54 protein-coding genes and 1 pseudogene (1 of these 55 only partly in view) are annotated in these 55,759 nt (G+C 68.9%); 24 read left to right on the top strand and 31 right to left on the bottom strand.

The features are described 5' to 3' along the window. From BN39_RS06745 to BN39_RS06730, 4 genes are all read right to left on the bottom strand, one after another. On the bottom strand, positions 1-356 hold the 5' portion of the coding sequence (locus BN39_RS06745) for a hypothetical protein (protein ID WP_126195756.1). It extends 31 nt beyond the left edge of the window; the window shows 356 of its 387 coding nt (coding positions 1-356); its start codon is at positions 354-356; its stop codon lies off the left edge, out of view. Positions 357-513: 157 nt separating this feature from the next. Beyond that, the gene (locus tag BN39_RS06740; protein ID WP_040765949.1) at positions 514-1,131 is read right to left on the bottom strand and encodes a cadmium resistance transporter; all 618 of its coding nucleotides are present in this window, start codon (positions 1,129-1,131) and stop codon (positions 514-516) included. Next, complete coding sequence (locus tag BN39_RS06735; RefSeq protein WP_019201613.1) at positions 1,128-1,910, bottom strand: adenylate/guanylate cyclase domain-containing protein; 783 nt, start codon at positions 1,908-1,910, stop codon at positions 1,128-1,130. The genes BN39_RS06740 and BN39_RS06735 overlap by 4 nt, the downstream gene beginning before the upstream one ends. Further along, positions 1,907-2,497: a class I SAM-dependent methyltransferase gene (locus tag BN39_RS06730; protein WP_231702940.1), complete on the bottom strand. Its 591-nt coding sequence runs from the start codon at positions 2,495-2,497 to the stop codon at positions 1,907-1,909. The genes BN39_RS06735 and BN39_RS06730 overlap by 4 nt, the downstream gene beginning before the upstream one ends. A gap of 104 nt (positions 2,498-2,601) precedes the next feature. Between BN39_RS06730 and BN39_RS06725 the strand changes: the two genes are divergently transcribed. From BN39_RS06725 to BN39_RS06710, 4 genes are all read left to right on the top strand, one after another. Continuing rightward, positions 2,602-3,021, top strand: coding sequence for a helix-turn-helix transcriptional regulator (locus tag BN39_RS06725; RefSeq protein WP_051158840.1), 420 nt, complete (start codon positions 2,602-2,604; stop codon positions 3,019-3,021). Continuing rightward, a complete protein-coding gene (locus BN39_RS06720) occupies positions 3,018-5,033 on the top strand; it encodes a cation-translocating P-type ATPase (protein ID WP_019201610.1) in 2,016 nt (671 codons plus the stop codon). The genes BN39_RS06725 and BN39_RS06720 overlap by 4 nt, the downstream gene beginning before the upstream one ends. Before the next feature lie 393 nt (positions 5,034-5,426). Beyond that, positions 5,427-6,128, top strand: a complete 702-nt coding sequence (locus tag BN39_RS06715) for a hypothetical protein (protein WP_019201609.1) — start codon at positions 5,427-5,429, stop codon at positions 6,126-6,128. 129 nt (positions 6,129-6,257) lie between these two features. Further along, positions 6,258-6,650, top strand: a complete 393-nt coding sequence (locus tag BN39_RS06710) for a hypothetical protein (RefSeq protein ID WP_019201608.1) — start codon at positions 6,258-6,260, stop codon at positions 6,648-6,650. 22 nt (positions 6,651-6,672) lie between these two features. On the opposite strand, the gene BN39_RS06705 is transcribed toward BN39_RS06710, so the two are convergent. From BN39_RS06705 to BN39_RS06670, 8 genes are all read right to left on the bottom strand, one after another. Next, a complete protein-coding gene (locus BN39_RS06705) occupies positions 6,673-7,200 on the bottom strand; it encodes a GNAT family N-acetyltransferase (RefSeq protein WP_019201607.1) in 528 nt (175 codons plus the stop codon). After that, complete coding sequence (locus BN39_RS06700; protein ID WP_019201606.1) at positions 7,197-8,618, bottom strand: FAD-dependent oxidoreductase; 1,422 nt, start codon at positions 8,616-8,618, stop codon at positions 7,197-7,199. Before BN39_RS06700 ends, BN39_RS06705 begins: the two co-directional genes overlap by 4 nt. A gap of 105 nt (positions 8,619-8,723) precedes the next feature. Continuing rightward, a complete protein-coding gene (locus BN39_RS06695; protein ID WP_040765946.1) occupies positions 8,724-9,389 on the bottom strand; it encodes a three-helix bundle dimerization domain-containing protein in 666 nt (221 codons plus the stop codon). Between the two features lie 42 nt (positions 9,390-9,431). Continuing rightward, positions 9,432-9,857, bottom strand: a complete 426-nt coding sequence (locus BN39_RS06690; RefSeq protein ID WP_019201604.1) for a low molecular weight phosphatase family protein — start codon at positions 9,855-9,857, stop codon at positions 9,432-9,434. Then, positions 9,857-10,972 (bottom strand): ACR3 family arsenite efflux transporter, encoded by a 1,116-nt coding sequence (gene arsB / locus BN39_RS06685; RefSeq protein ID WP_019201603.1) that lies wholly within the window; start codon positions 10,970-10,972, stop codon positions 9,857-9,859. Before arsB ends, BN39_RS06690 begins: the two co-directional genes overlap by 1 nt. After that, a complete protein-coding gene (locus BN39_RS06680) occupies positions 10,969-11,343 on the bottom strand; it encodes a metalloregulator ArsR/SmtB family transcription factor (RefSeq protein ID WP_019201602.1) in 375 nt (124 codons plus the stop codon). The genes arsB and BN39_RS06680 overlap by 4 nt, the downstream gene beginning before the upstream one ends. Positions 11,344-11,453: 110 nt before the next feature. After that, a complete protein-coding gene (locus tag BN39_RS06675) occupies positions 11,454-11,699 on the bottom strand; it encodes a DUF2188 domain-containing protein (protein ID WP_040765944.1) in 246 nt (81 codons plus the stop codon). Between the two features lie 336 nt (positions 11,700-12,035). Continuing rightward, positions 12,036-12,503: an ArsI/CadI family heavy metal resistance metalloenzyme gene (locus BN39_RS06670; protein ID WP_019201600.1), complete on the bottom strand. Its 468-nt coding sequence runs from the start codon at positions 12,501-12,503 to the stop codon at positions 12,036-12,038. 96 nt (positions 12,504-12,599) lie between these two features. On the opposite strand from BN39_RS06670, the gene BN39_RS06665 reads away from it, so the two are divergent. The 4 genes from BN39_RS06665 (at position 12,600) to BN39_RS06655 (ending at position 14,250) form a co-directional block, all read left to right on the top strand. Next, positions 12,600-12,953 carry an Rv2640c family ArsR-like transcriptional regulator gene (locus tag BN39_RS06665; protein WP_019201599.1) on the top strand — a complete coding sequence of 118 codons (354 nt, stop codon included), beginning with the start codon at positions 12,600-12,602 and terminating at the stop codon, positions 12,951-12,953. 89 nt (positions 12,954-13,042) lie between these two features. Next, positions 13,043-13,174 (top strand): hypothetical protein, encoded by a 132-nt coding sequence (locus BN39_RS23955; RefSeq protein ID WP_019201598.1) that lies wholly within the window; start codon positions 13,043-13,045, stop codon positions 13,172-13,174. Between the two features lie 84 nt (positions 13,175-13,258). Next, the gene (locus BN39_RS06660) at positions 13,259-13,630 is read left to right on the top strand and encodes a hypothetical protein (RefSeq protein WP_019201597.1); all 372 of its coding nucleotides are present in this window, start codon (positions 13,259-13,261) and stop codon (positions 13,628-13,630) included. Further along, positions 13,627-14,250, top strand: coding sequence for a hypothetical protein (locus tag BN39_RS06655; protein ID WP_019201596.1), 624 nt, complete (start codon positions 13,627-13,629; stop codon positions 14,248-14,250). Before BN39_RS06660 ends, BN39_RS06655 begins: the two co-directional genes overlap by 4 nt. On the opposite strand, the gene BN39_RS06650 is transcribed toward BN39_RS06655, so the two are convergent. The 6 genes from BN39_RS06650 to dnaB form a co-directional block, all read right to left on the bottom strand. After that, positions 14,225-15,382: a hypothetical protein gene (locus tag BN39_RS06650; protein WP_126195752.1), complete on the bottom strand. Its 1,158-nt coding sequence runs from the start codon at positions 15,380-15,382 to the stop codon at positions 14,225-14,227. The genes BN39_RS06655 and BN39_RS06650 overlap by 26 nt on opposite strands. A gap of 379 nt (positions 15,383-15,761) precedes the next feature. After that, complete coding sequence (locus BN39_RS22705) at positions 15,762-18,356, bottom strand: TniQ family protein (RefSeq protein WP_040765942.1); 2,595 nt, start codon at positions 18,354-18,356, stop codon at positions 15,762-15,764. After that, on the bottom strand, positions 18,353-19,456 hold the full coding sequence (locus BN39_RS06640; protein WP_019201592.1) for an AAA family ATPase: 1,104 nt from the start codon (positions 19,454-19,456) through the stop codon (positions 18,353-18,355). Before BN39_RS06640 ends, BN39_RS22705 begins: the two co-directional genes overlap by 4 nt. Next, positions 19,453-21,561, bottom strand: coding sequence for a helix-turn-helix domain-containing protein (locus BN39_RS06635; RefSeq protein ID WP_051158970.1), 2,109 nt, complete (start codon positions 21,559-21,561; stop codon positions 19,453-19,455). The genes BN39_RS06640 and BN39_RS06635 overlap by 4 nt, the downstream gene beginning before the upstream one ends. Before the next feature lie 35 nt (positions 21,562-21,596). After that, the gene (locus tag BN39_RS06630) at positions 21,597-22,331 is read right to left on the bottom strand and encodes a TnsA-like heteromeric transposase endonuclease subunit (protein WP_019201590.1); all 735 of its coding nucleotides are present in this window, start codon (positions 22,329-22,331) and stop codon (positions 21,597-21,599) included. A 135-nt stretch (positions 22,332-22,466) separates the two neighbouring features. Next, positions 22,467-23,870, bottom strand: coding sequence for a replicative DNA helicase (gene dnaB, locus BN39_RS06625; RefSeq protein ID WP_040766746.1), 1,404 nt, complete (start codon positions 23,868-23,870; stop codon positions 22,467-22,469). A gap of 529 nt (positions 23,871-24,399) precedes the next feature. Here dnaB and BN39_RS06620 point away from each other — a divergent pair. After that, complete coding sequence (locus tag BN39_RS06620) at positions 24,400-24,897, top strand: hypothetical protein (RefSeq protein WP_019201588.1); 498 nt, start codon at positions 24,400-24,402, stop codon at positions 24,895-24,897. A 72-nt stretch (positions 24,898-24,969) separates the two neighbouring features. Here the strand turns inward: BN39_RS06620 and rplI are convergent, their stop codons facing one another. From rplI to rpsF, 4 genes are all read right to left on the bottom strand, one after another. After that, positions 24,970-25,422 carry a 50S ribosomal protein L9 gene (rplI, locus tag BN39_RS06615; protein ID WP_019201587.1) on the bottom strand — a complete coding sequence of 151 codons (453 nt, stop codon included), beginning with the start codon at positions 25,420-25,422 and terminating at the stop codon, positions 24,970-24,972. A gap of 12 nt (positions 25,423-25,434) precedes the next feature. Further along, positions 25,435-25,692 carry a 30S ribosomal protein S18 gene (rpsR, locus tag BN39_RS06610; protein WP_019201586.1) on the bottom strand — a complete coding sequence of 86 codons (258 nt, stop codon included), beginning with the start codon at positions 25,690-25,692 and terminating at the stop codon, positions 25,435-25,437. A gap of 67 nt (positions 25,693-25,759) precedes the next feature. Continuing rightward, positions 25,760-26,293 (bottom strand): single-stranded DNA-binding protein, encoded by a 534-nt coding sequence (locus BN39_RS06605; protein ID WP_019201585.1) that lies wholly within the window; start codon positions 26,291-26,293, stop codon positions 25,760-25,762. Between the two features lie 28 nt (positions 26,294-26,321). Further along, complete coding sequence (gene rpsF / locus BN39_RS06600; protein WP_019201584.1) at positions 26,322-26,606, bottom strand: 30S ribosomal protein S6; 285 nt, start codon at positions 26,604-26,606, stop codon at positions 26,322-26,324. A gap of 209 nt (positions 26,607-26,815) precedes the next feature. Between rpsF and BN39_RS06595 the strand changes: the two genes are divergently transcribed. Genes BN39_RS06595 through BN39_RS22130 form a run of 9 tightly spaced genes read left to right on the top strand, consistent with a single transcriptional unit; the run spans position 26,816 to position 35,780 of the window. After that, on the top strand, positions 26,816-27,676 hold the full coding sequence (locus BN39_RS06595) for an ABC transporter permease (protein ID WP_019201583.1): 861 nt from the start codon (positions 26,816-26,818) through the stop codon (positions 27,674-27,676). A 5-nt stretch (positions 27,677-27,681) separates the two neighbouring features. After that, positions 27,682-28,539 (top strand): ABC transporter permease, encoded by an 858-nt coding sequence (locus BN39_RS06590; protein WP_019201582.1) that lies wholly within the window; start codon positions 27,682-27,684, stop codon positions 28,537-28,539. Positions 28,540-28,541: 2 nt separating this feature from the next. After that, complete coding sequence (locus BN39_RS06585; protein ID WP_081585945.1) at positions 28,542-29,570, top strand: MlaD family protein; 1,029 nt, start codon at positions 28,542-28,544, stop codon at positions 29,568-29,570. Then, positions 29,567-30,595 carry an MlaD family protein gene (locus BN39_RS06580; protein WP_019201580.1) on the top strand — a complete coding sequence of 343 codons (1,029 nt, stop codon included), beginning with the start codon at positions 29,567-29,569 and terminating at the stop codon, positions 30,593-30,595. The genes BN39_RS06585 and BN39_RS06580 overlap by 4 nt, the downstream gene beginning before the upstream one ends. Continuing rightward, positions 30,577-31,671, top strand: coding sequence for an MlaD family protein (locus BN39_RS06575; protein WP_148281431.1), 1,095 nt, complete (start codon positions 30,577-30,579; stop codon positions 31,669-31,671). Before BN39_RS06580 ends, BN39_RS06575 begins: the two co-directional genes overlap by 19 nt. Beyond that, entirely contained in the window at positions 31,671-32,783 is a 1,113-nt protein-coding gene (locus BN39_RS06570) for an MlaD family protein (protein ID WP_040766742.1), read from the top strand. The genes BN39_RS06575 and BN39_RS06570 overlap by 1 nt, the downstream gene beginning before the upstream one ends. After that, positions 32,780-33,817 carry an MlaD family protein gene (locus BN39_RS06565; protein ID WP_019201577.1) on the top strand — a complete coding sequence of 346 codons (1,038 nt, stop codon included), beginning with the start codon at positions 32,780-32,782 and terminating at the stop codon, positions 33,815-33,817. The genes BN39_RS06570 and BN39_RS06565 overlap by 4 nt, the downstream gene beginning before the upstream one ends. After that, positions 33,814-34,914, top strand: coding sequence for an MlaD family protein (locus BN39_RS06560; RefSeq protein ID WP_019201576.1), 1,101 nt, complete (start codon positions 33,814-33,816; stop codon positions 34,912-34,914). The genes BN39_RS06565 and BN39_RS06560 overlap by 4 nt, the downstream gene beginning before the upstream one ends. A 2-nt stretch (positions 34,915-34,916) precedes the next feature. Beyond that, a complete protein-coding gene (locus BN39_RS22130) occupies positions 34,917-35,780 on the top strand; it encodes a hypothetical protein (protein WP_019201575.1) in 864 nt (287 codons plus the stop codon). 18 nt (positions 35,781-35,798) lie between these two features. On the opposite strand, the gene BN39_RS06550 is transcribed toward BN39_RS22130, so the two are convergent. Beyond that, entirely contained in the window at positions 35,799-36,305 is a 507-nt protein-coding gene (locus tag BN39_RS06550; RefSeq protein ID WP_019201574.1) for a TetR/AcrR family transcriptional regulator, read from the bottom strand. 30 nt (positions 36,306-36,335) lie between these two features. On the opposite strand from BN39_RS06550, the gene BN39_RS06545 reads away from it, so the two are divergent. Further along, positions 36,336-37,478: an FAD-dependent monooxygenase gene (locus BN39_RS06545; protein ID WP_019201573.1), complete on the top strand. Its 1,143-nt coding sequence runs from the start codon at positions 36,336-36,338 to the stop codon at positions 37,476-37,478. Positions 37,479-37,492: 14 nt separating this feature from the next. On the opposite strand, the gene BN39_RS06540 is transcribed toward BN39_RS06545, so the two are convergent. Further along, positions 37,493-38,689 (bottom strand): TetR/AcrR family transcriptional regulator, encoded by a 1,197-nt coding sequence (locus BN39_RS06540; RefSeq protein ID WP_019201572.1) that lies wholly within the window; start codon positions 38,687-38,689, stop codon positions 37,493-37,495. Between the two features lie 134 nt (positions 38,690-38,823). Here BN39_RS06540 and BN39_RS06535 point away from each other — a divergent pair, with 134 nt between their 5' ends. Beyond that, positions 38,824-39,753: an oxygenase MpaB family protein gene (locus tag BN39_RS06535; RefSeq protein WP_019201571.1), complete on the top strand. Its 930-nt coding sequence runs from the start codon at positions 38,824-38,826 to the stop codon at positions 39,751-39,753. 57 nt (positions 39,754-39,810) lie between these two features. Here the strand turns inward: BN39_RS06535 and BN39_RS06530 are convergent, their stop codons facing one another. Then, complete coding sequence (locus BN39_RS06530) at positions 39,811-40,947, bottom strand: acyl-CoA dehydrogenase family protein (protein WP_019201570.1); 1,137 nt, start codon at positions 40,945-40,947, stop codon at positions 39,811-39,813. A 93-nt stretch (positions 40,948-41,040) separates the two neighbouring features. Beyond that, positions 41,041-42,624, bottom strand: coding sequence for a long-chain-fatty-acid--CoA ligase (locus BN39_RS06525; RefSeq protein WP_019201569.1), 1,584 nt, complete (start codon positions 42,622-42,624; stop codon positions 41,041-41,043). A 110-nt stretch (positions 42,625-42,734) separates the two neighbouring features. On the opposite strand from BN39_RS06525, the gene BN39_RS06520 reads away from it, so the two are divergent. Both BN39_RS06520 and BN39_RS06515 read left to right on the top strand, forming a co-directional pair. After that, positions 42,735-43,943: an acetyl-CoA C-acetyltransferase gene (locus BN39_RS06520; RefSeq protein WP_019201568.1), complete on the top strand. Its 1,209-nt coding sequence runs from the start codon at positions 42,735-42,737 to the stop codon at positions 43,941-43,943. Positions 43,944-43,976: 33 nt separating this feature from the next. Further along, on the top strand, positions 43,977-46,148 hold the full coding sequence (locus BN39_RS06515; RefSeq protein ID WP_019201567.1) for a 3-hydroxyacyl-CoA dehydrogenase NAD-binding domain-containing protein: 2,172 nt from the start codon (positions 43,977-43,979) through the stop codon (positions 46,146-46,148). Between the two features lie 106 nt (positions 46,149-46,254). Here the strand turns inward: BN39_RS06515 and BN39_RS22125 are convergent, their stop codons facing one another. From BN39_RS22125 to BN39_RS06500, 3 genes are all read right to left on the bottom strand, one after another. After that, entirely contained in the window at positions 46,255-46,755 is a 501-nt protein-coding gene (locus BN39_RS22125) for a DUF805 domain-containing protein (RefSeq protein ID WP_019201566.1), read from the bottom strand. Between the two features lie 265 nt (positions 46,756-47,020). Further along, positions 47,021-47,782, bottom strand: coding sequence for an enoyl-CoA hydratase-related protein (locus tag BN39_RS06505; protein WP_019201564.1), 762 nt, complete (start codon positions 47,780-47,782; stop codon positions 47,021-47,023). Then, a complete protein-coding gene (locus tag BN39_RS06500; RefSeq protein WP_019201563.1) occupies positions 47,779-48,768 on the bottom strand; it encodes a nitronate monooxygenase family protein in 990 nt (329 codons plus the stop codon). The genes BN39_RS06505 and BN39_RS06500 overlap by 4 nt, the downstream gene beginning before the upstream one ends. A gap of 127 nt (positions 48,769-48,895) precedes the next feature. Here BN39_RS06500 and BN39_RS06495 point away from each other — a divergent pair, with 127 nt between their 5' ends. Both BN39_RS06495 and BN39_RS24050 read left to right on the top strand, forming a co-directional pair. After that, the gene (locus tag BN39_RS06495; RefSeq protein WP_019201562.1) at positions 48,896-50,386 is read left to right on the top strand and encodes an aldehyde dehydrogenase family protein; all 1,491 of its coding nucleotides are present in this window, start codon (positions 48,896-48,898) and stop codon (positions 50,384-50,386) included. Between the two features lie 63 nt (positions 50,387-50,449). Then, positions 50,450-51,526 (top strand): annotated as a pseudogene (locus BN39_RS24050) (hypothetical protein); the annotation flags it as partial. A gap of 158 nt (positions 51,527-51,684) precedes the next feature. Here the strand turns inward: BN39_RS24050 and BN39_RS22700 are convergent. Together BN39_RS22700 and BN39_RS06485 are read right to left on the bottom strand one after the other, a co-directional pair. Then, positions 51,685-53,346, bottom strand: a complete 1,662-nt coding sequence (locus tag BN39_RS22700; RefSeq protein ID WP_081585942.1) for a glycosyltransferase 87 family protein — start codon at positions 53,344-53,346, stop codon at positions 51,685-51,687. Next, entirely contained in the window at positions 53,343-55,715 is a 2,373-nt protein-coding gene (locus BN39_RS06485; protein WP_371190626.1) for a transglycosylase domain-containing protein, read from the bottom strand. The genes BN39_RS22700 and BN39_RS06485 overlap by 4 nt, the downstream gene beginning before the upstream one ends. Between the last annotated feature and the right edge of the window lie 44 nt (positions 55,716-55,759).

The following is a 55,759-nucleotide window of genomic DNA, read 5'->3' as shown; positions in this document are numbered from 1 at the left end:
CCGCTCGCCTCGGCGTCCGCGGCGCACAGGGTCCGGACCCAGCTCCCGCGGCGCGTGAGGCCACCGTCACCGCCGCACTGCTCGCACATACGCTCGGACCGCCGTTCCGCCGCCCGGATCAACTCGTCGAAACCCGGCCGGGGCCGGTCCGGTTCGAACTCGACGTAGTACCGCAGGCCGCCGAACTTCTCCTTGATCTGAATCAGCTGGTAGCCGGGGTCGATCGCCGCCAGCTCCCGGTCGAGATCGACGATCAACCGGTACCAGCCAGGCCCCACATCCAGGGACCCGTACCACCCCGGAAGGAACCGGGCACGGATCCCCGCCAGATCATCCTCACTCACTTCGTCGGCCATGCAGGCCAGCCTGCCAGGACGCCTGCACCGCGGAGTGACAGGCCCGGCACCACCCCCGACTCCACCGGTTCGGTGCGCAATCACCGCCGGGGAACTACCCACAACCCCGGGGAAGCGATGGATCCGTGCCGACGCACTGCGACCCCGACCACCCTGCCTACAGGCCGAATGCGCCGCCCGAGACGAGGACGATGACCCCGAGGGTGATCAGCACCAGGGGAAACAGCACGCTTTCCCCTCGTTCGAGGATCTCGGCGATGCGGCGGCGGGTGGCGACGTACCGGGCAATGGACACCAGTGCCCCCACCAAGATCACGAAGACCACGCAGTAGGCGGCGATCGCGGTGTGGTTGATGCTGGCGAAGACGGGCACGTACACGCCGATGTTGTCGCCGCCGTTGGCGAAGGTCACGCCCGCCACGCCCAGGACGCCGACCGCGTTGCCCGCCCCCTTCCCCGTCGCGCAGTCACCATCGCCGCTGCCGCTGCCGCGGTATTCGCGCCAGCTCGACCACGCTGCCCGCAGCCCCAGGATCAGGGGGACGAGCCCGAAGTACGGGATCGCCGCGACGGGGAGGAAGGCGCCGGCGCCGAGGGCGATCAGCACTGCGGCAGCGAGGATGCCGGCGAATCCGAGGTACTGCCCGGCGGTGATCTTGGCCGTCAGGTGCCGCTGGCCCGCGCCGCGGGCGAAGAACAGGGAGATCACGATGATGTCGTCGATGTTGGTGGCCACGAACAGGCCCACGGCTTGCAGCACGGTCGAGATCATCACCGGCCACCTGCCCGTGATGTGAGCGCTGACCCGGCGGGTGACGTGACGTAGGTCGTCGCAGCGGCAGTGGTGGTGGCCGGGGCGGTCGCGCGGTCGAATCGGCGGGCGCAGTCGGCTGAGCAGAACCACCATCGGCCGGTGTCGGTGTGCCGGTGTGCGGGGGCGGTCGCCGGGTCGATGCGGGCGCCGCAGATCGGGTCGTGCGGGTGCCGGGTGTCGGTGAAGGTGATGCTGTGCAGTTCGATTGGGGTGCTGATGTTGCGCAGGTTTCGCGGGCCGAGGGCGGTGGTGGGCACACCGGCGCGGGTGGCGGCGGGCAGGAGCGGGTCGGTGAGGACGGCGTGGCCGGCGCCGGCGAGGGCGGTGATGCGGGCGGCGATGTTGACCGCGTGCCCGTACAGGTCGCCGTCGCGTCGGAGGGCGGTGCCGTGGTGGATTCCGGCGCGGAGGGCGAGGAATCCGTCCTCGTCGGCGGCGTGCCCGGCGAGCGCGGTGATCGTGGCCAGCATCGCATCGGTGGTGTCGGCGGTGAGCATCACCGCATCGCCGATGGTCTTGACCAGCCGGGCCTGCGGGTGCAGGGCTCGACGGGCGTGCTCAGCCAACCGGAGCGCAAGCTCGGCGGCTTCGTGGTCGCCGCACATCTCGGTGAGCACGCTGTAGCCGGCGAGGTCGACGAATGCCACGGCGACCTCCACCTGTTCGAGGCCGTCCAGCTCGGGCCGCGCACCGTGGTGATGGCCGCGGCCGAGCCGGTGTTCGGGCCCTGGCGTGGTCATCGGCCTGCGGTGCGGGTCGCGCGGAAGCGGGTCAGTGCCGCGTTCTCCCGGACGGTGACCTCCCGCAGCGGCAGGCCTGCCAGGTGCGGGCGCAGCTGGCCGCGGTCGATGAACCGGTGCGGTGCGCCTTCGAGCCGGTGCAGGATCCGCGCCGGCGCGGTGCCGAGCAGGTCGTAGCCGACCAGGGTTCCGCCGGGGCGCAGCACCCGGACGGCTTCGCGGAGGGCCTGCTCCCAGTCGACGACGTGGTGCAACATGATGAACGAGACGACGGTGTCGAACTCGTCGTCGCCGAAGGGCAACGCGGCGGCGTCGGCCACCCTCGCCTGCGCTCGGTCACCGAAGCGCTGCAACCGATCCTGCGCGGCGGCGACCATCACCGGGTCGAAGTCGGTGACGGTGAGCTGCACCTGATCCGCAGGGGCGCTCGCCGCCAGCAGCTGCGCGGCCATCGCGCCGCCGCCGCCGCCGATCTCCAGCACCCTCCCCGTAGGGCGCACGCCCTGCAAGGCCCACGGCAACACCCACCGCCGTGTCGCTGCCTCCCACGGCGTGCTGCGGCAGAACAGGGACTCGATCGTCGACATCGATGGCATACCCAGCAGCTCCCAACACCGCTCACGGCCACCGATCGGCGGCCTGTTCCTCGCGAGAACTCGATTACACCACAGAATACCGCTATCATCGTCGTATGACGATGAATGAGTGTTCGGTGGCGACGGGCGCGCAGCTCGATCCCGCGGTCGCGTTGTTCCACAGCCTCTCCGACGGGACCCGGCTGGCGATCGCGACGCGGCTTGCCCACGGTGGCGAGGCCCGGGTGGCGGACCTGATGGCCGAGCTGGGCCTGGCGCAGTCGACGGTGTCGGCGCACGTGGCGTGCCTGCGGGACTGCGGTCTGGTGCAGGGCCGCCCGCAGGGGCGGCAGGTGTTCTACAGCCTCGCCCGCCCGGAGCTGATGGACCTGCTCGCGGCGGCGGAGACGCTGCTCGCGGCGACCGGCAACGCGGTCGCGTTGTGCCCGAACTACGGCACCGACAGCGCCACCTGCTGCAGCCCGGACGCTGTGACGACCGAGGAGGCTTCGGCGGCGAAGGTGGTGCGGCGATGAGTGACGCGTGCGGCTGCGGGCACGACGAGCCCGCCGGCGAGGACGAGCAGGCTCCCGGGCAGTGGTGGCAGGTGCGGGAATTGCAGGCCGCCGCGGCCGCGGCGGTGTTCCTACTCGCCGCATACATCGTCGGGTGGGCCGGCGGCCCGCAGCGCCTGTCACTGGTGCTGGAGTGGATCGCGCTGCTGATCGGGGCGTGGACTTTCGTGCCGTCCACGCTGCGGCGCCTGGCCCAGGGCAAGATCGGCGTCGGGATACTGATGACGATCGCCGCCGTCGGCGCGGTGATCCTCGGCGAGGTCGGCGAGGCGGCGATGCTCGCCGTGCTGTTCGCCATCAGCGAGGGCCTCGAGGAGTACGCCGTCTCACGGACCCGCCGCGGCCTGCGGGCGCTGCTCAACCTCGTCCCCGACACCGCGACCGTCCTGCGCGACGGCACCCCGGCCACCATCTCCCCGGCCGAGCTGGCGGTCGGAGACCGGATGCTGGTCAAGCCCGGCGAGCGGATCGCCACCGACGGCGTGATCCGCGACGGCCGCACCGCCCTGGACGTCTCGGCGATCACCGGCGAATCCGTGCCCGTCGAGGCCGGACCCGGCGACGAGGTGTTCGCCGGGACGATCAACGGCACCGGCGCCCTCACGGTCGAAGTCACCACCACCGCGGAGAACAACTCGCTGGCCAAGATCGTGCAGATCGTCGAGGCCGAACAGTCCCGCAAGGGCGACGCACAACGCCTCGCCGACACCATCGCCAAGCCCCTGGTCCCGGCGATCATGATCTTCGCCGCCGCGATCGCGATCCTCGGGTCCCTGCTCGGTGACCCCGCAACGTGGATCGAACGGGCCCTGGTCGTGCTGGTCGCCGCCTCCCCCTGCGCACTGGCGATCTCCGTCCCCGTCACCGTCGTCGCCGCGATCGGCGCCGCCAGCAAGATCGGCGTCCTGGTCAAGGGCGGCGCCGCCCTCGAGGCCCTCGGCCGGGTGCGGACGGTCGCCCTCGACAAGACCGGCACCCTGACCGCGAACCGCCCCGCCGTCGTCGACATCGCCACCATCACCGACCCGGCCACCGACCCGGCCGGCCCCTCCGTCGAGGCGAGCGACCTCGGCTCGGGCGTCCGGTCGCCGGAACAGGACCGGGTGCTCGCCGTCGCCGCGGCGCTCGAAGCCCACAGTGAACATCCCCTCGCCCGGGCGATCCTCACCGCCAATGGCGACCGCATACCGGCGGCGGTCGATGTGCAGGCCGTCCCCGGGGCCGGGCTGACCGGGCTCGTCGACGGGCGGCCCGCCCGGCTCGGCCGGCCCGGCTGGATCGACCCGGGCCCACTTGCAGCGCGGGTCGCGGCCATGCAAGCCGGCGGCGCCACCGCGGTCCTCGTCGAAGACGACGGGCAGGTCATCGGGGCGGTCGCCGTCCGCGACGAGCTGCGTCCTGAAGCCCGCGAGGTCATCGATCACCTGCACCGCGGCGGCGCCACCGTCGCGATGCTCACCGGCGACAACACCGCCACCGCCACCGCCCTGGCGAAGATCGCCGGGATCGACGACGTACACGCCGACCTGCGGCCCGAGGACAAGGCCCGGATCATCGGCGAGCTCCGCAAAGACCGGTTCACCGCGATGGTCGGCGACGGCGTCAACGACGCCCCCGCCCTCGCCACCGCGGACCTCGGCATCGCCATGGGCGCCATGGGCTCGGACGTCGCGATCGAAACTGCCGACATCGCGCTCATGGGTGAGGACCTACGGACCCTGCCGCAGGCCCTCGATCACGCCCGCCGGGCCCGGAACATCATGCTGCAGAACGTGGCCCTGTCCCTCGGGCTGATCGCGATCCTCATCCCGCTCGCACTGTTCGGCGTCCTCGGCCTCGCCGCCGTCGTCGCCGTCCACGAACTCGCCGAGATCGTCGTCATCGCCAACGGCGTCCGCGCCGGCCGCGTCACCGCGCTCCCGCCGGCTCCCCCAGCAACGAGCCGGCGGCCGACGATTCAGCAAGCGGTGTAGCGCCACGCCACGGGCCTCCGCGCGGGTACTGGGGCGGGATCAGTGCGGTCTGCGGGCGGTGCGGCTTGCGTTCGCGGACTCAGGTCCGGGCGGGTGAGCTGCTCGGTGTCCTTCGGGATTTCAGGGGACACCGAGGAAGGACAGTCGCTTGTGCTCGGTGCTCTGCTCGCCGTCACCGAAACATGCGCGGCTCGGTCCGTTCGTTTGGGTTCGAGGGATGTCCCTGGTATTTCGCGCGCGCATTTCGCACACCGCTCCTACCAAGCGGCGGGCCACCGTCGAGCAACCTCCGAATTGGTTACTGGCACGCTTGTACCAATGTCCCGGAGATCAGATCGCAACCGCACCCCTCGCCCGAAGCCCGCGCCCGCACCGCTGGATCACACACCGCTGATGACGGCATTGCGGCAGGTGGAGATCGCCGTCGCCGGGTTCAACCGCGAGGCCGCGCGGATCGAGAGCGAGTACGGCATCGCCATCTGTCCCGAGCGGGTCGTCAACACTCCCGAGACCACTGGCCTGGCACACTACATCGAGGTCGCGATCGGCATCGTCGCACGTAAGCTTCCCGTGGCGGTGTATGGGTCGGACGGCCGGCGCTGGACCGGCGCCCGGTCTCCGCGGCAGGTGTTCGCGCTGTACGAGGCGGCCGGCGACAACACCGCTGACTACCTGACGCAGATGGCTCTCAACGTCGAGCGGATCAAGGCCAAGAAGGACGACCTCGACCGCAGCCTCAAGAGGAAGTGCCTGCGGCCGAAGACGAACGGGAAACCGTGTCAGATGCGGCCGCTGTATCAGGCCGGAGTGGGCCACCAGGACGGGTTCGGTTGCTGGCGCCATGCCACCGACGACGAGAAGCTCGAGCTGGAGAAGTCGCGTATCGCCATCGAGACCAAGACCGGTTGTCCGGGGTGCAAGGCCGGGCCTGGCGAGGCGTGCTTGATCCCCACCGAGGACGGCCTCACTCCCGCCCAGGCCGGCCTGACGATGGTCGACGGCGAGTGGCCCCGTGTGCGGGTTCTCGGTGGAGCCGAGATCCACGTCCCGCGGATCGAACTGATCCATCCTCGCGTCCTCGAGCCCGCCGAGTAGATCCGCCAAGGACGGCACGCGAACCCCAGGCCCAAAATCATGGGCGCACCCGGCAGCGGCGCCCCAAATCAACTCCGCCTAGCGTTCGGGACAGTGAGCCTGACCCTATACCCCTATACGAGGAGTCCCATGACGGATGAACCGGATGTCCAGCAGCCGCCCGACGGCAACGATCCACCGTCGGAGACGGTGGATGAGCTCACGGACGGTATGCGCGGCCGGTGGGTGGTGGCCTCGCAGGGATCAACGCACCTGTGGGACCTGGATGCGTTGACGTACACGCGTCGTCCCGGCCCCGCCAGCCCGTCTGGGGCGTTCGACTACGACGGCATCGCGCACCGGATCACAAGGGTCACCCGCTGGCCGCGTGTCGGTGACCAGTCACTGGTCTGGTTCGACGATCCCGCGAGCCCCTTCGACACCGAGCAGTTCCGCCGCTCGTCGGTGATCGTGTCGATCACCCGCGCCCCAGAGCTGGCGGATGAAGAACCAGACGGTTCTGAAGTCGGTGACGCCGGCTGAGTCCGGTAGGTGTAGGCGGCAGTCAGCTGCGTCGTTCGATGAGGACGACGTCGCGCCAGCGGCCGTCGCGTTGGCCGATGCGTTCGCGGGTGCCGACGGTGCGGAATCCGGCGCGCCGGTGCAGGGCGAGGCTGGCGTGGTTCTCGGGGAAGATCCCGGTCTGGATGGTCCACACCCCGGCGGCGTCGGCGGAGACGATGAGGGCCTGCAGCAATGTTGCCCCGACACGGTGGCCGGTGTGGTCGGGGTGGACGTAGATGCTGTGCTCGATGACGCCGGCGTAGACGCAGCGCCCCGAGACGGGCGCCGCGGCGACCCACCCGGTGACCTGCCCGGTCGGGGTGAGAGCGACGAATCGGTGCTCGGGTAGGTGTCGTTGGTCGAAGTCCGTCCAGCTGGGTGCGGTGGTTTCGAAGGTGGCGTTGCCGGTGTCCATGCCGGCTTGGTAGATCGCGAGGACCTGTGGCCCGTGCTCGGGCCGCATCGCGACGATCGCCGGGGCCGCCGCCGATGCGGCGGGCCCGGGGGTGTCGTGGTCGCTGGTGGTCACCTGTTCAGGCTAAGGGCGCTGCGCTGGTGGTGCAGCTGGTGTTCGCGGACCCAGTTCTGGGCGGCGACCTGCACGGCGTCCCAGGGGGACCCGAGGGGCGGGGTGTAGGACAGGTCGAGCTCGGAGAGGGCGTCGACGGTCATTCCGTGGTGCAGGGCGGTGGCGTAGGTGTCGACGCGCTTGGAGATCTCGGCCGTGCGGTGCCCGATGAGCTGGGCGCCGAGCAGTGCGCCGGTGTTCTGGTCGCCGGTGATCCGGATGCTGATGGTGGTGGCGCCCGGGTAGTAGGCCTTGTGATCGTCCGGTGTGGAGGTCGTCGACACCGGTACCCAGCCGCGGGCGGCGGCGAGGGCTTCGGTGGCTTTGAGGCCGGTGCGGGCGGCGACGAGGTCGAAGATCTTCACGACTTGGGTGCCTAGGGAGCCGGTGTAGCGGGCGGTGCCGCCGAGGGCGTTCTCGCCGGCGACGCGGCCCTGCTTGTGCGCGGTGGTGCCGAGTGGGAGCCAGGTGATGCCGAGCTGGCGGTGGTGGGTGTGCACGGCGTCGCCGGCGGCGAAGACGTCGGGCAGGTTGGTGCGCATCTGCTCGTCGACGGCGATGGTGTTCTTGATGCCGAGATGCGCGCCGGCTGCGGCGGCGAGAGTGGTGTCGGGGCGCACGCCCACGACGACGAGCACGAGATCGGCGGTGAGGTGGTCGGTCTGGCCGTCGCTGCTGGTGGTGACGGTCAGGGCGCCGGTGTCGGTGCGGTCGACGGCGGTGACCAGGGTGTGGGTGCGGACGTCGACCCGGTTGCGGACCAGTTCGTCGTGGACGAGGGCGCCGAGTTCGGGTTCGACGGTGGGGAGCACCTCGGGGAGGGCTTCGATCTGGGTGACGGTGATGCCGCGGGCGGTGAGACCTTCGGCCATTTCGAGGCCGATGTAGCCGGCGCCGATGATGATCGCGGTCTTGGGATCCTTCGTGGTGAGGGTGTTCATCACGGCGAAGGTGTCGCCCATCGAGTGCAGCAGGTGCACGCCGTCGTCCGGGCCGAGGTGGTCGAGGCCGGTGATCGGCGGCCGCACGGAGACGGCGCCGGTACCGATGACGAGGGTGTCGTAGTCGAGGTCCCGGGCGGCGCCGTCGGGGCCGGTGACGGTCAGGCGGTGCCCGTCCGCGTCGATGGCGGTCGCTCTGGTGTCGGTGTGCACGGTCATGCCGGTGGCGGCGAGGTCGGCGGCGGTGCGGTGGGCGAGGTTGCTCCAGTGGGTGACCTCGCCGGAGACGTAGTACGGGATGCCGCAGATGGAGAAGTTCGGGTAGGCGTCGGCGACGACCACGGTGACCTCACTGGTGGGGTCGAGTTCGCGGGCCCGCAGGGCGGCGGAGATCCCGGCGTCCGATCCGCCGATGGCGATGATCTTGCGTGCAGACATGGGGTGTCGGTTCCCTTCCAAGAACAGGCGAATGAGGTGTGGCAGGCACAAGCGGTGCCGACAGCCTGCGATCAGGAGTGTCGAGCAGGTCGATCACGGGTTGGGTCAGGTGGTGGCGGGATGGAGCTCGGTGAGGAGGGCTTTGACGCGGCGGTCGAGGTCGTCGCGGATCAGGCGGACGGTCTCGATGGGGTGGTTGTCGGGGTCGGCGACCTGCCAGTCCAGGTACCGCTTGCCCGGGTAGACCGGGCAGGCGTCGCCGCAGCCCATGGAGATCACGACGTCCGCGGCCGCGACCGCGTCGTCGGTGAGAGGCTTGGGGAACTCGGCGGCCAGGTCGAGTCCGACCTCGGTCATGGCCTGCTCGACGATCGGGTTGATCACCGCGGCAGGAAGCGATCCGGCGGAGCGCACGTGTACCGCCCCGGCGGCGTGGTGCGTCAGGAGCGCGGCGGCCATCTGCGAGCGGCCCGCGTTGTGGACGCAGATGAACAGCACCTCGGGCACGGTCTTGGTGCTCGCACCCGTCGACTGCGCCAGGGCGGAGAGGCGCTCGGCGGCGAACCGGCCGGCGAGAGTCACCAGGTGGGTGTGGATGCGGGCGGTGCGCCGCAGCGCGGTGTAGGACTCGAAGACGACCCGTTCGACTGTCTGCTCGGAGACGATCCCGCGGTACTGGGCGGCGAGCCGCTCCGCGGTCCGCGCCAGCAGGGCCTGGGGCATCAGCAGTTCTGGTGTTCCGGCCGACTCGGTAGAGGCGTTGGCGTTCATCCGACTTCTCCCGCTTCTCGGGCTTCCCGGCCTGCTGGGGCGCTACCGGGTGGTGAGTTCGGCTGCCAGCGCGGTGACGCGGGCGGCGATGTCGTCGCGCACGAGGCGCATCCGTTCGATCCCGTCGATGCCCCGCTCCGACGGCTCGTCGGTGTCCCAGTTGACCAGCGCGACGCCGTCCGGGGTGTCGACGACGGCTTCGCGGCCGAGCGTGACCACCAGGTCCACCCGGGCGAGCAGCTCGGGGTCGATGGGCTTGGGGGTCTCGCCGGTGATGTCGACGCCGATCTCGGCCAGGGATTCGGCGGACAGGCCGTTGACCGCGCTTCCGGGCTTGGTGCCGGCCGAGTGGACCTCGACGGCATCGCCGGCGGTCTTGCGCATCAGTCCGGCGGCCATCTGGGACTTGCCGCCGTTCTTCACGCACACGAACAACACGCTCGGCGTGCGGGTTTCGTTGTCGGGCATCAGTTCACACTCCTGGACGGATCCGCGCTAGCGGCGGTAGACGATGTGGTGAGGGGGAAGCGCTTGCGCAGGGCCAGCGAGACATAGACCAGGGCCACCAGGACGGGTACCTCGATGAGCGGTCCGACCACCCCGGCCAGGGCCTGCCCGGAGGTGGCGCCGTAGGTGGCGATCGCGACGGCGATGGCGAGCTCGAAGTTGTTGCCCGCGGCGGTGAACGCGAGGGTGGTGGTGCGCTCGTAGCCCAGGCCCATGGCGGCGCCGAGGAGGTACCCACCACCCCACATCACGGCGAAGTACGCCAGCAGCGGCAGGGCGATGCGGGCGACGTCCCAGGGGCGGGAGGTGATCTGCTCGCCCTGCAGGGCGAAGAGGATGACGATGGTGAACAGCAGCCCGTACAGGGCCCACGGTCCGATGCGCGGGAGGAACTTCGCCTCGTACCAGTCGCGGCCCTTGGTCTTCTCCCCGATCCGGCGGGAGAGGTAGCCGGCGAGCAGCGGGATGCCCAGGAAGATCAGCACGGACTTGGCGATCTGCCACGGCGAGGTGCTGATGGTGGTCTGTTCGAGGCCGAGCCAGCCGGGCAGGATCGAGAGGTAGAACCAGCCGAGGACGGCGCACATGATCACCTGGAACACCGAGTTCAGCGCCACGAGGACCGCGGCGGCCTCCCGGTCGCCGCAGGCGAGGTCGTTCCAGATGATCACCATCGCGATGCACCGGGCCAGGCCGACGAGGATCAGCCCGGTCCGGTATTCGGGCAGGTCGGGCAGGAAGATCCACGCGAGGGCGAACATCAGCGCCGGTCCGAGGACCCAGTTCAGCAGCAGCGAGCCCAGGAGGAGCTTGCGGTCGCCGGTGACGGTGTCGAGGCGGTCGTAGCGGACCTTCGCCAGCACCGGGTACATCATGATCAGCAGCCCGAGTGCGATCGGCAGGGAGACGCCGTCGACCTGGATCTTCTCCAGCGCGGTGTTCAGGCCCGGGATCATCCGGCCGAGCAGCAGTCCGGCGACCATCGCGACGCCGATCCACACCGGTAGGAACCGGTCGAGGGTGGAGAGCTTGCCGACGACCGGCTGATGCTCGGTGGTCGGGGCGGGGCTGGTCACGAGAGAACCTCCAACGAGGTGGCGGGTTCGCCGGACTGCAGGATCCCGGCGAGCGAGGACAGGACTTCGGGGATGACGCGGTAGTACACCCACGAGGCGCGGCGCTCGGACTCGAGCAGGCCGGCAGTCTTGAGGACCTTGAGGTGGTGCGAGATCGTGGGTTGCGAGACGTCGACCGCCGGGGAGATGTCGCAGACGCAGGCCTCGCCGCCCTCGTGGCTGGCGATCAGGCTGAACAGGCGCAGGCGGATCGGGTCAGCCAGGGCCTTGAACACCGCCGCGAGGTCGACGGACTGCCCCTCCGACAGGGGCTCGCGGACCAGCGGTGAACACCGCACGGTCACGTCGGTCAACGGAATCGAATTCGACACACATCGATATTGACAGATATCGATTCGGATGGCAAGGCCGAGCCGCGGCTCCACGACGAGGCGCCTCTCCGAATTCCGGAGAGGCGCCTCGTGCGTATCAGCTGCCGTGGCTACCGCTTGTCGCGCGGCGGAAACGGGTCGTTGCCAGGGGCGATGGTGTCGGAATCGCGGATCCGACCGTCGCGCCCGTGGATCTGCACCTCACCTCCCCCGGCGTTGGTGACGATCTCCCGAGCGCGGGAGATGGCCTCCACCTGGGTGTCGGTGTGGGCACTGGCACGACTGCCACCGGGCTTCGTGACATCCCAGCCACCGCCGGGGTTCGGAACGACGCTGCGTCGATTCTGATTGCTCATCGTTGAGCCTCTTCTGCGCGTCTTGTCCAGGGGCAGACCGGGACAAGCTGGTAGCGCGTCGAGTTGTGACGGGAAGCGACGGAGATTAGGGTACGAATCCTCTCACAGATCGGACCCGGGACCTCTTCGCCGCTTCAAGCGGCCGAGGGGTCCCGGCGCCTTCTGCACCTGTGTTCGATCTTATTCGAGCACCCTGACACCTTTGCGGAGCACAAGCACTTGTGTCGAGCGTGTCGCATCAGCACTACCGGTTGTAGTTGCGATCGGCGACGCAACTCGAAGGGCGCCGTCGTCGGTCTGCTCGGTTCTCGGGCGACTACTCCGTGGCTGCGTCGGTCAGCAGCAGTTCGCCGCGGTAGGGGTGCAGCACGCCGCCGGCGTCGCGTCGGCGTCGGCGTCGGCGGCAGTACTCGAGGCAACGGGCTCTCCGTTGAAGGTCTCGGCGTCAGCCAGGACGGTGTAGACCTCCCAGCGTTCGGCGTCGGGGGCGGTGACCCAGACCTTGTCCTGGGTGGCGAAGCAACAGGTGGCGCCGATCTCCTCCTCGGTGAACAGCTGCTCCTCGGTCAGGCGGGCGATCTCGGCGTGCACCTTCTCGCTGGAGTCGACCTCGACGCCGAGGTGGTTGATGCTGCCGCCCTGGCCGGGGTTCTCCAGCAGGACCAGCTTGAGCGCCGGGTCGGCGACGGCGAAGTTGGCGTAGCCGGGCTTGACCTTCGCCGGTCCGGTGCCGAACAGCTTGGTGTAGAACGCGATCGACTGATCGAGGTCGTCGACGTTGAGGGCGAGCTGGACGCGGGACATGAGAACCTCCGAGGCTTCGACATACATCTAATTGGTGTGCGGGTTCAGTTCTAGACCACGTTTTGACATATGTCAACGAGTGGGTAGATTGGAGTCATGCCCAAGACGCTCCCCGTCGTCGACATCAGCGCCCCGATCTGCTGCGCTCCGCTCGCTGCCGGCGTGATGGACGAGGCGGCGGCGCTTGAGCTCGCCCTGCGCCTCAAGGCGCTCGCCGACCCGGCCCGGATCCAGCTGATCTCGCTCCTCATGGCCGCACGTCCAGGCGACGTCAGCACGGGCGATCTCGCCGACACCGTGGGCCTGTCGTCGGCGACCGTCAGTCACCACCTGAGCCAGCTCAAGAAGGCCGGCCTCGTCAGCTCCGAGCGGCGGGGGATCAACGTCTTCTACCGCGCCGAACCCGACTCCCTCGAAGCGCTCCGGGCCGTCCTGGCCACGTGCTGCTAGAGCGAACGCGCAGGTAACGGCTGCACGACACCGTCGCGAGGCTCTCGGGCACTGCATCGCCGGTATCGCCTGCGGCAGGATCGACAGACGTGGACCACATCGAGCAGCAGCTAGAGCAACAGCTCCGCGAACGCGGCATCCCCCTCACCGCGACCGAGTTCCTCCGCGCCGTCCTCGAAGCCCTCGATGCCGTCTCTTCCGACGGCGTTTCCGTGCCTTAGCGGGACAGCGGTCGGCACGACGATCATGCGCTGTAATCCACAGTACCAGTGTCTGTTCGGTCTTTGACTGCTAAAATCAGCAGTATGCTTCCCACGGGTCCCCGGACGATCGACAGCTTCCGCCGGATCACCATCCCGGCGAAGGTGGCGAAGGTGGCCGGAGTGCGGCAGCCTTCGTGGGTCCGGATCGGTGTCGTCGCCGGCCAGAGGATCGTCGAGATCGTTCCCACTCGCGGCCCGCGCGGAAAGAAGCCGTCCGTACGAAGTAACCCGGATCGCCCGCGGCGGCTGCGGACGTCACGACAGATCGCGTTGCCGGCGGCGGTCCTGGACTCGGCCGGCCTGGACATAGGGAGCGTCGTGGCGTTCCTGGCCCTGGAGGACCGCATTCACCTGTTCGATGCGTCACGGGTCATCGCCCCGGAGCCCACCCCCGTGGAACAGGAAGACCAGTGACGGCGCGGCGACGTACCCGGCAGGAGCGCGCAGAGGCGGGTCAGATCCCGCTGTTCGAGGTCCCTGTCGTCCGGTCTGCGGATCTGGTCGACGCGGCCGTGGTCGCGGCTGCGGAGCTCGTCCTCGATAGCTCGGTGTCGGTGTTGCCGCGGACCGAACTGTCGGGGCTTCGCGGGTATCCGGTGGTCCGATGGTCGTCGACCGTCGCCGAACGGATGTCGTCCGGGGCGGGACCGATGCTCGACGCGCAGGTCCTCGAGCTGTGGGAGATGTGCCCGGCGGAGGGCGCGGGGGCGCCGCCGGCGGCGCCGTTGAGCATCGTCGGGTTCGTCGCCACCGGGCAGTGGAAGAGGGCCCTGTATGTCGCCAGTGAGCTTCGCGGGTTCGGCGAGACCGTGGTGCTGACCGAGCGGCGGCCCACGGCGCTGAGCTTGACGGCGGCGGACCTCGCCGACGTGAGCGTGGTGCATACCTCTCACGCCGGCGAGGAACTACTGGTGCGGGGATCGAAGGTTGCCGATCCTCCGCGGATCGTCGCGGTGCGGTACTGGGAGGAGCGGCTATTCGCTCACGCCCTCGCGACAGGGGTGCCGATCACGCCGCAGCCGGCTCCGGCGTAGCGCCGATCCAGGCGGACAGGGCGCGTTTGCGCTTCCAGTCCCCGCCGGTGAGCTTCTCGATCTCGATGTTGCTCTCGTGGGCGGCCTCGCACATCGCCGTCCACGCCTGCGGGCCGTTGTGGGCGGCGATAGCGGTGGCCAAACCGCGACCGAGCATCGCGACCGCGGAGACCGAATGCGAGAACGCTGCTGCCTTCGGGATGTCAGCCGTGCGGATCCAGGTCAGGTCCCGTCCACCGCAGAGTGCGCAGTCGCAGCACCACGCGGCGTGGGACTTGTCCTTGAGGTAATGCCGCTCGAACGCGGTCAGCGACGTGTACGCGAGAAGCTCCGGGAGGATGAACGACACCGACCCGCTGGTGCCGCCCCCGCCGATGTCGGGGTAGATGTGCCGGTAGGTGGTCGATGACCCCATCGCCGCGCCTGCGGCGCCGTACGCCAGCGCCCCCAACCCCGCCGTGTCACTGCGCAGGAGCAGCACCGGGACATCTGCGGTGAGGACGTGCACCAGCCCGGTCACGACGTTGGTCCGGTCGAACGGGTCGTCGGTGTCTTCGACCATCAACGCCACGGGGATGCCGTGCGCGTTGATCTCAGACCGGAGCGAATCGGCGGCGTGCGAAAGCCACCAGCTCGCGATCGGCAGCGCCGCAATCACCTGTCCACCGAAGCGGGCCGCCGTCTTCAGGGTGGTCCGCAGCCCAGCGGTGTCGCCCTTGGCCACATAGCCGGAATCGGTCAATGCCCACGTCAGGCCCGCGCTACGTTGCACGGTGATCCAGTCGCGGGTCGGCTCCGCCGTCGCCACCTTCCGCTGCCGGCCGCTGTAGAGGTTCGCGTCGAGCAGCAACGCTGCTTCGGGGCACTTCTTGCGGGTCTGATCCGCCGCGGTCCTCGCCACCGCGGAGCGGTGGGTCCGGGACTGCCACGGCACGGAGTAGACCGCGCCGACACCTTCCGACGCGATCAGCGCGCGAGTCGGGTCGATCAAGGTCGTCGGGACCTGAACGAACAGGTCCGTCGACATGCCCTCGAGCCGGTGCTGCCCGACCTGGATGGGCCGGGCACCTCCAGCCCGTTCAGTGCTGGTGGTATCGGTTGTGCGATCAGAGTCGCGACTGTCGTTGGTCAACGGTGCCTCCTCAAGGCAGTGTGGATGAGCCACCACGCCAAGGTCCGCATCGCTCGCCCACACCAGCGTTCCGGTGTTTGGCGAACCCGCGCACACCGTCTACCATCGGAGGCGTCATCCAAAGACATTCGCAACGGTCACGGTATCGAGGGGCGAACCCTCGGAGTGGTGATTCGGTTGTTCAGCTGAGCCCGGTTCGTCGGCAAACGAGCCGGGCTTAGCTGTCTCTATTCTAGAGCCTCACCATGACAGGTTCCGGGACGTGGAATCGCGGTTCGCTCCTGACCCTACCGACGCGACGACGTGCGTGGAGGCTAGGGCATTCCGAACCACGTCTTCACCACCTGAGAGGCCAGGTTCAGGAACTTGGTGCACCGTTTTACCCACCGGGAGACTCGCTAGCAGTTCCGTCCAGCTTTCGAATGGCGTCGATCACCCTCCGTCCGTGGGCGGTCAGGGTCATAGGGCGATTGCGCTCGGCACGGTCGAACAGAGCTCCGCCGGTCTCGCGTTCGAGCCGGAGAAACTGGTTCGTGAGGGTTGCCTGGCTGGTTCCTAACGCGTGTGCAGCCTCGGTCAGCGTGGGGAATCGCGATGCTGCTTTCGCCCGTTCCAGTCGGTCGCGCCCGCCCTGGGCCGCAACAGCTGTGCGCAAGATCGGCGGCACCGTTTTCGCGGCGGCCGCGGCGTCGAGGGCCGCGGTGTGACTGGGTCCGCCGCGGGGTCTCATCGGAATCTCGTGTTTGTTCGCCCACCGAGCCAGGTTCGCCGTGCTCATGCCCAGTTCTCGGGCTATGTCAGGGAGGGCCCTGCTGTTGGTGACATATTGCTGGTAGAGCCAGTCGCGGTCGATGATGATCTTCGCGCGCTCGGTAGCGGGGATCGTCGGGATCTCGTATTCGGTGAGGAGTCGACGGATCACCTGACGACTGACTCCAATACGGTTAGCGATCTGTCGCAAGGTGAGGCGATCGTGATGATAGAGCTGGGTCAAAGCCTCCGGGGGGAGCTGCGTTCGAGCGCTGGCGTACTTCCGGCGGCCGGTATCGACAGGGAGGGGATTGACGATCAGCTCAAGGCGAACCGCCTCGCCAGTGGTGCCGAGGTCGCGGGCGGCGGCGCCGATGGGAAGGTCGCGTTCTCGGATGAGCTTTCGAAGGCGATCACGGTCGATCAGTCCTGGTCGCGGGCCAGGGAGGTCGAGACCAGCGAGGAGCTCAATTGGCGGCTCCCAGGCAATTGGTTCCTCATCGATGCCCGCGGCGTCCAAGAACACCCGTGCGTGGTTGATCAGCTCGTCCCGAAGGCCGGGTGTCAGATCGCGGGGAAACGCGGCGATCTTAGCGAGCAAGTCTGCGGACCCGTCAACCGTGGGGACGCCTGTGAGCTCCTCGCGAAGAAACGCCCGAACAACAGCCGCCCGGGCGGAGCCGCCCTGTGACGGCGTTCCGGTGCGGTGGCAGATCTGCCTCCACTCATCGTCCGGAAGCAAACCGGTGCAATCGAGTGCCCGTCGGCGCTGATAGTCGATCGGTACGCCGCGCTCGACAACGTAATCGGCAACGCGTGTCAGACCCGCGCACACATCGCTCCAGTGTTGATCGGACTCCAGAATCTGTAGGAATCGGGATAGGGCATGGCCAGCCAGGTGACCTCCGACCTGCTGACCAGCGGCCGTCAGATTCAACCGAGTGCCCACCAACTGTAAGGCCGCAGACAATGCCAGGCGCATCATTGTGCGCCTCGCCGCCGGGACCGTGAAGGGCAAACTGATTCCGGCCCAAAATTGCGTCGGCGTGTGACGCGCTAGTAGCTCTGCGCGCCCACTGGTCACCAAGGTGGGAAGGTCGGAGTGAGTGCGGTAGCGAAGTTGGTCGGACGGGTCGAGCATCGGGGATAGCGCGGCGAGCTGGACACCGGTCAGGATTGGTGAGATTCGCGTCCCCCAGCCGATGTTCGTCGGTTGAACACTGAGGCCTGTCTCCCGGGCCGAGGTCACTAACCATCGCAGGCGATCAGCTGCGGCTGCGAGGTCCGAGCAGTGCAGAACGTCGATCGCGGCACTGACGCCAATCGCAGCTGTGACGGCTCTCGCTGGCGCTTCGAGGGCCGGCTTCGTGCGGCTCTGTCGGACTTGTCCGGATCGTGCACCACCTTGTTCATCGACTGCCCGGTACTCAACCGCCAGTTCGGGTCCCACTCGCGCTAAGAGCTCTTCGTCGGTGGCGTAGGACAGTACTCGGCCGCCGATGGCGCGAATGTCGGCAAGCACAGAAGCCGCAGGCTGTGGAAGGCGCGCGTAGACCCCGAACCGCACGACTCCGTCGTCGATGATTCGATCGATGAGGGCCTGTGCCCGAAGAGCGGGGTGCGCACCAGGAAGGTCGAGGACCTCGGCAGCCGTGAGATCGGCGCCGCACCGTCGGGCCTCCCGTCCAATGCCTCCTTCCTGCGCCGGCGATGCACATCGGCCGGGGATCGGGGTGCAGTGGCCCGGGAGCGGGCGGCGGCGTGGAATTCTATGGCAGCGAGGGCATTCGTCGGACAGCAAACAACGATGGTCGGTGCAGGCAAACGCCCAGCCGAGTCGCCATTCGAGCTTCCATCGGCCGCCGTTGCTTCGGAGGCAGTGCGGGCAGAAGCGGGATCCGGTGCGGCGGGTCCATGCCACTTCGCGGCGCAAACTCCGCGACTGCGAGTCGATGCGCACCGCGGTCCCGTCGAACCGGGTGAGGGTCATCATCGAAAATTCGACGTCGCTGCCCGTGGCGGCACACAGGCTGGCTACTTCGGCCTCGCTGAGTGCGATCGTCCAGGGCGGGTACCCAAGACCTGCAGGCGCAGGTATGTCGACTGCGTCGAGAAGGTCTCCCCACGCTGAGTCGGCGCGGAAGGCGATCGCTTCGAGCCAGGAATCGATCGCTTCGCCCGGCACCGGGTCCACCCTGAAGGGAAGCGAACGTGGCACTGTCATCCGGCCCTGCCGATGCGAGTTCTCAGGCAGCCGTTGTCGAATGCCAGGCGCAGTTCTTCGCGAGCCTTCTCCGATGCCTCGTCGATCTTGACCCGATCGAGCAGTTCCTCGTCGAGGCGCTCATACCCAGTCCGGACCGCGCGCTGACATCCCCGGTTGATCAGGGTCATCAGTGAGCCGATCTGGCCGGTACACCGGGCATACAGGTAGTCAGAGAGATCGTCGGCGATCATGCCCGGATACTTTTCGGCCAGAACCACCCGCTGCTCGATCGCCTTGAGCGTCTGACGCCATGCCCGGCGCCCAGCATCATTGGTGACACCGAAAGGATCCATTGTCAGCCGCGTTGTACGCCGGCCGGTCTGCGCGAGAAGAGCATCTCGGTCACTACTGCCCTCGGAGAACAGTCCCCGCGCCTCCAAACCGACGCCAGCGAAGATCACCGTCAACGGGAACTCGTTGGCGATGTACTTGAAGTGGTTGCTGACCTCGACACCGGAGGTGGACTGCAGCCGCAGGAAGTGCAGATCATCGACGATGAGGATCTTCGTTTCGCATGCCAGCACGCAGTCCAGGGCTCGGTGGGCGAAGTCGGCGGCGTTGCCGCGGCGGCCGCCTGGGTGGGCGTAGAACGCGAGCATCGCCCGGTTGAACTCGCGTAGGCCAGTGTTGCCGGTCAGTCCCACCCGGCACACCGGCCACCGTTCATGACCTTCCTCGGTCGTAGTGCCGTTCTCGGCTACTTCGCGGCGGTGGAACGCGCGGGCGAAGCTCAATACCGCGGTGGTCTTCCCTAGTCCGGGTACTGCGTCGATCGCAACGGCGCCTTTCGGTTTGTCTCCGTCCTGGGCGTTGGAGTCGATGACATCCCAGAGGTTTTCGTGCACCTCGACCAGCTGTCTGGTCTTGAGGGGCCCGAGGTTCGCGTGCCACTCGCGGCGCTCACGGTCGTAGTCGGTGCGCTCCTTGTCGGTCAGTCTGTCGAGTTCATCGCGGTTCAACGCCTCCGGTGGAACACGTGCGGGGGTGTTGACGAACTTCTGCCACCCTTCCTTTCGGGCGAGGGTCAGATTGTCGAGTGTCGCGGCGGTTTCGGTCATACGTCCTCCAGCGCGTCGGAGTAGAAGTCATCGATGTTTTCCTGGTCGAATCGATCGTCGTCACCTTCCTCGCCGGCGTAGTCGAGACCGCGATCAATCGCGGTGTCCTCTGCTTGCACATCGCTTTCGTCCTGGTCGGGAGCGAGCACGCGGGCGACCGACGGCAGTCGATCCACACGCGCTTCGCCCTGCGGTCGCTGCGACAGTTCGGTCTCGCGTGACATTCTCAATGCAATGCGCCGTTCCACTCGGGTCGAGCCCAGGCCGATGTTCCACCGCTCCAACAAGTCAGCTACCGCAAGGCGGTCGTTGGGGAATCGGTACTTCGATGCTGCTAGCTTCCTTGCGTAGAGCAGTGCATCCTCGCTGAACGGCATATCGATCGACGGTGCGTGCTCCCACACCAATGTGTGCCAGGTCCGCTCATCTGGGCGCCGGAAGTACACCTTGGTGATGTCGTCGGGATCGAAGTGGATCGGCCATCGTCCCTTGGCCTCGCCGGTGAACCGGCTCGCGAGGTTACGGTAGCCGTTGAGCCCGTCTCCGTTGTAGCGGCGGCCTCCGATCTCGACACCGTAGTGAAGAATTTTCCGCCATACCGGCTTGAGGAACTCGAATGCCAGGTCCGGATCGCGAGGCGCCTCAATGTATCCGGCGCGAGAAACACCGTGCTCGAACATCGCGGCGGGCGACATACGTAAGCCCGGAACTCGCGGGTCGAGCAGGCTCGAATGCTGGCGGTGGTGGTAGACCTGCGCAACCCACTCGCGGATGATGCTTTCGAGCTCGTCGATGTAGAAGAACGCTCCGCCCTCAGGATCCTCGCCGCGGGAGTGGACATCAGGTCCCTTGTACCCCGGCAAGGCCTGGAGGAGATCTTCACGAATAGTACGAAAGAACCGCTCAACTGGCCCTTTGTCGCGGCCGGTTCGGAGCCGAGCTGGCTGCACCGAAATCCCGAAGCGCTGGCACACACTCATCACGTGGTTCGAGAGGTAGACCTTGCCATGGTCCACGACCAGTGTCTCAGGGACAATAGCTGGTCCAGCGGCCGCATCCGCTGGCCGCTCCGCGGTGACATCTACAAGTACCGACCGCGGTACTCCGTGAGCTGGCCACACCGCGTATTCCGGCCAGTCCGCGCCGGCCGGACGTGGGCTGAAAACCTCGTACATCACGGTCGCTACATCAACCGATTTCGTGGAAACCGGGGTCAATCGCAACCCGGTGATGCAGCGGGTGTACCAGTCCATCGCGACGGTCAGTTCGACCTGCACCCATCGCAGCGTCAGAGGATCGAGCCCGAAGACATCGAGCCTGGTTGTGTCCATCAGCATGTACTCGCCAGGCCGAGTTGGACGGAGCTTGCCGTACACGCCTTCTGGCCGCTCAGCGATGTCGCGATTTCGCTTGGCAGACAGTCGAAATGTGGGATAGCGCTGTTCCAGATACTCGAGAACGCGGAAAGCATTTGTCCGAGACGGGATGGCGACGACCCCTTCTCCGAATCGCGCCAAGACCCGTGCCTCCGCGCGTGCCATCACCATCGTGCGGGACGGTTTCGACTCGGTGGCGTGCTCAACCATGACTTCGACAGCTGTGTCTAACCACCGCCGATCGACAGACGGGAAGGGCTCCGCCTCTCTCGTACGTCGCGCGTCTACCAGGCCTGCGGGCCCTTCAGTGCGGAACTTGGACACCCACCGCTCCACAGATCGCAAGCCGACGCCCAGTTCGCGCGCCTTCGCTGCGTAGCGGTCAGTGAGCGGGCGGTCGCCGGAAAACTCCGGCCTGGGCTCCCCCTTGCTCGCAGTCTCCGCGCTGCCAGATCTGTACCCGGTAAGAATCTCGCGTACGTGCCCCGCGCGTTCCGTCACCTTCTGAAGCTCTGCCGCGGACAACTCACCGAAGATGACGCCTGCAGGCTCGGTTGCATCAGTGCTCGAAACGCCAGGGCCGGTCGGGAGGACCCGACCCCGGACCGAAGACAGCAACTCCGCGAGGCCAACTCGCATGTACTGCCCTGCAGCGCTTTTCCCCAGCACATCGACGACGCCCTTAGCCGTGGCGAGCTCCACGATCTCGAACGCCTCGCCGTCGTACATGTACCGTCCGCCAACCTCAACCCGCTCAACGCCACTCACAAGACCCTCGAAATCTGAGTGCGACTAGTGATTGCGGCGTCAATGTCGACGTGCAGCCGACGCCGCCATATCAAGTGCAGCACCGCCGCTCGCACGCTCGCGTCAGGACGATCTGGCATCCGATCGATGAGAGCACCAATCGTCAATCCCACCTGAGCGACCGCCTGAACCGCCTCGCAATGGTCAGGCACGATTGCACTCTCGCGCCGATAGCCAGCGAGGAATCTGACATTCGCGGCCCTCCGCGGCGGCGGCTCGGTGGCGACCTCGTATCGCCACCCCTTGGCCTCGACGACATCCCGAGTCAAGTTCAAAACCCTTGCAACATCATCATTATCAAGCCGTCGAGCAGGCTTTACGTCAACGACGACCGGGCCGGAATCAGTATCGAGTAGGAAGTCCGGAACGTGCCTCCGCAGGACACCATCGGCCTCAGTCGCGAGAAGGAAAGGCTGGGCCACGATGCCCCGAACCCGATCGTCGAAGTCTGCGAGCATCAGGTTAGCGAGCTCCAGGCGGGACTCATAGATCACCAGATCGCGGGTAGTGCTCGACCAGTACCACCCCGAGTAGTGTTTCTGCCCTCGATACCAGCGAAATGTGCGCCACGGCGCTGCCTCGCGAAGGTCCTCCATTGCGGCCGACTTCCACTCCACGGTCCGCTCACAGAGGTCCTCACCGCGGCGGAACGATACTTCCACCGCGGTCCCCGCGGAGCTGCCGGGCGACATGGTCTTGACGGTGCCACTTCCGCCCTCAGATGCGGGGACGTGCCCCGGCGTGTCCCAAACAGTTGGCGGATCCGCCAACTGTCCGCCACGTAGCTTGGGATTCCGCCACGGAATCTGGGACCCTACAGAGGGGCGTCAGCCCTTGGCCATGTCCACGAAGCGGGAGTAGTGCAGCTGGTGGGCCACGGTGACCGTGCCGGTGGGGCCGGCACGGTGCTTGCCGAGGATGAAGTCGGCCTCGCCCGCACGGGGATCGTCGCGCTCGTAGGCGTCGGGGCGGTGCACGAGGACCACCATGTCGGCGTCCTGCTCCAGCGAGCCGGACTCACGGAGGTCGGCCACCTGGGGCTTCTTGTCGGTGCGCTGCTCGGGGCCACGGTTGAGCTGCGCGACGGCGATCAGCGGCACCTCGAGCTCCTTGGCCAGCAGCTTGAGCTGGCGGGAGAACTCCGAGACCTCCTGCTGGCGGGACTCGACCTTCTTGCCGGACGTCATCAGCTGCAGGTAGTCGATCACGATCAGCTTGAGATCGTGCCGCTGCTTGAGGCGGCGGGCCTTGGCGCGGATCTCCATCATCGTGAGGTTGGGCGAATCGTCGATGTACAGCGGCGCCTCGGACACCTCCGACATGCGGCGGGCCAGGCGGGTCCAGTCGTCGTCGGACATCGTGCCGGAACGCATGTCCGCGAGCTTGATCCGTGCCTCGGCGGACAGCAGGCGCATGACGACCTCGGTCTTGCCCATCTCGAGGCTGAACAGGGCGCCGGCCATGCCGTTGGTGATGGCACAGGACCGCAGGATGTCCAGCGCGACGGTGGACTTACCGGCGCCGGGACGCCCGGCGATGATGATCATCTGCCCGGCGTGCAGGCCGTTGGTGAGCGCGTCGAAGTCCGTGAAGCCGGTGGGCACGCCCATGCTGACGCCGCCGCGCGAGGCGATCGCGTCGATCTCGTCCATGGTCGGCTGGAGCAGCTCCTCCAGCACCACGTAGTCCTCGGACGCCTTGCGCTCGGTGACGTCGTAGACGGCCGCCTGCGCGCGGTCGACCACCTCGGCGACGTCCGCACCGTCGGACCCCGAGTACCCGAACTGGACGATCCGCGTTCCCGCCTCCACGAGGCGCCGCAGGATGGCCTTCTCCGCCACGATCTCGGCGTAGAAGCCGGCGTTGGCCGCGGTGGGCACCGTGGAGATCAGAGTGTGCAGGTACGGGGCGCCGCCGACGCGCTTGAGCTCGCCCTTGCGGTCCAGAGTGGCGGACACGGTGACGGCGTCCGCCGGCTCACCGGCGCCGTAGAGGTCGAGGATCGCGTCGTACACCGACTGGTGCGCCGGCCGGTAGAAGTCGCCGGGGGTCAGCACCTCGAGCACGTCGGCGATCGCGTCCTTGGAGAGCATCATGGCGCCGAGCACGGACTGCTCCGCGGCGACGTCCTGCGGGGGCTGGCGGCCGAAGTCCTCGGCGGGCGGAGCGTCCGCGGAGGGCGCGCGGTCCGCGGGCCCCGGCGTGTACTCCTGCTCGTCCGTGACCGACACCGCGTACCACCTCACACTCGCGCCGCGCGGTGGATACCGCACGGAACCGTCCATCCGTTCTCAGGTCTATCGGCAGGGGCTGACATGTTCGAGATCCCACGCATAGCTCACGACCGACGCACGTGAACGCTAGGCGCAGTCGACCCGATCGCAAAGCCCCCCTGTGGATGAACCTGTGCAATCTGTGTGCACTGAGCGCGGTCATCGTGGGGACGCCCGTGTGGACCGATGGGGAAAACCTGTGGAAACAAACATCGGACATCGGAGAACGCACAGGTCAGAGCGTTCGGGATTCGTGCACCGGCTGTGGATCAACATTGCTCAGCGTGTCGCATCGATCCGACATTCGGGCGTGTCGCGAGTGAATCGTTCCCCTGCGCGGAGGCAAAACCACCCCTCGTTGTTACCCGCCGGTCACCCCGCGGAGCCCCTACCAGCACGGACGCGTCACTTCCCGCCGGACGGACTTCTTCCCCACGCGCGCGACGCGTACCCTGAACCGGGCACAACTGCAATGGAAGGACTCCCGATGAACACCTCGAAGATCACGACGCGCGCTGCAGGCGTCGCGGTCGCGCTCGCGGCAGTGGCCACGTGCGCCATCGGGCCCGTCGGGGCCGATCCGGCTCCCAAGCCCGCGCCCCCCAAGCCGAAGACGGTCACGGCCACCTGCTCCAGCCCGAACCCCATGTTCGTGGTCGGCAACGACATGCTGACCTGGAAGGTCACGGCCGCTCCCGGAGCGCCGGGCCAGGTCCTCTTCTCCGCGGTCGGCGGCGCGGGCGGGCGCGATTTCGTGCTCAACCAGTTCTCGTCCAGGGCCACTCTGTCCTGGAACAACACCACGACCGGCAAGTTCGGCAGCGCACAGCTGTCGGGCAACGGCCCGTCGCCCGTCCTGAACAAGACCCCGGTCACCACCGGTAAGGGCGCGGTCACGTTCAACATCGTCATCAAGGCGGGCGCCGGAACCGAGTGGATCGGCACCCAGACCAGCACCCCCTGCGTGGGCACCATCAACCTCTGACGCCGCGCGCGCATACGAGAAAGTCCCCGTCACCTCCCTGGGAGGCGACGGGGACTTCTTCGTGTTCGTCGGCTACTCGGCCGCGACGGTCAGCGAGAACTTCGCGCGGACCTCGGGGTGCAGCGCCACGACGACCGGGAACGTGCCCGTCGCCTTGATGTGGCCCTGCGGCAGCTCGATGCTGCGCTTGTCGACGACCGGGCCGCCGGCGGCCTTGAGGGCGCCCGCCACGTCGGCCGTGGTGACCGAGCCGAACAGCTTGCCCGACTCGGCGGTCTTCACGCCGAGGGCGACGCTGTCGAGGCCCTCGATGGCCTGCTTCAGCTCGTTGGCGTGGTCGAGGCCGCGCACGCGCTTGGCCTCCTGGCTGCGGCGGATGCCCTCGACCTGCTTCTCGGCGCCACGGGTGGCCACGATGGCCAGGCCGCGGGGCAGCAGGAAGTTGCGGCCGTAGCCGTCCTTGACCTCGACGGTGTCGCCGGGGCCACCCAGGTTGTCGACGTCGGCGGTGAGAATCAGCTTCATGACTTCTCTCCCTTATCGAGTGGTCGACGTGAACGGCAGCAGGGCCACCTCACGCGCGTTCTTGACGGCGATCGCGATGTCGCGCTGGTGCTGGACGCAGTTGCCCGTCACGCGACGGCTGCGGATCTTGCCCCGCTCCGACAGGAAACGACGCAGCAGCGTGGTGTCCTTGTAATCGATCGCGGTGTTCTTCTCCTTGCAGAACGTGCACGCCTTGGCCTTGACGGCCTTCTCGACGCGCACCTTCCGGCCATTGCCCTTACCGGCCATGGTGTTGGTACTCCTTGATTGGTATATCCGGGCCACGAGGGCCCGGCACAGTCATCGATCCCGGGGATCAGAACGGCGGATCGTCGCTGCCGCCGCCGAAGTTCCCGGCCGCGGGGGCGCTGCCCCACGGATCTTCCTGCGGCTGGTTCTGCCGCGGAGCCTGCTGAGCGGGCTGCTGGCTGAAACCGCCACCGCCGCCCTGGCCGCCGCCGCTGAAACCGCCGCCGCCACCGCCGCGCGGGGTGCGCACCGGCTTGGCCGTCGCGTACTTGAGGGAGGGGCCGATGTCGTCGACCTCGAGCTCCACCACGGTGCGCCGCTGACCCTCGCGGTCGTCGTACGACCGCTGCTTCAGACGGCCGGAGACGACGACCCGGGTGCCCTTCGTGAGCGATTCGGCGACGTTCTCGGCCGCCTCACGCCAGATGTTGCACCGCAGGAACAGCGCCTCGCCGTCCTTCCACTCGTTCGTGTTCCGATCGAAGGTCCGGGGCGTGGACGCGACGGTGAAGTTGGCCACCGCCGCACCCGACGGGGTGAAGCGCAGCTCCGGATCCGCCGTCAGGTTCCCGATGACCGTGATGACCGTCTCGCCTGCCATGGTGATTCTCCCTGCTGTATCGGTACGGCTAGTTCTGCCGCAGCACCTTAGTGCGAAGCACCGACTCATTCAGCTTGAGCTGACGATCGAGCTCGTTCACGGTGGCCGGCTCGGCGGTCAGATCGATGACCGCGTAGATACCCTCGGCGTTCTTCGAGATCTCGTAGGCCAGACGACGCTTGCCCCAGATGTCGATGTTCGCGATCGAACCGCCGTCCTTACGGACCACGTTCAGGAAGGTCTCCAGCGAGGGTGCGACGGTGCGCTCATCCAGGCTCGGATCCAGGATCACCATCAGTTCGTACTTACGCATGGGCTTTCGCCTCCTCCTATGGACTATGCGGCCGCGGACTCTCCGCGGCAGGAGTGTCGCCGTATCGGCAACCGCCCTAGGCTACCCCAACCGCTCGCCACCTGCGAAATCGCGCCCTTGACGCCTCGATCACATATATGTGCGTAAACTCACACGGGCTTAGAGAATATTCCCTAACATAGAGCCCGTTCCGTCTGGAGGGAGAGTTCATGGGTGCGGATACCGCGCCGTCGGCGGCCCGGCCGGCGTCGAGACCGAGCGACGCTCGGATCCTCGTCGACAACCTGGACCGCAACGCGCTCGGCCCCGTCCGCACCCTCGGCCGGACCGCCCAGCTCGCCGCCACCACGATCGCCGCAGCGGTCAGCGACACCGTCCGTGGCCGTCTCGCGTTCCGGGAGACCGTGATCCAGGCGTGGTTCCTGATCTCCGTCACCGCCGTCCCCGCCTTCCTCATGGCCATCCCGTTCGGCGTCATCGTCACCATCCAGGTGGGCAGCATCGTCGCCCAGATCGGCGCCGAATCGCTGCTCGGCGCGGCCAGCGGACTGGCCGTGATCCAACAGGCGGCGCCCCTCGCGGCCGGTCTCCTGCTCGGCGGCGCCGGGGCCTCCGCCATCGCCGCCGACCTCGGGGCCCGCACCATCCGCGACGAGGTGGACGCGCTGCGCACCATGGGCATCGACCCGGTGCATCGTCTCGTCGCGCCCCGGCTCATCGCGGCCGTGGTGGTGGCGCCCCTCCTCAACCTGTTCATCGTGGTGGTCGGGATCCTCGCCGCGTTCTACGTCGCGGTGCTCGGGCAGGACGTGACGCCCGGCAGCTACTGGCTCAGCTTCGGCTCCTTCGCCACGGTCCGCGACCTCGGCTTCTCCATGGTCAAGGCCGCGCTCTTCGGTTCGATCATCGCGATCGTCGGCTGCCAGCACGGGCTCGAGGCCAAGGGCGGAGCGCGGGGTGTGGCGGACGCGGTCAACGCGACCGTCGTCGTGTCGACGGTGGCGATCATCGTCCTCAACTTCGCCCTCACCCAGGCGTACACGGTCTTTTTCCCAATGAGAATGGGCTGACGCCGATGGCCGTAGCGACGTACCGCCCCCGGGGCACCCGCACCCTCGCGAGGATCGCCGCCTGGTTCCGCTCCCTGCTGGCCCGCCTGGGCCACATGGCGGGATTCTGCATCTCGGCGGTCGCCATGATCCCGCACGCTGCGCGGCACTACAGCCGCCAGACGATCAGCACCGTCACGGACCTCACGTGGGGCCGCGGCGCCGTCATCGTGGGCGGCGGCACCTCCCTGATGATGGTCGTCCTGGGACTCGCGGTCGGCGGCACCGTCGCCGTGCAGGCGTTCGCCACCCTCGACCTGCTCGGGATGGGGCCGCTCACCGGCACGGTGAGCGCCCTCGCCAACACCCGCGAGTTCGCGCCGATCCTCGCGGCCTCCGGATTCGCGGTGCAGGCGGGCTGCCGGATGACGGCGGAGATCGGCGCCATGCGGATCAACGAGGAGATCGACGCCCTGGAATCGCTGGGCCTGCGCTCGATCTCGTTCGTGGTGAGCACCCGCGTGCTGGCCGGCCTGATCGCCGTGGTCCCCACGTTCCTCATCGCCATCGTGGTGAGCTTCTTCGCCTGCAGCCTGATCGTCACCGTGGCGCAGGGCGAGTCCGCCGGCGCCTACGAGCACTACTTCCAGCAGTTCCTCTCTGGCCCGGACATCCTGGCCGCGACCCTCAAGGTGGTCGTGTTCCTCATCGTGGTCATCCTGATCCACTGCTACCAGGGCTTCTTCGCCGCGGGCGGCCCCGAGGGCGTGGGCGTGGCCTCGGGCCGCGCGGTCCGCGCGTCGATGGTCGCGATCGTCGTGCTGGACATGCTGCTCACGGCCGCGATCTGGGGATTCAATTCGAACGTGGTGTTCCGGGGGTAGGCATGTCAACGATCGCATCCGTACCGGGCATGACCGTCGAGCCCCGTCAGCTGGTTCGACGGGGCGCCATCACCGTCGCCGTCGTCGCCGTCGTCGCGCTCGTGGCGTGGGGGATCACCGCGCTGTTGCGGCCCTCGCCGATGCGCGTCACGCTCGCGGCGTCCTCCGTCGCTCCGGGCGTCAGCAACCGCACCGTCATCGAGATGAACGGCGTGCGCATCGGCACCGTGTCCGGGGTCGACCAGCTGGGCTCGGGTCGGCTCGGCGTGGTGATGGACCTCGACCCCGATCAGGGCCGGAAACTCACGGACAAGTTCCGTGCGGACTTCGCCCCCAACAACCTCTTCGGCGTCACCTCGATGCAGGTGATCCCCGCCTCCGACGGGACACCCCTGCGCGACGGTGCCGTCATCACCCCCGTCGCCACGCCCGGTGACTCCTCGATGTCGAACCTGCTGCGCTCGCTGGCCGATGTCGAGTCGACGGCGCTGCGGCCGTACATGTCCGAGCTGATCCGGCAGGCCGACACCGCGACCACGGGCTTCCTGCCGATGGTGCGGGCGCTGGGCGCGGTGGCGGAGGCCAACGCCGACACCCAGACCGTGCCCACGTCCCAGACACTGCCCATCCTGGCGAGCGCCCTGCAGGGGGTCGGAGCCTCGAGCAACGACCTGCTGTCCGCCCTGAAGATGTTGTGGGACTGGCCCGCCCCCGACGTGCCCGGGTACGCCGAGAAGCAGACGGCGACGATCACGGCGCTCCGCGATCTCACCGCCCCCGACCTGGCGAACCTGGTCAAGAACCTGCAACCCCTGGAGCCCGTGCTGAACAGCGTGGTCGACATCGACCGCCGCATGGTGAAGTCCATGCCGGACGCCGCACACAACGGCCGGCAGATCTCGGACCTCATCGAGACGATCCGCAAGGCGATCAAGGACACCCCGAACGGCAAGGTCCTCGACCTCGACGTGCAGGCGCGCCCCGTGCCGATCCCGGCGTCGCCGGCCGCGCAGCAGGGAGGTGGCCGATGACCCGGTTCCGCGCATCCACCATCCGCCTGATCGTCTTCGTGGTCGTGGTCGCCCTCGGCACCACGTTCACGGTGCGCGCGTTGCAGCGCCCCGCACCCGGGTCGCAGGTCGAGTACACGGCGCAGTTCACCAACGCATCCGGCCTGCGCCCCGGCGACGACGTGCGGGTACTCGGCGTGCAGGTGGGGAAGGTGAAGACGATCGACCTCCGGCGCGGCGAGGGCGGCCGCGGCTCGTTCGCCGAGGTGGCGCTCACCGTCGAGCGGGAGCAGGAGATCTACAAGAACTCGCGGCTGGCGATCCGGTTCCAGAACCTCACGGGGCAGCGGTACGTCGACCTGCAACGCGACAAGGCCCCCGCCGAGACCCTGCCGGTGGGCTCCACCGTCCGCACCGCGCAGACGGTGCCGTCGTTCGACATCACGACGGTGTTCAACGGGCTGCAGCCCGTGCTCGCCGCCATGCGCCCGGAGGACATCAACCACTTCGCGCAGTCGGTGGAGGTCGCCATGAACGGCGACGGCAGCGGCCTCGGCCCGATGCTCGACGCCATCGACCAGCTGGCGACGTTCACCGACAACCGGGCCGCGCTGTTCGAGACGCTGATCCAGAACTTCTCGAACCTGTCGGAATCCATCGGCGGCAAGTCCTCCTCGATGGCCACGATCATCGCCTACCTGAACCGGCTCGGCCGGGTCATGGCCGCGTCGGGGCCCGCGTTCCAGGTGCTCGCGAGCGACGGGGCGCAGGTCATCACCGCGGCCGACGCGCTGCTGGCGAACCTCGGGATGACCCCGGACAGCAATCCCTGGCTCGCGGACCTGGTCTCACCGGAGGCCAAGAAGCTGGGTCCGCTCGTGGACCTGGCCGCGCTCGTCCCCGGCGTGTTCGCTCTCCTGACGGGGCAGGGCATACCGAAACCCAAGGGGGACACCCGCTGCAGTAAGGGAGAGGCCGCGTTGCCGCCCGATGTCCACATGCTCATCCGAGGTCTGAAGGTCACGCTGTGCAACAACCCGAAGTGACCGGACCGGATCCGGACCAGCCCGACCTGGCGACCCGCGCGGTCGCCGGGGCGCTGCGGCGTCGCCCGCCCCGGCGGGTGTGGCGCCGCACGTGGTTCCGCTTCGGCGCCGAGTCGAACCGCCAGTTGGCGTGGGGCTTCCTGTCCGTGTTCATGGCGGTGGTCCTCGTCCTCGTCGCCGCGTTCCTCTCGTTCTCCCCTCCCCGCACGACGATCTACCACGTCGACATGGCGGAGTCCGGGCAGCTCCGGGCGAACGACGAGGTCCGCGTGGCCGGCGTCCCCGTGGGCGAGGTGACGAAGATGGAGCTGCGCCGCAACGACGTCCGCGCCACGATCCGGGTGTCCCGGGGCTCCTTCATCGGCGACAAGTCGAGCGCCGCGGTGAAGATGCTCACCGCGGTCGGCGGCAGCTACCTGGACATCGACTCCATGGGGAGCGCGTCGCTCGGCCGCGACGACGCGATCCCCGCGTCCCGCGTGCGCCTGCCCTACTCCCTCACCGAGACCTTCCAGACCGCGGGCCCCAAGCTCGACGCCGTCGACGCGCAGCCCCTCCGCGAGTCGCTCGTGCAGATCTCGCAGGCGGCGAACGGCCGGCCCGGCCAGCTCGGCCACGTGATCAACACGCTCTCGGGCATGGTGAACAGCCTGGGCCGGCAGAAGGACCAGATCGGCCGCTTCATCACGGTCGTCTCCGAGTACACCACCGAGCTGAACAGGAACGGCGACCACCTGACCGCGCTCATGCGGGACATGAGCCTGTTCCTGGCGACCGCCTCGGTGAACATCAACGGCTACAAGGCCTTCATGAAGGGCCTCGAGCTCACCCTCCGCAGGATCAAACCGCTGGCAGTTCTCTACCTCACCGAAGTGGACGCTTTCGAGAAGCAGTTCCGCTTGATCGCCGATCAGATGGAGGAGCTCCTCGTGAAGTTCGAGCCGATGATCGACAACGCGAAGAAGCTGCTGGCCGACGCCAATAAGGCCGTCCAGCCCGACGGGAGCATCGTGATCAACGGCAACACCGTGCTGGCGTCCTCGTTCTGCATCCCGATGGCGGGGGTGACGTGCTGATGCTCCGCAAGCTCCTCGGATCCAAGTGGCTGATCAGCGGTCTCGCGATCGCCATGTCCGTCGTCGTCGGCATCGGCGCGGCGTGGTACGCCCGCGGCGGCGCCGAGCGCACCGTCTCGTACTGCGCCCTGATGCCCGACGCCATCGGGCTCTTCGAGGGCAACCCCGTGATGCGCCGCGGCGTCACCATCGGCAAGGTCACGTCGATCGCCGCCGAGGGCGCGAAAGCGCGGGTCCAGCTGGACGTCGATGCGGACCAAAGGATCCCGGTCAAGGTCGGGGCGGTGACAGTCGCGAAATCGCTCATCGCGTCCCGGCAACTGGCGCTGATCGGCGACGACGACGGCGGGCCCACCCTCAAGCCGGGCGCCTGCATCACGGATTCGAAGACGCCGCTGTCGATCACCAAGTCGCTCGAGGGCGCGAACCGGCTCACCTCCGAGGTCACCGCGGGCGGAGGCCCGGAGCAGACCAAGCAGGCGCAACAGGCGCTCACCGCCCTGGCCCGGGAGACCGACGGCAGCGGACCGAAGATCAACGGCGTCCTGATGCAGCTGTCCGCCGTGCTCGACGACCCGGGACCCGGTATGGACGATCTGGCCCGCGCGTTCGACGCCCTCGCACCCCTCACCGGCGGCATGACGTCGAACTGGGGCGAGATCAAGGGCCTGTTCAGCCGGATGCCGTTCTACCTGACCAACGTGATGACACCGCTCGCGAACACCACCTACGCCCTCGGCGATGCCCTGATCCCCCTGGGGAAGTCGCTGTTCCAGCTGATCGGGCGGTACGGCGAGACCATCTTCCCCGTGCTCGACGCGACCGTCCCGATCACCCGGCTGGTGGCGGCCGGCGTCCGCAACTACGGCGACCTGCTGCGCCTGATCCCGCCTCTCATCGAAGCCTTCAAGATCGATTACGACCAGCCGAACGCCCGCCTGAAGATCGGGTACCAGCCGCTGCCGAACACCGCCTTCCCGGCGGCCAACCCGCAGCTCACGTGCACGAACATCAATCGCATCGCACCGGGCCAGTGCACGGTCATCGGCGGCGACAAGATCCGGGTCGACGTCATCTCAGCGGTGTTGCAGGGAACGGGGGCGGCGAAATGACGCGCACGGTCCGCCGGGTGCTCCCGGCGCTGCTCGCGGTGATCGTGGTGGCGATCGCGGGGTTCTGGGGATTCCGTAACCTGGGCCCGTCGGCGTTGCCGACCCCGGGAGCGGGCACCTCGGGGTGGCAGCTCAAGGTGCTGTTCCCCGACGTGCTGAACCTGCCCGACCAGGCGAAGGTCCGCCTGCTCGGCCGGGACGTCGGGTCGCTCAACCGGGTCCAGCTCAAGGACAAGGCCGCCGAGGCCACGCTGAACATCCAGTCCGACACCAGGATCCCCCGCTCCGCGGTCGCCGAGCTGCGCCAGGACACGCCCCTGGGCGACATCTACGTCGCCCTCACCCCGCCCGATGCGAAGGACGGGACCTTCTTCGCGAACGGCGACACCGTCCCCCAGTCGCAGACGCGCGCCGCGGTGCAGATGGAGCAGATGCTCACCAGCCTCTCGGAATTCCTCGGCAGCGGCAGCCTCAGCCAGATGGGCAACACCTTCGACCGGCTCAACAGCAGTTTCCCCGAAGATCCCGCGGCGACCCGCAAGATCGTCGGCAACCTCACCACCACGGTGAAGGCCTGGTCCGACGACCAGCGCAGCCTGGACACCGCGCTCTCCTCGATCGTCGACATCACCAACGAGCTCAACGCGCAGCGGGCGACGCTGGGGCAGTACCTCGAGGAGGGCTCGATGAAGCGGTGGCGCACCATCATCGAGACCGGCGACATCGTGTCGATCTTCGCCGCACTCGCGCCCACGATGAGCAACGCCACCTTCCTCGTGCCCACCCTGCGGGAGACCAACACCCTCCTCAAGGCGGTCGTGCGGCCGATCATGCTGTTCGACCGTCCGTCCGGTTCCACCCGTCCCGACAACCTGGTGAACCTGCGCAACCTGCTGCGCGACACCGTCATCCCGTATCTCCAGCAGGGCCCCAAGATCAACCTCGTACGGCTCGGCATCGGGGACGAGATGCCCAGCGGAGAGCGGGCCGACCAGGCGGTCAAGACCCTGCGGATGCTCGGAGTGGTGCGATGAAACGCGAACTGATCGCCAACGTCATCACGTTCGTCGTCGTGCTCACGCTCGGTGTGAGCGCACTCGTCTTCGGCTACATGGGCGTCCGGCCCGGCACGAAGTACACCACCGTCACGATGCAACTGCCCCAGTCCGCGCAACTGGTCACGGGCTCATCGGTGCTCATGCGCGGAGTGCGGATCGGTGAGGTCGAACGCGTCGACGCGGAGACCCGCGGCGTCGCGGTGCGGATCAAATACCCTGACACGAACAAGGTTCCTGTGACGTCGGCGGTCACCATCGAACAGCTCACGGCGCTCGGGGAACCGTACGTCGAGTTCGCACCGGACGGAACGGACGGGCCGTTCCTGGCCGACGGAGCGGTGCTCGACGCGAAGCGGGTGTCGGTGCCCACCTCCATCCCCGACATCTTCCGCTCACTGTCCGCGATGAGCAGGATCGCCGAGGCGGGACCGCTCGCCGACCTCGTGAAGACCATGTGGCAGGCGACCACGGGCACCGACGCCGCCATGCCCCGCCTCACGGAGGCGGGCAACCTGCTGACCACCACCCTCGTCTCGCGGATGCCCCAGATCCGCACCATGTTCACGCAGACCCAGGTCTACTCGGCCGACATGGGATGGATGGGCTCCGCGATCGGCGACTTCGGCCCGGCCTTCCGCGGCACCATCGACGCGATCAGGCCGGCCGTCGACAAGGTCCAGGACGTGGTGGGCGAACTCGACCTGCCCCGCCCCTTCACCGAGAACCTGCACCCGTTCGCCCAGCGGCTCGACCCGTACCTGCGGGAGCTGATGCCGAAGATCGCCGAGATCATGGGGCCCAGCCTCGCGATCCTCAAGGCCGTGGACAACACCCTCCCGATCATCGACCTCAGCGCGTTCCTCTCGTCGGCGCTCGCGATGGTGGGGCCCGACGGTACGCCGCGCCTCGCGGTCACGATCCCCGTCCCCGGCACGGTGGGTGCGCCCAAGCCGGCGGCGCCGAGCGCCGCCCCGTCCTCGTCGACCGCTCCGTCACGGGCCTCGTCGAGTACGGTTCCCACACCCCGCTCCTCCGCGACATCGACACCGAACCAGACCCCGATCCCGAGGTGAGAATGACCGACGACGCCACGCCCGAGAACCCCGAGACCGCCGATGCGGAGGCCCCGGAGAGCCCGGAGCCGGAGGGCGCCGCCGCGGACGCGGACTCCCCCACGCCTCAGGAGGAGGCCGCCGACGGTGACGCCGCGGACGCGAAGGCCGACACCGGGACTCCCTCCCCGAACGCCGAGAAGGCGTCGGAGAAGAAGGCCGTCAGCACCCCGAAGCGGTCGGCCCCCGGTGACACCGCCGGGAGGGCGCCCGCCCGCGCGGCCGCGGAGCCCGCGCGCGCTGCGGCACCGTCGTCGACGCGGACCGTGGCACTCACCGTCGTGGTCACGCTCCTCGCGATCCTGGCCGGCGTCTCCACCTTCTTCGCGTTCCGCTATCACGGCGAGCTGCGGGACACCCAGCAGGCTGCGGCGGACCGGACGCACGCCGAGGACGTCGCGGGGAAGTACGCCACCAGCGTGTCGAGCCCGAACTACAACGACCTCGCGCCGTGGCTCTCGGCGTTGAAGGCCAATGCCTCCGAGGACGTCGCGAAGCGGTTCGACGCCATCGCCGAGACCATGCGGCAGATCCTCGTCCCCATGCGCTACGTCGCCACGGGGAGCAAACTCGTCGTCACCAAGGTGACGAACGAGGCCGACGGGACCTACAAGGTGACCGCAGTGGTGGAGGTGTCCGCGACCACCGTGGTGGCGCCTCAGGGCACCGTCGCCACCACGGCCTACGACATCACCGTGGACCGGGACCAGGACTGGAAGATCACCGACGTCGGGACACAGGCCGGCGGTTTCCCCGGAACGGGTGCCGCGCCCGGCGGTGCCACCCCGTCGTCCCCCGCCGCCCCCGCGCCCGCTCCGGGCGGCTGACCGACGCCGTCGCGGGCATCACGACGGCCGGCCCCCGACGAACCGCTCGATGATCGGCCGCGGATCGACCGCCGGGTCGGTCGGACCGTGGCGGCGGAGGACCGCGTCGAGAAGGTGACCGTCGAGCGCGGCGACCAGCGAGGCCGCATCGGCCGCCGCCATCCCCCTCTCCTCGAGAGCGGTGACGAAGGCGTCCCTGCCACGAGTCAGGTCCGCTGCCAGCTCGGCGTCGTGGAAGGACGCCACGATCAGTTCGTACCGCGCACGGGTGAACGCGGCGTCCGGCCCCACCCAGCGACGGACCTGCTCTTCGGGAGTCTCTCCCTTGCGGGGCCGGTCGAGCTCCAGCAGGCGCGCGACCATGGCTCGCACGAGTCCGCGCTGATCCCCGAAGTGGTGTCGCGCGCTGCCGTGCGGCACCCCCGCCACGTCCTCCGCCGCCCGCACCGACCAGCCCCGGAATCCCACGCCACCGAGCAGTTCGAGCCCGGCGTCGAGCAGGCGATCGGGCGTCGATTTCTCCATATGGAGAAGATACCGTGTTAGCCTTTCTCCATGCGGAGAAACGACTCCCTGAGCGTCCTCATCGCCGGTGCCGGGATCGGCGGGCTCGCACTCGCCGGCGCCCTGCACCGGGCGGGCGCGCGCGTCACCGTCGTCGAACGTGCCGAGTGTTTCGGTCAGGCCGGGTCCGGGCTATCCCTGTTCGGCAACGGATTCCGCGCGATCGACGCGCTGGGCATCGGCGATCTGGTGCGCGGGACCGTGGCCGACGGTCCACCGACCGGCACCTCCGGGAGCCGCACCCCGGACGGCACCTGGCTGGTCCGCTTTCCGCCGCGCACCGTCTCCGAGCTCCGCGTCGTGGACCGCACCGAACTGCACGCGGCGCTGCTCGCGGGTGCCGACGGGGTGGAGATCCTCACCGGTGCGGCGGTCGTCGGCGCCGATGACACGGGCGTTCGGCTCGAGGGCGGAGGACGACTCGGCGGCTTCGACCTCGTGGTGGGCGCCGACGGGTTGCGCAGCGGGGTGCGCGCCGGATGGCCGGGCACCCCGCGCCCCGCATACGCGGGATACGGCTCGTGGCGCGGGATCACCCGGCATGCCATCCAGCTCGACGGTGGTGGCGAGACTCTGGGCAGGGGACGACGTTTCGGCATGGTCCCACTCCGAGACGGCCGGGTGTACTGGTTCGCCTCGATCTCCGCACCGGAGCACGCACGGCCCGGCCTCGCGGTCCTGCGCTCCACTTTCGGGGGCTGGCACGATCCGATCGGCGCCGTCCTCGCCGCGACCGACGAGGACGCGATCTCCTATCTCCCGATCGAGTTCCTCGCCCCGCCGCTCCGTCGCTACGTGCACGGCCGCCGCGTGCTGCTCGGCGACGCGGCGCATGCCATGACGCCCGATCTCGGCCAGGGCGCCAACCAGGCGCTGGAGGACGCCGCGGTACTCGCATCCGTACTCGCGCCGTCGGCGGCGGCACCCCACGAGGGCACCGTCGACGCGGCGCTGCAGGACTACGACCGGCGACGACGCCGCCGGAGCCAGGCGATCGCCGCCCAGGCCCGAACACTGGGTCGTGTGGCGCAGGCCGCGGGGCCGATCGCGATGACCCGTGACGCCCTCATGCGGATCGCTCCGGGCGCGGTGGCGGCACGGCAGGTCGCCCGGATACAGGACTGGAGGCCGTGACCGGCCGGACGCCGTTACTCCGCGGGCGTGGACCCGATGAGGACGGCACAGACCATGGCGAAGACCTCCGCCTGGAAGGCCGGCTCGTCGTCGAAGCGGCGGGTGCGGCCGACGTCGAAGACGACCGCGAACGCGGCGTGCACGAGGAAGGTGGCCTCGGCGGCGCTGATCTCGGGACGCACCGCGACCACGGCATCGGCGAATGCGGCGATGTTGGCGCGCTGCACGGCCGCGAGGCGACTGCGCTCCGCGTCGGGCACGTTGCCGATCTCGCGGAAGTAGACCGTCATCACCTTCGACGACTGGAACGACAACTGCACGTACGCCTGAGCGAGTTCCGCGAGCCGGTCCCGCGGGTCCGCTTCGCTGCTCAGCACCTTCTCGATGGCGCTCGAGGTGGCCTGCCCCGCCCGCTCCAATGCGGCCACCAGGATGCCCGCCTTGTTCGGGAAGTACCGGTACATGCCCGACGGGACGATGCCGGCCGCCTGCCCGATCTGGCCCATGCTCACGTTGTGGAAGCCGTGCGCGAAGATCAGCTCGATCGCCTCGTCGAGGACCTGGCCCTGCCGCCCGGCATCGGGCTCGGGCGCGGGCTCCGGCGCCACGGCGTACGCGGTGGGCGGCGCCGGCAGCGCGAGCACCGCACGCGCCGCGTCCAGCAGGACCGCCTCCGCGCGCTTCTGGGCGAGGATGGTTCGGTGCGCGGTGACGCTGCCCGTCACGCTGATCGCCGCGACGCTGCGCAGCTCCAGGTCGGACCGGGCGACACCCGGTAGCGCGGGCTCGGCACCGTCGGCCACCGTGTGCACCATCTGCGTGAGCTGGGCCCGGATCCGGGCCCTGTCGTCGCCCTCGAGGAGGCGCTGCTCCCAGCGGAACAGGCCACCGGTGTTGCGGCGCTCGAACGAGACCTTGAGCGCCGCGTCGAGCATCGCGTCCACCCGCGCGGGCGCGGGCTGCCCCTCCGTGGCCTCCGAGGCGTCGGATACCGCCGAGGTCAGCGCGTCGGACGCGGTGGTGATCGCGTGCTCGAGCAGCGCGTACTTGTTCGGGAAGTGCCGGTAGACGGCCGGCCCGGAGATGTCCAGGGAGGCGGCGATCTCCTCGATGCCGACCCCGTGATACCCCCGCCGGGAGAAGTCCTCCGCCGCCACCCGCGCGATCTGTTCGCGCCGGTCCTTCGGGCGCTTCCGCCGCACCTGGGTCACTAGCCGTCTCCTTTTCGAGGTCCGCGTACGAGCGTACTCACTGACGCTCGTGCGATCGCGGTGTACCGTCAAGGGTATAAGTAAGTGAACATTCACACACCGCTTCGGTGCGAACAACTCGGAGGAAATCGCACATGACCACGAGCGCTGAGCCGCTGCCGGGCGTTGCCGCCGTGCCCGCCGCCCCGTCGAAGCCGGCCGACCCCGTCGCCGCCGGGTACCGCATCCCCCTCCGGGTGCCGCAGCGGCGCTCCGACCTGTTGACCACCCTGGCGGACGCGCTGGACTCGCCGTCGGCCACCGCCGGCCCGGCCAACGTCGTCATGCAGCTGATCGATCCCCCCGTCGCCTACGGCGTCATGGAGTCGCCGGTCGAGTCCGGCGCTCTCTACAAGCACCCGATCAAGCGCAGCCGCACCACCTTCACCTACCTGGCGGTCGCGATCCTCGGGAACGCCGCGGACAAGGCCGTGTACCGGGCCGCGGTGGACACCTCGCACCGGCAGGTGCGCAGCACCGACAAGAGCCCCGTGAAGTACAACGCGATGAACCGTGACCTGCAGCTGTGGGTCGCGATGTGCCTCTACATCGGGTTCGAGGACACCCACCAGCTGCTGCACGGCCGGATGAGCCCGGAACAACGCGCCCTGTTCTACCGGGACGCGGCGCCGCTCGGCACCACGCTCCAGGTGCACCCCGACCAGTGGCCCGCCACCCCGGAGGCGTTCGACACGCTGTGGATCGAGATGTGCGAGCAGCGGATCGCGCCCACCGACGAGACCCGGGACTACCTCCGGCAGCTCGTGGACCTCACGTTCGTGGGCGCCGTCCCGGCGCCGCTCAAGGTCTTCTCCCGGTTCCAGACGGCCGGCTTCCTCGCCCCGGCGTTCCGCGAGGCGATGGAGGTGCGGTGGACCGACTCCGACCAGCGCAGGTTCGACCTGTTCTGGCGGATCGTCGCCGTGGGCAACCGGTTCACGCCGCAGGTGCTCCGCCGCCTGCCGTACCAGCTGCTGCTGACCGACATGCGCGTGCGCAACCGCCTGGGCCGCCCGCTCGTCTGAGCCGACAGAGGAAGGCGCCCACCGGGATCCGGTGGGCGCCTTCGTCGTTCACGCGATTCAGAGACCGTAGGTCTTGCCGATGATGTCGCGCTGGATCTCGTTCGTGCCGCCGTAGACGGTGGAGATGATCGCCCCGCGCATGATCGCCTCCATGTCGAACTCGGTGGCGTAGCCGTAGCCGCCCATCATCTGCATCCCGTCGATCGCCATCTTCTTGGACACCTCAGTGGCCTTGAGTTTGGCCATCGACGCCTGCCGCGGCAGCAGCGCGGCGGGATTCGCCGCGACCTGGCGCGCCACGTCGTGCACGAGCAGCCGGGTGCACTCGATCTCGGTCGCATGGTCGGCCAGACGGTGCTTGAGCGCTTGGAAGCCGCCCACGGGCCGGCCGAACTGCTTGCGCTCGGTGACGAACTTCAGGGTGTCGTCGAACGCGCGACGGGCGACGCCGAGCTGCATGGCACCCAGGATGAGCCGCTCGGTGTTGAGCCCGGCCATCAGCTGCCGCCAGCCCTGGTCGACGGTGCCGACCACCGCGTCCTCGGGGAGCTCGCAATCGGCGAAGTAGAGGTCGTTCACCTCGCGCCCGCCCAGGGTGTCGATGCCTTTGATGGTCAGCCCCGGGGTCTCCCGGGGCACGTGGAACATCGTGAGCCCCTCGTGCTTGTTCTCGCCGCGGGTGGTTCGGGCCACCAACAGGATGTTCTCGGCGAAGTGAGCGTTGGAGCACCACGTCTTCTGGCCGTTGATCAGCCAGCCGTTCGACGTCTTCTCCGCCTTGCAGACCAACCCGCCCACGTCGGAGCCCGCCTCGGGCTCGGACATCGAGATCGACTGCGAGGCCCCGCGGACGATGCCCGAGAGCACCTCCTTCTTCTGGGCGTCGGTGCCGAACTTCTCGTAGGCGGCGCCGGTGATGATGGTGGGCCCGATGCCCCCGACCGGCGCCAGGTTGTACGCGAGGTGTTCGAGCAGTACCACCATGTCGACGGCGTCCCCCGCCGAGCCGCCGTACTCCTCCGGCACCGTCACCCCGAGATAGCCGAGCTCGGCGAGCTTGTCGTAGAACGCCTGGCTGTGCAGCTCTCGGCCGCCGTCGGTGAGCGCGTCGCGCTGCGCCCGGGTGCCGGCCTCGCGCTGGCACAGATCGTCGATGGCAGCGCCGAACGCGCGCTGCTCGTCGGTGAGGGTCATGGATCTCCTTCCGTGGGCGTCCGCCCGTTCCAGGTTAGAGAATGCTCTCTAACTTCTGCAAGGCCGACCACGCGCCCACGCCTCCGCCCGGGCTCAGCCGAACTGCTGCCGGAGGGCCGGCTTGGTGATCTTGCCCGTGGGATTGCGGGGCAGGGCCTCGACGACCACCAGATCGCGCGGATGCTTGTAGCGGGCGATGTGATCGGTAAGGAACTCGGACAGCGTGGCGGTGTCGAGCTCCGCCCCCTCCTTGAGCTGCACGACCGCCACCACGGCCTCGCCCCAGCGCTCGTCGGGGCGGCCGATCACGGCGACCTCGGTGACGTCCGGATGAGCGGCCACCGCGTTCTCGACCTCCTGCGAATAGATGTTCTCGCCGCCCGAGATGATCATGTCCTTGGCTCGGTCCACGACGTAGACGAAGCCCTCGTCGTCCATCCGCACCAAGTCGCCCGAGTGGAACCAGCCACCGTCGAACGCCTCCCGGGTGGCGTCCAGGTTGTTCCAGTACCCCGACATCATGTTGGGCCCGCGGTAGACGATCTCGCCGATCTCGCCGCGCGGCACGTCGTTGCCGTCCGCGTCGACCACGCGCGCGGCGACAGTGCGCACCACCTTGCCGACGGAGCCGAACTTGCGCAGGGCGTCCGCTCCCGACAGGGCACAGGTGACCGGCGACATCTCCGTCTGGCCGAACACGGCGCAGATCTCGGCGTCGGGGAACGTGGCCTCGAGGTCGCGCAGGAGGGTCTCGCTGGCCGCCGCCGCGCCCCACCAGACGAACCGGAGTTTGAGGTCGCGCGGCCGGGCCTTCTGCTCGGCCACCGCGAGCTGCCACTGCATCGGCACCATGAACATGCTGGTGATGCCCTCGCGCTCGAGCGCGTCCAGCGTCTGTGCCGGATCGAACGCCCCCAGCGGGAAGATCACCGAGGTCAGGCCCTGCAGGAAGGCGGTGGACAGCACGCCGAAGCCCGCGATGTGGAACATGGGCACGGCGATCGCGCCCACCGCGTCGGGGTCGACGGAGCCTGGGGCCACCAGGTTGTTCCAGCCCTGCGCCAGCATGTTGACGTGGGTGAGCACCGCGCCCTTCGGGCGGCCGGTGGTGCCGGAGGTGTACATGATCAGGGCCGGCGAGTCCTCGGGGACGTCGATCCGCGGATCGGGCCGCCCCTCCCCCACGAGGTCCTCGAAGCCGAGCGCCCCGGCGGCCTCGTCGGCACCGTCGAACCGGATGCGCAGGCCGAACTCGGCGCCGCCGGCGGCGACGCCCGCGACCAGCGGGTCGAACGGGGCCTCGTAGACGACGGCGCTGCACCGCGTGTCCTGCACCAGGTACGCGACCTCGGGCGGGGCCATGCGGAAGTTCACCGGCACCGCGATCGCGCCCAGTGCCGTGACGCCGAGCGCGGCCTCCACGTATTCGATGCGGTTGAGCCCGAGGATCAGCACCCGGTCACCGAAGCCGATCCCGCGCGCGGCGAGTGCGGCGGCGAAGGCGCCCACGCGTTCGGCGAACTGCGCCCAGGTGCGGTCGGTGTCGAGGAACCGCAGCGCCGTCTGCTCGCCGCGCATGACGGCGTGATTGCGGATCTGGTTGTTCCACGTGTTTCGTTGCGACGCGCGGGGCTCCTCGGAGCGGGGGAACCACGCGATGTTCTCTTCAGCGGTCATGTATGCGATTGTGTTCTAGAACATGTTCGACCGGGGCCGAATCGCTGAAAGTTAGAGAATAGTGATTCACTTGTAACCAACCCTGACGGACAGAACCAGGAAGGAACACCGTGTCCGACGCTTACATCTACGAGGCCATCCGTACGCCACGCGGCAAGCAGCGCGGCGGATCGCTGCACGCCACCAAGCCGATCGACCTGGTCGTCGGCCTGATCGACGAGGTCAAGACCCGTTTTCCGACGCTCGATCCCGCCGATGTCGACGACATCGTGCTGGGCGTAGTCTCCCCCATCGGCGAGCAGGGCGGCGTGATCCCCCGGGCCGCCGCGATGGCCGGCGGCCTGCCGGACACCGTGGCCGGCGTGCAGCTCAACCGCTTCTGCGGTTCGGGCCTGGAGGCCACCAACACCGCGGCGCAGAAGGTGCGCTCGGGCTGGGACCAGCTGGTGTTCGCCGGCGGCGTGGAGTCCATGTCCCGCGTACCGATGGGCTCCGACGGTGGCCCGATGTTCCAGGACGTCACCACCAACTACGACACGTACTTCGTGCCGCAGGGCATCGGCGCCGACCTGATCGCCACCATCGAGGGCTTCAGCCGCGACGACGTGGACGAGTTCGCCGCGCAGTCGCAGGCCAACGCCGCCAAGGCGTGGGACGAGGGCCGCTTCGCCAAGTCCGTCGTCCCCGTCAAGGACATCAACGGCCTCACCGTGCTGGACAACGACGAGCACCGCCGCCCCGGCACCACCGCCGAGAGCCTCGGCAAGCTCAAGCCGGCCTTCGAGGGCATCGGCGCGATGGGCGGCTTCGACTCGGTGGCGCTGCAGAAGTACTACACCGTGGAGAAGATCAACCACGTCCACACGGGCGGTAACAGCTCGGGCATCGTCGACGGTGCCGCGCTGCTGCTGATCGGCAACGAGGCGGGCGGCAAGAAGGCGGGTCTCACCCCGCGCGGCCGCATCGTGTCCACCGCCGTCACCGGCTCGGACCCCACCATCATGCTCACCGGCCCCACCCCGGCCACCGAGAAGGCCCTCGCGCTCGCGGGCCTCACCAAGGACGACATCGACGTGTGGGAGCTCAACGAGGCCTTCGCGTCCGTCGTCATGAAGTGGATGAAGGACTTCAAGCTCGACCGCGAGCAGGTCAACGTCAACGGCGGCGCGATCGCGCTGGGCCACCCCCTGGGCGCCACCGGCGCCATGCTGGTGGGCACCGTGCTCGACGAGCTCGAGCGCACCGGTGGCCGCTACGGCCTGATCACCCTCTGCATCGGCGGCGGCATGGGCATCGCCACCATCATCGAGCGCCTCTGACCGGCCGGAAGACTACGGAGAATACGAACCACCATGGCTGACAACATGATCCGCTGGGACCAGGATGCCGACGGCATCGTCGTGCTGACGATGGACGATCCCACCAGCTCCGCGAACACCATGAACGACCTGTACCGCGAGTCGATGGCCGCCACCATCGACCGCCTCGAGGCCGAGAAGGACTCGATCACCGGCGTCGTCATCACCTCCGCGAAGAAGACCTTCTTCGCCGGCGGCAACCTGGGCATGATCCGCCAGGCCACGAAGGCCGAGGCGCAGCAGGTCTTCGACAACGTCGAATCGATGAAGGCGCAGCTGCGCCGACTGGAGACCCTCGGCAAGCCGGTCGTGGCCGCGATCAACGGCGCTGCGCTCGGCGGCGGCCTCGAGATCGCCCTGGCCACGCACCACCGCATCGCCGCGGACGCCCGTGGCTCGCAGATCGGCCTCCCCGAGGTCACCCTCGGCCTGCTCCCCGGCGGCGGCGGCATCGTCCGCACCGTGCGGCTGCTCGGCCTGCAGGGCGCCCTCATGGGCGTGCTGCTGCAGGGCACCCGCATGAAGCCGGCGAAGGCCAAGGAGGTGGGCCTGGTCCACGAGGTCGTCGGCACCGTCGAGGAGCTCGTGCCCGCCGCCAAGGAGTGGATCAAGGCGAACCCCGAGGGCGGCGTGCAGCCCTGGGACGTCAAGGGATTCAAGATCCCCGGCGGCTCCCCCAACTCGCCCGCCATCGCCGCCAACCTGCCCGCGTTCCCGTCGAACCTGCGCAAGCAGCTCAAGGGCGCGCCGATGCCGGCGCCGCGCGCGATCATGGCCGCGGCCGTCGAGGGCGCGCTCGTCGACTTCGACACCGCCAGCGTGATCGAGGGCCGGTACTTCACCTCGCTGGCCACCGGCCAGGTCTCGAAGAACATGATCAAGGCGTTCTTCTTCGACCTGCAGCACATCAACGGCGGCGGCTCGCGGCCCGACGGGCACGACAAGTACCAGGCCAAGAAGGTCGGCGTCATCGGCGCCGGCATGATGGGCGCGGCCATCGCTTACGTCTCGGCCAAGGCCGGCATCGACGTGGTGCTCAAGGACGTCTCGCTGGAGGCCGCGCAGAAGGGCAAGGCCTACTCCGAGAAGCTCGAGGAGAAGGCTCTGGCCAAGGGCCGCACCACCGCCGAGAAGTCGGCGGAGCTGCTGGGCCGGATCACCCCCACCGTGGACGCCGCCGATTTCGCAGGCGTCGACCTCGTGATCGAGGCCGCGTTCGAGTCCGTCGAGGTCAAGAACAAGGTCTTCCAGGAGATCGAGGACGTCGTCGAGCCCGACGCCGTCCTGGGGTCGAACACCTCGACGCTGCCGATCACCATCCTGGCCGAGGGCGTCAAGCGCTCGGAGGACTTCATCGGCATCCACTTCTTCTCCCCCGTGGACAAGATGCCGCTGGTCGAGATCATCCGCGGCGAGAAGACCTCGGATGCGGTGCTGGCCAAGGTGATCGACTACACCCTGCAGATCAAGAAGACGCCGATCGTGGTCAACGACAGCCGCGGCTTCTTCACCTCGCGGGTGATCGGCACGTTCGTCAACGAGGCGATCGCCGCCGTGGGCGAGGGCGTGAGCCCCGTGCTGATCGAGCAGGCCGGCCAGCAGGCCGGTTACCCGGCGGCGCCGCTGCAGCTGATGGACGAGCTCACGCTGACCCTGCCGCAGAAGATCCGCAAGGAGACCCGCGCCGCGGCCGAGGCCGCGGGCACCCCGCTCCCGGCGCACGGCTCCGACGCCGTGGTCGACGCGATGGTGGACGCGGGCCGCACCGGACGCAAGGACGGCGCCGGCTTCTACGACTACGTGGACGGCAAGCGGACCGCGCTGTGGCCGGGCCTCAAGGACCTGTTCCCCGCGGGGCAGGACATCCCGTTGCAGGACATGATCGATCGGATGCTGTTCGCCGAGTCGCTGGAGACGGTGCGCTGCTTCGACGAGGGCGTGCTCACCTCGGTGGCCGACGCCAACATCGGCTCGATCTTCGGCATCGGCTTCCCGGCCTGGACCGGCGGCGTCATGCAGTACATCAACGGCTACACCGCTGCCGACGGCACGGTGGGCCCGAAGGCCTTCGTCGCCCGCGCCCGCGAGCTGACGAAGTACGGCGCGCAGTTCGAGCCGCCGGCCTCGCTGGTCGCGAAGGCCGAGGCCGGCGAGACCTACGAGTAGGACTCACCCCGCCTCAGCACACGGGAAGGCCCGGCTCCGATCATCCTCGGAGCCGGGCCTTCCGGCATCGCAGCCGCGATCGACCGCTGCGATCACGCGTCGGCGGTCACAGCGGGCCGTCCTCGATCGACGCTTCCGAAGCGGCGGAGTCGATCTCGTCGAACCGCTTCCCCGCCGCGCTCGTGGGGAGCAGGCCGATCACCGCGAACGCGGCGGTCACCACCACGGTGCTCACCATGTCCGGCGCCAGCACCCTGAGCGCGAGACCGGCGACGAGGAGCGCCAGGTACCACCAGCCGGAGACGTTGGCGTCGTGCAGCCGCCGGACGCCGAGCGCGATCGTGCCGAACGACAGGACCATCGTCGCGAGGGCCACGGCGATCGCGGACACCGTGAGGAACACCGCGGCGGTCTCGCCGACGGAATCGCCTGCCCACGACAGTCCGTAGGTCACGAGCCACAGCCCCGTGATCAACAGCTGCGGCCACCAGAACTCGCTGCGCGAGGCTCGGCCGTCACCCACGAAGTACTTGCGGAAGAGCCGGGACAGCGCCTCCCCGAAGGACGCCCGGTACAGCGGCAGTGCGAGATCCGCCCGGGCCGTCACGATCCCGCGCCCCGCGCCGGGGTGCCGGGCACCGTCGGACCGTCGAAACGGACACCCCGCCCGGCGGCGTCGGACTGATCGACGGTCATAGCGCCCCCTTTCATCATCTCGAAATATCTGATGCTGAATTTAAGGCAAGTGATGGTTAACCGCAACCGGGGTAGCGGGATGTGACGAGGAGCTCGTGGCCGGCTCCGGATACACGAACCCCGCGACGCGGCACACGTCGCGGGGTCGTGCGTACCTCGAGGGGTTGAGGTACGGGTCAGCGGGCGAAAGCCGGGCGGCGCTTGCCGAGCATCGCCGCCACCCCCTCGCGATGATCGTCGGACTCGAGGAGTTCCACCTGCGCCGCGGTCTCGCGCTGCAGCGCACCGTCGAGCCGGTCCAGGGTGGCAGCGTTCACGGCGCGCTTGGTGGCGGCGATCGCGTCGCGCGGCCCGGCGGCCAGCTGCGCGGCCGCGTCGGCCACCGCACCGTCGAGCTCGGCGTCCGGATGGACCGCCGTGACCATGCCCGAGGCCAGGGCCTCCGGCCCGTACACGCGGTTCCCCAGCAGGGCCATGCCCATCGCGCGGGTCCGGCCGACGACGCCCGGCACGAGCGCCGTGGTCCCGGCGTCGGGGATGAGGCCGATGCCAACGAACGGTAGGAGGAAGTAGGCGTCCTCGGCCATGAACACCAGGTCGCACGCGAGCGCGAGCCCGACGGCCATGCCCGCGCAGGGCCCGTTCACCTCGGCGATCACGGGGATCGAGGCCGAGGCGATGGCGCGGACGTACGAGTTCACCGAATCCAGCGCCTCCTGCGGCGTGGCGGGCTCGCCCGCCAGGTCGGCCCCCGTGCAGAAGGCCCTGCCCTGCCCGGTGATGACGACGACCCGGATCCCCGGGTCCGCATCCGCCTCGGTGATGAGCGCGGCGAGTTCCCGCGATGCGGAGACGCCGAAGGCGTTCATCCGCTGCGGCCGGTTGATGGTGATCGTCAGGACGCCGGAATCGACGCTGCGCAACAGGTCCTCGCTCATGCCACCGCCTCCGGTGCTCCCACCATGCCCCCGAGCCGCTGCGCGATGATGCGCCGCCCGTCGGCCACCATGCGCTCGATGAGGTCGGCCACCGTGGGGACGTCGTTGATGATGCCCTGGCACAGGCCGACGCTCCAGATCCCCGCCTCCACGTCCCCGTCCTCGAACACCTTCCGGCCGCGCGCACCCGCGACGAGGTGCCGGATGTCCTCGAACTCGCAGCCCTGCGCCTCCGTCTCCACCACCTCGATCGAGACGGAGTTCTTGGCGACGCGGGCCGTGTTCCGCAACGTGCGGAAGATCAGCTTCGTGTCGAGCTCCGAGTTCGCCACGATCTGTGCCTTGACCTCGGGCGCGATCGGGGACTCCACGGTGCACAGGAAGCGGCTGCCCATGTTGATCCCGTCCGCGCCGAGCGCGAGCGCCGCCACCATGCCGCGGGCGTCGGCGATGCCGCCCGACGCCAGGATCGGGATGTCCAGCGCGTCGGCCGCGGCGGGGATCAGGACGAGGCCCGGGATGTCGTCCTCACCCGGGTGCCCCGCGCACTCGAAGCCGTCGATCGACACCGCGTCCACGCCGATCGCCTGCGCCTTGAGGGCGTGCCGGACGCTGGTGCACTTGTGGATCACCTTGACGCCGTTGTCCTTGAGGTACGGCAGGAACTTCGCCGGGTTCGATCCCGCGGTCTCGATCACCCGCACCCCGGACTCGACCGCCGCGCGCAGGTACTCGTCGTAGGGCGGCGGATCGATCGTGGGCAGCACGGTGAGGTTCACGCCGAACGGCTTCGAGGTGAGCTCGCGGCACCGGGCGATCTCCGCCCGCAACGCCTCCGGGCTCGGCTGGGTGAGCGCGGTGATGATGCCCAGGCCGCCGGCTTCGGAGACCGCGGCGGCGAGCTCGGCCCGGCCGACCCACATCATGCCGCCCTGGACGATCGGGTACTGCACGCCGAGCAGTTCGGTGATCCGTGTGGAGAACATGGTCCGGAATCTAACACAACTGAGAGAACACTCTCTAACTTTTGAGAGTTCTCGATTCCCTGCCACTCCGGATCGACAGGCGCTACCATGCGGGAGAACAGGTACTAACTTCCGTGGAGGACCACCCATGACCGCAGCGCCCGATACCGCGTCCGGAGAACTCATCTCCACCGATCCCCGCACCGGCGCGGAGGTGGCCCGATTCCCCGTCGCCGACACCGCGGCGGTCGACGCCGCCGTGGCCCGGGCCAGGGACGCCGGGGCGTGGTGGGCCGGGCTCGACCCCAAGGCCCGCCGCAACTGGCTGCTCCGCTTCCGCGCCGAGCTGTCGCGCCGATCGGAGAAGCTCGCGGCCGTGATCTCGGCCGAGACCGGCAAGCCCGTCGACGATGCGCTGCTCGAGATCATGCTCGCGATCGTGCACCTGGACTGGGCCGCCAAGAACGCCGACCGGGTGCTCAAGCGCCGCGGTGTCGGCTCCGGGATGATGGGTGCGAACCTCGCCGCCACCGTCGAGTACCGGCCCTACGGCGTGATCGGCGTGATCGGCCCGTGGAACTACCCCGTCTACACACCGATGGGCTCGATCTCCTACGCGCTCGCCGCCGGCAACGCCATCGTGTTCAAGCCCAGCGAGCTGACGCCCGCCGTCGGGCAGTTCCTGGCGGACACCTGGAGCGCCGCCTGCCCCGCGCGGCCCGTGCTGCAGGTGGTCCACGGATCGGGCGCGACCGGCGCCGCGCTGTGCCGCTCGGGCGTGGACAAACTGGCCTTCACCGGCTCCGCGGCCACGGCCCGCACGGTCATGGCCAGCTGCGCCGAATCCCTCACCCCCGTCACCATCGAGGGCGGCGGCAAGGACGCGATGATCGTGGCCTCCGACGCCGACATCGACAACGCCGCCGACATCGCGGCGTTCGGCGCCTTCGGCAACGCCGGCCAGACCTGCGCCGGCGTCGAGCGCGTCTACGTGGTGGGCGACAAGTACGACGAGTTCGTGGAGAAGCTGGCCGCCAAGTCCCGCGACATCCACGGCGGCAGCGCCGACACCGACCAGTACGGCCCCGCCACCATGCCCAAGCAGCTGAAGATCATCGCCGACCACATCGACGACGCCCTCAACCGCGGCGGCCGCGCCCTGGTGGGCGGCCGGGAATCGGTGGGCGAGACCACCGTTCAGCCGGTGGTGCTGGTGGACGTGCCCGAGGACTCCCGGGCCGTCACCGAGGAGACCTTCGGGCCCACCGTCGTGGTGAACCGCGTTGCGAACGTCGACGAGGCGATCGCCCGCGCCAACGACAGCACCTACGGCCTCTCCGCCGCGATCATGACGAAGAACATCGGCAAGGGCCGCGAATGGGCCCGCAGCCTCCGCACCGGGGCGGTCGCGGTCAACTCGTTCCTCTCGTTCGCGTCCGTCCCCGCGCTGCCCTTCGGCGGCATCGGCGACTCCGGCTTCGGCCGCATCCACGGCGACGACGGCCTCCGCGAGTTCAGCCGCGTGCAGTCGGTGGCGGCGCAGAAGTTCGCGCTCCCGATGAACCTGCTCAGCTTCGACCGCAAGGAGCGGGACATGAAGACCGTGCGGATGATGCTGAGCAAGTTCTACGGCCGCTGACCGGGGCCCCCGCGCCGCGCCTGCCGGGAGGAGCCCGCGACCGCAGAGGATAAGGTGACGCTCATGCACCGTTCCGCGATCCGCCTCGACCGGGTCGCGTGGACCGTTCTGGGGCTCACCGCACTCGCCCTCGTCGTCGGCTACCTGATCAAGGCGCACTGCACCGGCGCGCCGTTCGACGAGTTCGGGCGCTCTCTGGGTTTCGCCGACACCCCCGGGCGGATCTGCTACTCCGACCTGCAGTTCCTGTGGAGCGGCCGGGACGTCAACAACCACGTCTTCCCGTACCTGACCGGCTGGATCGACGGCGACGGCAAGCTGCAGGGCGGCGCCATCGAGTACCCGGTGCTCAGCGGCCTGCTGTTCTGGGTGGGCGCGATCGGCGCGCACAACGACGCCCAGTTCCTCGCGCACATGGCGGTCCTGCTGGCGCCGTTCGGCCTGCTCACCGGTTGGATCCTGGCGAAGGTGTCGGGCCGCACCGCGGTCATCTGGGCGGTCACGCCGCCGCTCGCGATGTACGCCTTCCACAACATGGAGCTGCCCGTCGTGGCCGCGGCCACCGCCGCCTTCGGCGTGATGGCGTGGGCGGACCGCACGGGCGGGTCCATCCGGATACCGGCGATGGCGGCCGCCGCGATCCTGGCCGTCGGCTTCGACCTCAAGATCTATCCGGGCATCTTCGTCGCGCCCCTCGTGCTGTACGTGCTCACGCACGGGCGCAACGGCACCGTCGCACTACCCGACGGTGCCGGGCGCCGTGCCCGCGTCGACCTGCGGCTGCTCGACTGGTTCGGGGCCGCGGCGACCGCCGCGACGGCCGTGGTCGTCGCCGTCGCGATCAACGTGCCGTTCATGGTGTTCGGCTACGAGGGATGGCGCGCGTCGCTGAAGTTCCAGGAACTGCGCACGGCGGACCTGTCGACCAACTCCATCTGGTACTGGGGCGTGCGGGAGGCGTTCGGCGATCCCCGCGATTACGACGACTTCGTGGCCGGCGCCTCGCCGCTGCTCATCCTGATCGCCTTCGTCGTGGTCCTCGTGGCCGGGTGGTTCAGCTACCGCCGCACCGGCGTCTACCCGTGGCTCGGCGTGAGCGGCGCCATGCTGGCCGCGTTCATGCTCTTCCACAAGGTGCACTCACCGCAGTACGTGCTGTGGCTGCTGCCCTTCTTCGTCCTGCTCAAGGTGGACTGGCGGTACATCGCCACCTACCTGGTGTTCGACCTGAGCCTCGAACTCACGGTGTGGAACTACTTCTCCGAGCACGCGGCGGAGCAGCCCATCACCTGGTGGGTTCAGTGGGGCGTCTGGATCGGCGTATGGGGCCGGGCCGCGCTGCTGGCCGTGTTCGTCTGGTACCTGCCCCGCTGCGCGCTCCGGCTGCGCAGCGGGCCCGGCAGCGACTCCGAATCCGGCGCACCGTCGAGCACTCCCCCGGCCGGATCGTCGAGCGGCGGCGAGTACGGCCCCGGGAAGGTCGACCGCACCAGGTCCTCCTCCGGCCGGTAGATCTGTCGGATCACCAAGGCGCACAGCCCGATCACCGCGATGTCGCGGAGCAGGACCGTCACGGTGAACGCCTGCTCGGGCAGGCCCTTGTTCTGCATGCCGAGGAAGTACATCATCCGCGGCACCCACACCAGGGCGTCGATCGTCATCCACGCCAACAGGATCCGCGTGTGCGGGATCGCCAGCACCGCGAGCGGCACCAGCCACAGCGAGTACTGCGGGCTCCACACCTTGTTCACCAGGAGGAACCCGGCGACGATGAGGAACGCCAACTGCGCGACGCGGGGACGGCGCGGGGCCTTGAGCGCCAGGTAGGCCACGCCCGCGATCACGAACAGGAAGAGCACGAAGGTGATCCCGTTCGCCAGCGGCGACGCGCCGCCGCGCGGGCCCTCCCCGCCGAACACCCAGCCCCCCGTGAACGAGGAGACGACGGCGTAGATCGAATCCATGTCGACCGCGCGGATCGAGTTGCGGTGGAAGAACTCCCACCAACCCTGCGGCCACATCACGGCGACCGGCAGGTTCACCGCCAGCCACGCCGCCGCGGCGGCGGCGGAGGCGGTGACCCAGGGGCGGAGCCTGCCCGCGCGCAGGCACAGGAACAACAGCACCACGAGGATGAACACCGGGTACAGCTTGGCCGCGGTGCCGAGCCCCAGAACCACGCCGGCCCAGCCGGGTCGTCGCCGCGCCCACAACAGCATCCCGACGGCGGTCGCGGCCACGGCGATCGCGTCGAAGTTGGTGAACGCGTGCACGATCACCAGCGGCGACGCCGCCATGATCATCACGTCCCAGGGCCGCCGTCCGGCGCCGGACGATCGCGTGGTGGCCCAGATCGCGAGCAGCCAGAACATCGCGAGGCCCAGCGCGGAGACGGTGAAGAACAGCACCACCTCGATCGCCGCGGGGACGCCCCACTGCTCGTGCAGGTACGTCCACGCCTTCGCGATCCTCATCGACGCGTACTGGTACATGCCCGTGAGCACCGGGTACTCCATGTACCGCTCCTGCGGGGCCCCCGTGGCGTCGGTGTCGGTGAACTGCGTCTTGTAGGGCATGAGGCCCTCGTTGAGCCGCTCCGCCGAGTACAGCGGCACGGTGTCCGAGTAGCACATCGACACGTACGGCCGGCTGCCCGACCAGTCGAGCACCAGCTCGCCGTTCTCCGACTTCTGCTGCAGGCAACCGGCTTTGGTGGTCCAGCCGAGGGCGAGGAACAGGACGGCCACCAGCAGGATCAGCCGCAGCGGCGTGAAGAACCGCTGGAACCCGACCAGCGCGTGGGCCCCGACCGGGCCGCCCAGCGCCGTCGAGAAGTCCCGCGCGACCGGGTCGGTGTAACTGGGGATGTCGCGGTCGGGCTCGACGGCCGTCGCCGGGTCGTACGGACCCGGGCTGACGTGCAGCCGGTCGTCCTCGCGCTCCTCCTGGCCCGCCGTCACGGCACCGGTGTCTGGACCCTCGGAGGCACCGTCTGCCCCTGGTTGCCGCCGGTGCCGCCCGTCGCGCCACCGGTGCGGGGCCGCGGCGTGGTCTGGCCCGGGTACGTGGGGTACCCGTTGCCCGGCTGGGTCGTCGTCGGATCCCACGGGAAGGTCGGCATCGGCACGCCAGGCAGGCCCGGGACGGTGCGGCTGGTCTCCGAGCCGCTGGCGCCGGCGGACGCCGAGCCCGAACCGGAGGACCGGGTGGTGGTGCGGACCGCCTCCTGCGGCACGCCGGCCTGGCCGCCGATGGCGCCCGGCGTCGGGAAGGACTCGTAGTCGGAGCCGGAGAGCGCGCCGTCCATCGTCTGCTTCCAGACGGTGGCCGGGACGCCGGAACCGTAGATGTTGCCGCCCCACGCGTTCTCGATCGGCTTGCCCTCGTCGTTGCCGACCCACACGGCCGTCGAGATCGACGGGGTGTAGCCCACCATCCAGGCGTCCTTGTTCTGGCCGGTCTCCTGGTACTGCGCGGTGCCGGTCTTCGCGGCGGATGCGCGGCCACCGGCCAGCGCGTTGCCGTTGGAGTAGGACGCGATCGGCTGCAGCGCGGCCGTGGTGTTGTTCGCCACGTCGGCGCTGAACCGGCGCTCGCCCGGATCGTTCTGGCGGTCCAGCAGGGTGCGGCCGTCGGCCGTGACCACCTTGCTGATCAGGTGCGGGGCGCGGTAGATGCCCTGCGCGGCGAGGGTCGCGTAGCCGGAGGCCATGTCCAGCGGGCGGCTCTGGTACTGCCCGAGCACGACGCCGCCCTCGACGCCGCCCTCGGGCTGCTGCAACGTCTTGTCGATGCTGCCGAAGCTCTCGGCGACGCCGGCCTTGTGCGCCGCGTCCGCGACGGCTTGTGCCTGGCCGTTGAGGTCCATCATCAGCCGGTAGTACACGGTGTTCAGCGACATCTTCATCGCCGTCGCCAGGTTGCAGCTGCCGCAGGACTCACCCTCGGAGTTGGTCACCGTGACGCCCTGCGCCTTGAACGGCGAGGAGGAGTACACGCGGGACAGCGGGATGCCCTGTTCGAGGGCGGCGACCAGCGCGAACACCTTGAACGACGAACCGGACTGCAGGCCCGCCTGCACGCGGTCGTAGCCGTTGCCGTCCTCGCCGCCGTAGTAGGCGAGCACGCCGCCCGTCTTCGGGTCGACGGAGACGATCGCCGTCCGCAGATCGTCGGGCTGGTTCTCCCGCATGTTCCGCGCGGCCTTGACCGCCGAGGACTGCGCCTGCGGGTCGATGGTCGTGGTGATCTTGACGCCCTGGGTGTTGAGGGTCGCCTCGTCGATGCCCGCGTCCTTGAGCTCGCGCAGCACCTGGTTCTTGATCAGGCCGTTGGGGCCGGCGGAGAGATCGTCGCCGCTCTGCTTGTTGATCGGCTGCGTCTTGGGGAAGACGAGCTTCTGCCGCTGCGCCGGATCGATGGTCTTCATCCCGACCATGCCGTCGAGGACGTAGTTCCAGCGGTTCGTCGCGTACTCGGGGTTCGTCGCCGGGTCGTACATCGACGGCGCGCGCACCATGGCGGCCAGCAGCGCCGCCTGGTCGGGCTTGAGGTCCTTGGCGTTGACGTTGAAGAAGGCCTTGGCCGCGGACTGCACGCCGTAGGCGCCGCGTCCGAAGTAGATGGTGTTGAGGTAGGCCGCCATGATGTCGTCCTTGGCCCAGGAGCGCGACATCTTGGTCGAGATGATCAGCTCCTTCCACTTGCGCGTCAGGGAGGACTCGTCGCCGACCACGGCGTTCTTCACGTACTGCTGCGTGATGGTGGAGCCGCCGCCGGCGTCCTCCCCGTCGCCGGCCACGCCGGGCACGCGCTTCCACACGGCGCGCATGAAGCCCTTCATGGAGAAGCCGGGGTTCGTCTCGAACTCGCGGTCCTCGGCGGCCATCATCGCGTTCTTCATCACCGGCGGGATGTCCTGCGCGGGGATGATCTCGCGGTTGCCCTCGGGCGGCACGATGCGCGCCAGGGGCGTCGTGCCGTCCTTCATCGTGATCGTCGCGACCTGGTTGGTCGGGATCTCGCCGGGCTCGGGCACGTCCGCGCGCCAGTAGCCGATGGCGAACGCCAGGAGGCCCACCACCAGGATCACGGCGACGGCGGTCACGCCTGCCGTCAGTACACGTCGCACAGTCGATCCACCCATCAGGGCCCGCAGGCCCGTCTTGTCGTCGGGGTCGCCGGAATCGTCCGGCTCGTCGGGCCCGTCCCCGTCGCCCGGTCCGCCGCCACCGGGGCCGTCACCACCGGGGCCGTCACCGCCCGGGCCGTCGCCTCCGGATCCGCCGCCCGCGGCCGGGGGCGGAGTGGCCGCCGCACGGGGGGCGATCGGCGCGCCCTCCCGGGAGGGGCCGGGTGCGGGATTGTTCGGGT

The sequence above is a fragment of the Tsukamurella sp. 1534 genome (genome assembly GCF_000312385.1).
Taxonomy (GTDB): Bacteria; Actinomycetota; Actinomycetes; order Mycobacteriales; family Mycobacteriaceae; genus Tsukamurella.
This window is presented reverse-complemented; position numbering and strand designations above follow the sequence as displayed.

Excerpts from the sequence above, each read along its gene's own strand:
- BN39_RS06735 (WP_019201613.1), bottom strand. The coding sequence starts at position 1,910 with ATGACCACGCCAGGGCCCGAACACCGGCTCGGCCGCGGCCATCACCAC.
- BN39_RS06730 (WP_231702940.1), bottom strand. The coding sequence starts at position 2,497 with ATGTCGACGATCGAGTCCCTGTTCTGCCGCAGCACGCCGTGGGAGGCA.
- BN39_RS06725 (WP_051158840.1), top strand. The coding sequence starts at position 2,602 with ATGACGATGAATGAGTGTTCGGTGGCGACGGGCGCGCAGCTCGATCCC.
- BN39_RS06720 (WP_019201610.1), top strand. The coding sequence starts at position 3,018 with ATGAGTGACGCGTGCGGCTGCGGGCACGACGAGCCCGCCGGCGAGGAC.
- BN39_RS06715 (WP_019201609.1), top strand. The coding sequence starts at position 5,427 with ATGACGGCATTGCGGCAGGTGGAGATCGCCGTCGCCGGGTTCAACCGC.
- BN39_RS06710 (WP_019201608.1), top strand. The coding sequence starts at position 6,258 with ATGACGGATGAACCGGATGTCCAGCAGCCGCCCGACGGCAACGATCCA.
- BN39_RS06700 (WP_019201606.1), bottom strand. The coding sequence starts at position 8,618 with ATGTCTGCACGCAAGATCATCGCCATCGGCGGATCGGACGCCGGGATC.
- BN39_RS06695 (WP_040765946.1), bottom strand. The coding sequence starts at position 9,389 with ATGAACGCCAACGCCTCTACCGAGTCGGCCGGAACACCAGAACTGCTG.
- BN39_RS06690 (WP_019201604.1), bottom strand. The coding sequence starts at position 9,857 with ATGCCCGACAACGAAACCCGCACGCCGAGCGTGTTGTTCGTGTGCGTG.
- BN39_RS06675 (WP_040765944.1), bottom strand. The coding sequence starts at position 11,699 with ATGAGCAATCAGAATCGACGCAGCGTCGTTCCGAACCCCGGCGGTGGC.
- BN39_RS06670 (WP_019201600.1), bottom strand. The coding sequence starts at position 12,503 with ATGTCCCGCGTCCAGCTCGCCCTCAACGTCGACGACCTCGATCAGTCG.
- BN39_RS06665 (WP_019201599.1), top strand. The coding sequence starts at position 12,600 with ATGCCCAAGACGCTCCCCGTCGTCGACATCAGCGCCCCGATCTGCTGC.
- BN39_RS06660 (WP_019201597.1), top strand. The coding sequence starts at position 13,259 with ATGCTTCCCACGGGTCCCCGGACGATCGACAGCTTCCGCCGGATCACC.
- BN39_RS22705 (WP_040765942.1), bottom strand. The coding sequence starts at position 18,356 with ATGACAGTGCCACGTTCGCTTCCCTTCAGGGTGGACCCGGTGCCGGGC.
- BN39_RS06640 (WP_019201592.1), bottom strand. The coding sequence starts at position 19,456 with ATGACCGAAACCGCCGCGACACTCGACAATCTGACCCTCGCCCGAAAG.
- BN39_RS06635 (WP_051158970.1), bottom strand. The coding sequence starts at position 21,561 with ATGTACGACGGCGAGGCGTTCGAGATCGTGGAGCTCGCCACGGCTAAG.
- BN39_RS06630 (WP_019201590.1), bottom strand. The coding sequence starts at position 22,331 with ATGTCGCCCGGCAGCTCCGCGGGGACCGCGGTGGAAGTATCGTTCCGC.
- BN39_RS06620 (WP_019201588.1), top strand. The coding sequence starts at position 24,400 with ATGAACACCTCGAAGATCACGACGCGCGCTGCAGGCGTCGCGGTCGCG.
- rplI (WP_019201587.1), bottom strand. The coding sequence starts at position 25,422 with ATGAAGCTGATTCTCACCGCCGACGTCGACAACCTGGGTGGCCCCGGC.
- rpsR (WP_019201586.1), bottom strand. The coding sequence starts at position 25,692 with ATGGCCGGTAAGGGCAATGGCCGGAAGGTGCGCGTCGAGAAGGCCGTC.
- BN39_RS06605 (WP_019201585.1), bottom strand. The coding sequence starts at position 26,293 with ATGGCAGGCGAGACGGTCATCACGGTCATCGGGAACCTGACGGCGGAT.
- rpsF (WP_019201584.1), bottom strand. The coding sequence starts at position 26,606 with ATGCGTAAGTACGAACTGATGGTGATCCTGGATCCGAGCCTGGATGAG.
- BN39_RS06595 (WP_019201583.1), top strand. The coding sequence starts at position 26,816 with ATGGGTGCGGATACCGCGCCGTCGGCGGCCCGGCCGGCGTCGAGACCG.
- BN39_RS06590 (WP_019201582.1), top strand. The coding sequence starts at position 27,682 with ATGGCCGTAGCGACGTACCGCCCCCGGGGCACCCGCACCCTCGCGAGG.
- BN39_RS06585 (WP_081585945.1), top strand. The coding sequence starts at position 28,542 with ATGTCAACGATCGCATCCGTACCGGGCATGACCGTCGAGCCCCGTCAG.
- BN39_RS06580 (WP_019201580.1), top strand. The coding sequence starts at position 29,567 with ATGACCCGGTTCCGCGCATCCACCATCCGCCTGATCGTCTTCGTGGTC.
- BN39_RS06570 (WP_040766742.1), top strand. The coding sequence starts at position 31,671 with ATGCTCCGCAAGCTCCTCGGATCCAAGTGGCTGATCAGCGGTCTCGCG.
- BN39_RS06565 (WP_019201577.1), top strand. The coding sequence starts at position 32,780 with ATGACGCGCACGGTCCGCCGGGTGCTCCCGGCGCTGCTCGCGGTGATC.
- BN39_RS06560 (WP_019201576.1), top strand. The coding sequence starts at position 33,814 with ATGAAACGCGAACTGATCGCCAACGTCATCACGTTCGTCGTCGTGCTC.
- BN39_RS22130 (WP_019201575.1), top strand. The coding sequence starts at position 34,917 with ATGACCGACGACGCCACGCCCGAGAACCCCGAGACCGCCGATGCGGAG.
- BN39_RS06550 (WP_019201574.1), bottom strand. The coding sequence starts at position 36,305 with ATGGAGAAATCGACGCCCGATCGCCTGCTCGACGCCGGGCTCGAACTG.
- BN39_RS06545 (WP_019201573.1), top strand. The coding sequence starts at position 36,336 with ATGCGGAGAAACGACTCCCTGAGCGTCCTCATCGCCGGTGCCGGGATC.
- BN39_RS06535 (WP_019201571.1), top strand. The coding sequence starts at position 38,824 with ATGACCACGAGCGCTGAGCCGCTGCCGGGCGTTGCCGCCGTGCCCGCC.
- BN39_RS06530 (WP_019201570.1), bottom strand. The coding sequence starts at position 40,947 with ATGACCCTCACCGACGAGCAGCGCGCGTTCGGCGCTGCCATCGACGAT.
- BN39_RS06525 (WP_019201569.1), bottom strand. The coding sequence starts at position 42,624 with ATGACCGCTGAAGAGAACATCGCGTGGTTCCCCCGCTCCGAGGAGCCC.
- BN39_RS06515 (WP_019201567.1), top strand. The coding sequence starts at position 43,977 with ATGGCTGACAACATGATCCGCTGGGACCAGGATGCCGACGGCATCGTC.
- BN39_RS06505 (WP_019201564.1), bottom strand. The coding sequence starts at position 47,782 with ATGAGCGAGGACCTGTTGCGCAGCGTCGATTCCGGCGTCCTGACGATC.
- BN39_RS06500 (WP_019201563.1), bottom strand. The coding sequence starts at position 48,768 with ATGTTCTCCACACGGATCACCGAACTGCTCGGCGTGCAGTACCCGATC.
- BN39_RS06495 (WP_019201562.1), top strand. The coding sequence starts at position 48,896 with ATGACCGCAGCGCCCGATACCGCGTCCGGAGAACTCATCTCCACCGAT.